Origin of the sequence: Adlercreutzia muris, from assembly GCF_041223505.1 — a bacterium.
Lineage (GTDB): Bacteria > Actinomycetota > Coriobacteriia > Coriobacteriales > Eggerthellaceae > Adlercreutzia > Adlercreutzia muris.
Genome location: NZ_JBCLQK010000013.1, coordinates 1 through 49,983 on the forward strand (window position 1 = coordinate 1; position 49,983 = coordinate 49,983).

Consider the following 49,983-nt stretch of genomic DNA (forward strand, 5'->3'; position numbering starts at 1 on the left):
GGGCCCGGCGGCCGCGCCTTCCCCGAGCGCGGACTGCATATGATACACCGTCCGGCGGATCGCGCAAGGGGGGATTTTCGGCTTTTTTGGAAAAACTAATTTCCGTGGCGGCCATGACCGCCGTGACCGCCTCCACGGCCCTGATGCGCACCGCTTCCGGAGGAAGCGATGGAAGCCTCGTCTCCCGCGCCTTCGCTGTGGCAGGCATCGATGTGATCGCGCAGCTGGCGCATGGACATGGAAGCGCAGTCTTCGAGCGTATAGGAGGGATCGAGCTCCATAAGTTCCTGGGCCGCCTGGTAGCGACCGACGCACAGGCCCACCTCTGCCGCAGCGTCGCGTGTGTCGGCGTCGGTGCGCTGACAGGCGTGCTCGCAGGGCATGGAGGCCATGGCGGCATCGCTCTGGGCCACAAGATCTGATCCCAGGCGGTCGTTCTCCGACACGACATTGATGTCGATGAAGGCATCGGCGTCAGCATAGGAGGCGAAAACCTCACTGGCCATGAGGGTGTCTATGGCGACCTTATAGGGACGATGCAGCACGGACACCGCATCGAGCACGGTGCGACCATCATCGTTGAGGGCGTCGGCGCCGATGACCACGCCGAAGGGGTTCACGGTCAGCTCGATGGCAGGATTCACGTCAATATCCACATAGGCCGAAGGCGTCTGATAGACCCCGCAGACGCCGAAAGCTGCCAGCACGAGCAGCAGGCACGCTGCCAGCGCCGTCACGAAACGGGCGCACGGACGGCGACGGGAGCGCAGAGACGCGGACGCCACGGCCTGCCGGGCCAGAGCCCCCGTCTCAGCCGGGGTAAGAGCGGGGAGAGCAGGCAGACTCTTCGATTCGGCCACCTCATCCGACGAAGCAAGGCCGGCGCACGGCTGGGGGGAGGCCACCTCACCACCACCCTCCTGGCAATGGCGGGCCTCTTCGATGGCGGCGAGGGTGCGGGCACGCACGGGGGCGGGAAGATGCTGGGATTCGTAGGCTTCGCGCAGGCGCTGTTCGATATCGGTCATTGCAGAGCCTCCTTCAGCGTCTTCTTGCCGCGGGCGATCCAGCTGTAGACGGTGTTCACCGGGGCATCCATCATGGTGGCGATCTCAGGGGCCGTATAGCCCTCGTACAGGGCGAGGTACACGGGGGTGCGGGGCGGATCGTCGAGGTTGTTCATGGCATCGAGCACCTCGGCGATACGGGAATCGGGCTGGACGGCGGGGTCGCTGGACACGGGAGCGTCGGCGGTGCAGCCCTCCGCCTCCAACGAAGCCGCGTTCCATGCAACTCGTCGCTGCATATCGCGGCAGGTATTGGTGGCGACGCGGATGAGCCACGCCTTACGATGCTCCTCGTCGGCAAAGGCCTTTTCGTCGGCGAGGGCGTACTTCAGAAACGCATCCTGGAAGGCGTCTTCCGCGTCGGCAGGGCGGCGCAGGGCGTTAAGGCAGACGCGCCAGACGGTATCGCCGTGGCGCGTCATGGTTTGCTCTATGTCGTCAGCGGGCCGCACCGATCAGAGGCAACCTAGCGCATGCATCCGTGACCACGACCCTGACCGCCGCCATGATGACCGCGACCGCCGGTGCCGTTCTCGTAGTTGTCGCAGACGCCATTGTCGTTGTCGTCCACGTAGCCACGACCGCCGCCGTTGCCACTGCCAGCGCCATTGCCATTACCATTACCGGCACCACTACCGTAGTTATCACAGACACCATCGTTATCGGCATCGACGTAGCCGGGGCAGTTCGCGCCATTGCCCGTGCAATTGTCGCAGACGCCATCGCCGTCAACGTCGGCATAGCCGGGGCAGGCGTTGGTGCCACGGGGGCAATCGCCGTAGTTGTCGCAGATGCCGTTGCCGTCAGCATCGGTGTAGTTGGGACAGGCAGCCCCGGTGGCACCGCAGTTGTCGCACAGGCCGTCGCCATCGGCATCGGCATAGCCGCCGCAGGAGCCGGCGTGGCTCTCGGGATGGTGGTAGCCATAGGAGCGGGAGGCACCCTGGCCCTCGGGAGCCGGCTGGGCCCCAGACTCGGGAACCGCCTCGGGCTCGGGGGCCTCGTCCGCCGCAGCGACCTTCTCGGCCTCGGCCGGAGCCTCGGGAGCCGGATTAGCCTTGGCCTGGGCGGCCGGCTTGGGAGCCTGGGCCGGGGCAAGCGGCTCAGCCGCAGGGCTCGGAGAGAGCGCGGCAAACGCCACTGCCGGCACACACAGAGCCGCAACGAGCGCGATGATAATGGCGAATGTGGACTTCTTCATGGTTCAAGCTCCTCCTTGAGTTCTCTTCCGTCTCTGCAAGTAACACGATTCAGCCTTGCGAATCCTTGCAAGAAATTTGAAAAACTTTTCGGAACGCCCGCTGCCGACGCGAGAAGGCCTACACGAGGCGGACGAACTTGCGCTTGCCCACCTGGATGACGGCCCCCTCCAGCAGGGCCGGCTCCACATTGTAGGCCTTGGGGGCCAAAGCCTCGCCGTTGACCTTCACGCCGCCCTGATCGATGAGGCTGCGCGCCTCGCTCACGCTGCTCGCGAGCCCCGCCTGGTGGATGAGGCGCGCCACATAGACGAGCCCCTCGTCGTTGGGGGTCAGGTCGGCGGCGAACTCGGCGATGTCCTCGGGGACGGCATGCTGCTTGAACACGAGGTCGAAAGCGGCCTCGGCCTCCTCAGCCGCAAGATTACCATGGTAGGCGGCCACGATGTTGCGGGCGAGCGCCCGCTTCACCTTGTTGGGATGCAGCTCATCGGCCGCCAGCCCCGCCTCGATGGCGTCAATCTCGTCGACGGACTCGGTGGAGGCCAGGCGGTAGTACTTCACCATAAGCTCGTCGGGGATGGACATGACCTTGCCGAACATGTCGGCCGGCTCGTCGGTGAGCCCGATGTAGTTGCCGTAGCTCTTCGACATCTTCTTCACGCCGTCGGTGCCCTCCAGAAGCGGCAGAGTGAGGCAGACCTGGGGCTCCATGCCCATCTTCTCCATGAGCTCGCGGCCGGCAAGCAGGTTGAACAGCTGATCGGTGCCGCCCAGCTCCACGTCGGCCTTGATGACCACGGAGTCGTAGGCCTGCATAACCGGATAGAGGAACTCGTGCAGGCTGATGGACTGACCGGACGTGTAGCGGTTGTGGAAGTCATCGCGCTCCAAAATGCGGGCCACGGTGAAGTTCGCCAGCAGCTTGAGCAGGGACTCCATGTTCAGATCGAGGATCCACTCGGAGTTGTAGCGCAGGACGGTCTTCTCGGGATCGAGGATTTTGAAGGCTTGGTCCACGTAGGTCTGGGCGTTCTCCTTGATCTGGTCGCGGGAGAGCTGCGGGCGCGTGGAGTTGCGGCCCGACGGGTCGCCGATGAGCGCGGTACCATCGCCGATAATGAGGGTGACCTGATGGCCCAGATCTTGGAACTGGCGCAGCTTGCGCAGGGGCACGGCGTGGCCGATGTGGATATCGGGAGCCGTGGGATCCACGCCGAGCTTGATGTTCAGGGGCACACCGCGCTTCAGCTTCTCCAGAAGCGCGGCCTCGGGAACGATGTTCGCCGTACCGGACTTGATGATGTGCAGTTGTTCCTCAGGAGTAAGCATGAAGCACCCGCTTTTCAGTCTCTGTGTACCTATATATAAGCGTAGGGAATTCTAGCACAAGGAAAAATGAAGCGGCCCGAGGCGAAAACCCCGAGCCGCTGGCGTGGCGCAGGAGCAGGCGGCTAGGAAACGCCGCGGTAGAGGTGGCCGGAGGTGGTGTTGGGCATTTTCGCGATGGCGTTGCCGTCGTTTTGGGCCACGTGCAGGGCGCGGATGGCGCGGCCGACGGCATGGGCGGTCTCCTCGGCGTTCATGAGGGTGGCGTCCACCATGAAGGCGGAGATGCCGGCGGCCATGAGCTCGGGCATAGACGAGGCCACGTCCAGCTCCACGGCGTTGTACAGGTGGCTGCGGCCCATGGCATCGGTGATGACGGGGAACTCGAAGCCCTTGCGATCCTTGAGGAAATGGGGGCTCTTGCGGCGCGGGCAGGTGGCGCAGTCCTCGTTGCAGGGGCCCTGGCTCATGAGCATGCAGTGCTCGGTGACCATGAGCTCGGTGGCGCCGATGAGCAGCACGCCCAGCTCCAGCGGGGCATCGTGGGCAAGGTCCTCGATCTGGCGCAGGGTAAGCTCAGGGGAAAGCCACACGCGCTCGGCCCCGTACATCTCGCGCACCGTGCGCAGGGCCAGCTCGTTGGTGACGGGCACGTGGGCGCCGACGCTGATGAGCGCCCCCTCCTCGTCGGCCCGCTCCAGGGAAGCGAGGCTCTCGGCCATGAGCGGCTTGCCCTTATCGGTGTACTTCCACACGTCGTAGGCCACGGCGGCCTCACGGGACAGGCCGACGGCCTCGTGATCGACCACGGGCATGATGGGAATGCAGCCCTTGGGATAGCCGGCCTGCTCGGCGGCAGCGTTCTTCTGACCGGCGATGACCGCCTCGCCCCGGCGGTAGTTGAGGGCCGGCACGTAGATGAGATGCGCCCCGGCGCGCTTGGCGGCGCGGGCGCAGGCGGGGTTGGTCACGGTGACGGCGATGCGGCAGCCGGACGGGTGGGCTGCGGGCAAAGGCTCGCGATCGGCCACCCGGGGCAGGCGGCGACCGGCCCAGGGGGCGTTCAGGGCCGCGGCGAGATCATCGAGGGCCCGGGCCCGCACGCCGTGAAGGGCCGAGAAGCCGATGCCGACCCCGTCGTCCATATCCACCGTGAGGCGCACCAGCTGGAAGGGGGTGTTGCCCAAACGGTCGATATGGGCCGCCACGTCTTCGAAGGAGACGGGGCGGGTGCGGGCCGTCTCCACCGGCGCGCCCTCGGCGCTGCCCACGGGAACTTCGGGAAGCATCGAGAGACGACGGGCGATGGCCGCTGTGGCGGCCAGGCCGTCGGCCGTGGCGAAGTCGAGGGCCTCGGTCAGGGAACCGTCGTCAACGAAGCCGACCTCCCGCAGATCGGCCACCGTCGCAGGGTGGAACTTCACGGCAAGAGGCTCCCCCACATGGAGCGTGGCCACGCCCACGATGGGAACCCGGGGCTCGCGAGCATCGTCGGTGAAGGCGGCCTCGGCGCTGCGCACGCGAAAGACGCGGTCGCCGGCACGCACCGTGCGCGTCTTGCTGTCAAGGGGAATGTGGTAGCGGCCCTTCCGATCGGTGCGCACGGGGCCCAGGGTAGCCACGGCATTGCCCTTGCGGGTCCAGAATTCCAGCACGTCACCCTCGGCCAGAACCTGGGAGCTGCCGAGGAAGGCGGCCCCGTCGCGCACCTCGTCCACCCGACCGAGGAACAGACCACGATTGTTGGGGCGCTGGTAGCTCATGATGGCGTTGCCGCGCTCCCCTTCCAGATAGGCTGTGGTGAAGCCGCGGGAGAAGGCCTCGGCCAGGCGCGTGCGGTCATCGTCGGTAACCGGCGCCGTGGGGACGGAGGCCTCGATTGCATCCTCAGTGGCATCTTCGGCCGCCCGGGCGGCCAGGGCGCCGTCGAGGGCCTTGCGGTAGACGGCCACCACAGCGGCCACGTACTCGGGGGACTTCATGCGGCCCTCGATCTTGAGAGAGGCCACACCGGCCTCCACCAGCTGGGGCACCATATCCACCGTGCAGAGATCCTGGGGCGAGAGCAGATGATCACCCGGGGAGGGCAGACTCTTCTGCAGCGCGCCGTTCTTCAGCTCGTAGGGCAAACGACAGGCCTGGGCGCACATGCCGCGATTGGCCGAGCGGCCGCCGATCATGGAGGACATGAAGCACTGGCCGGAATAGCACACGCAGAGCGCCCCGTGAGCGAAGACCTCCACCTCGATGCCCTCCTCGGCCGCGGCGGCGCACAGCAGCGCCACCTCGGGCAGGGAAAGCTCGCGAGCCAGGGTGATGCGCTCGGCGCCCAGGCGGGCCGCTGCCCGCACACCGGCCAGATTGTGGGTGTTCATCTGGGTGGACAGGTGCAGCGATGCCTCGGGCAGCGTGCGGGTGATCTCGGCAGCCAGGCCGATATCCTGCACGATGAAGCCGTCGGCGCCGGCGCGGTAGGCCTGGCGCACGCACTCCAGCGCCGCATCTACCTCGCCCGGCAGGATCACCGTGTTCATGGTCACATAGACCGAAACGCCGCGCAGGTGCGCATAGGCGCAGGCCTCCCGCAGCGTGTCGATGGTGAAGTTGTCGGCACCGCGCCGCGCATTGAAGGCCTCGAGCCCCAGGTACACCGCATCGGCCCCGGCCGCCACGGCCGCGTGAAGCGCCGCCTCATTGCCGGCGGGTGCCAGCAGTTCAACTTTTCTCACTCTTTTACTCCTCATCATAGGTTCGCCCAAGGAAGTCAGCGAGGGCCCGACAGGTGCCTGGATCTGTGCTAAACCGCGGCCGAGCGTACTTCGTACGTGAGGGTAAGCGGTGAAGCGCAGAGGCAGGTGCCTGTCGGGCCCGCAGCGTCGGCGTCCTCGTCGTTGCGTTAGCAACGACGAAACAAACTTAGTCCTCGTTCAGCTTCAGGGCCTCTTCGTCGGCGGCCTTCAACTGATCGATGCCCTCGTTGTACTTGTCCTGTACCGCCTTGATGCGGTCATCGTAGGTGCCGAAGTCGAAGGGGTGCTCCTCGGTGGCGCTGTCGATTTCCGTGTAGAGATCGACGTAGCCATTGAGCGCGTCCTTGAGAGCGGTGCACCCGTCGACGTAGCCCTTCTGGAGGTCCTTCATGGCATCGGGGGTCTCGATGGCCGCCAGATCGTCGATGGCCGCGAAGGCGTCATCGGCCTTGGCGCGCATATTCACGGGATTGCCCTGGGCCACGGCCTCGTCGAAGCCGGCCAGACGTCCGTTCAGATCCTCCATGGCCCGATTCACCTGGGTCATGTAGGTGCGGTTGGCCTGCTGCTGGTCGGTGGCGCCGGCATTCGGCGACATGCAGCCGGCCAAGAGACCGCCAGCCAGAATCACTCCGGCCAGAGCGGCCGTCATGCGCGCGATTGTCTTTCGGTTCATGGGTTCCACTCCCATCGGGCGCCCGCGGGCGCCATCTCGTTTTGCAAAGGGCGCCGCCGATGCCGGCAGCGCCCTCTCAGATTTCACCATCCATCATAGCAGTCGCGGGACAGCCGCGAACCGCACCGTCACGGGATCGCAACAATTCCAAGAGCGGGAGGGTCTAGCCAGCCGCACCGCCGCCATCTCCGCCGGTGTCGGGCGGCGGGGTCGGATCGGGCGTGGGCTCGGGGTCAGGCGTCGGCGTGGGCTCGGGCTCGGGTTCCGGGGTCGGCTCAGGGGTCGGCGTGGGAGCAGGATCGGGCGTCGGCGTGGGCTCGACGGGATTGTTCCCCTCACCCTCCGGGGCCTCGTCGGTCGGCTCCTCGGTTTCCTCGTCCTTCTCCTCGTCCTTATCCTTGTCCTTTTCCTTGCTGTAGTAGCCGCCGATATGATTCTCCTCGTCGCGGTAGTCCTTCTTGTACTGGGGCTTGTCGGCCGTGAAGAACTTCTCGGTCTGGTCGGAGGAGATGACGCGGTCGATGAAGTCGCCGAAGACGCTCGCCGCCGTGGTGCCCGGCGACTTCGCCTCCGAGTAGTCGCTGCGGTCGCCCAGCCAGATGGCCACGGAGTACTGGGGGGTGATGCCGCAGAACCAGCTGTCCTTCTTGTCGTCGGTGGTGCCGGTCTTGCCGCCGGCCTCCTGGCCGTTGGAGGGACGCGCCGCCTTACCGGTGCCGTTGTCGATAACCACCTCCATGCAGTCGATGGCCGCACGGGCCACTTCCTTGGAGAAGACGCGCTCGCCGGTGGGGTCGGTGTTGTCGACGATGACGTTGCCGTTACGGTCCTCGATCTTCACGATGCACTCGGGATCGTAGTGCACCCCGCCGTTGGCCACCGTGGCATAGGCGTCGGCCATTTCCAGAGGCGTGACTGAGCCGATACCGAGGGTGAGACCGGCCACGGCGGGCATGTCGGAGGTGATGCCCATGGACTTCGCCATCTCGATGACCTTGTCCACGCCCACCGACAGCAGCAGGCGGATGAAGGCGGTGTTCGACGACACACCGAAGGCGCTCTTGATGGTGCGCGTGCCATAGTCGGCGCGGTCGTTGTTGTACACCGGCTCGCCGCCCTCGAGCTCCACCTTGCGGCCGGCATCGATGAGCGTTTCGGGATCGATGCCCTCGTTGAGGGCCGCCATCAGGGTGAACAGTTTGAAGGACGAACCGGCCTGCCGGCCCGAGCCGCCCTCGCCGGTGGCCATGTTCACCTGGGAGCTCTCGTAGTCGTGGCCGCCCACGAGGGCCTTGATGTAGCCGTTGTCGGGATCGACGACGGCCATGGACACCTCGAAGGGATCGCCCGCCTCGTCCTCCTTCTCGGCCGCGGCCTCGTCGGCCGCCTGCTGCACGCCCACATCGAGGGTGGTGGTCACCTTCAAGCCGCCCTTGAACAACTCGGCGGTGGAATAGGCGTATTTGCCGTCGGGGTTCGTCAACTGGTTGCGCACGTAGCTCGTGAAGTAGGGGTAGTCCACGATGCCGGTCATGGAGGGCTCGGAGGGATTCAGCTCGATGGGCTCGGCCTTCACCGCCTCGGCCTCCTCGGCCGTGATGACATTGTTGGACACCATGCGGTCGAGCACTGTGTTGCGGCGCTTAAGGCAGTTCTCGGGGTAGTCGATGGGGTTGTTGTAGGTGGGCGACTGGGGAATGCCCACGAGCGTGGCGGCCTCGTTCAGCGTAAGGTCCTTCGCATCCTTCGAGAAATAGCGCTCGGCGGCGGCCTCGATGCCGTAGGCGCCCGAGCCGTAGTTGATGGTGTTCAAGTACATAAGCAGGATCTCGTCTTTGGTGTACTGCTCCTCGAGCTTCTGGGAGATGTACATCTCGCGGATCTTGCGCTTGAAGGAGATGTCGCGCATCTCCTCGGACAGGATGGTGTTGCGCACGAACTGCTGGGTAATGGTGGAGGCGCCCTCGAGCGCGCCGCCCATGAGGTTGTTCACGAGCGCACGGGCCACGCCCAGATAGTCCACGCCGGCGTGGCTGTAGAAGCGCTCGTCCTCGGTGGCCACGGTGCCCTTCAGCACGTACTCGCTCACCTGGTCGAGGGCTACCGGCTCGCGGTTCTCAAGCTGGAACTCGGCGAGCAGCGTGGTGCCGTCGGAGGCGTACACGTAGGTCGGCTGGGCCGAGTTGTACGCATCGGCGTTCTGGTAGTCGGGCAGATCCTCCAGCCACGAATTGCACAGGGTGTACACCCCGAACACGCCTGCGGCAATGGCCAGCACGATCACCGAGATGATACCGAGAATCGGCGCCTTCTTGTTCTTCGTCCGAGTGCCGTTGCGGCGCTTCATTGCACGTGAGCCCACGAAATACCTCCATCGTTATAGGTGATCGCCATTTTAGCATCGCGCAAGTACAGCCACGAGTTCGGCACATCCTCTCGGGAAAAAGCACAGAGGGCGCCGGGGCAGGACACGGAGCCCGCCCCGGGACCGAGGCCCTACAGCCGTGCGCAGTCGGCGGCGAGGGCGGCCTCCACCTCGGCGAGCTGCTCGCGCACGGCGGCATGTCCCGTGCCGCCGTAAGTGGTGCGGGCGGCCACGATGGCCGGGAGGTTCAGGCAGTTGACGATGTCGGCCTCAAAGAGGTCGCTTTCCGCCTGGAAGTCGGCGAGCGTGAGGTCCTCCAAATCGCAGCCCCGCTGCTCGCACAAAAGCACCAGGTGTCCCACCACCTCGTGGGCGCGGCGGAAGGGCAGCCCCTTCTTCGCCAGGTAGTCGGCCACATCGGTGGCGGCCAGGTAGCCCTTCTTCGCTTGGGCCATCATAGCCTCGGGATGCACGATCATGGTGGCCACCATGCCGGCGGCGCACCGGTAGCAGTCCTCAAGCGTGTCGGCGGCGTCCATGGCGCCTTCCTTGTCCTCCTGCAAGTCCTTGTTGTAGGCGAGCGGCAGCGACTTCAGCGTCATCATGAGGGCCACCAGATCGCCCACGACCCGGCCCGACTTGCCGCGGATGAGCTCGGCGAAGTCAGGATTCTTCTTCTGGGGCATGATGGAGGAGCCCGTCGCATAGGCATCGGAGAGCGTGATGAAGCCGAACTCGGCGGTGGACCACAGGATGATCTCCTCGCACAGGCGCGACAGGTGCAGACACGACACGCTGCAAGCGTAGATGAGGTCGAGCAGAAAGTCGCGGTCGGACACGGCATCGAGCGAGTTGGGGATGGGGCGCGCGAAGCCGAGGGCGGCCGCGGTGGCGTGCCGATCGAGCGGGTAGGTGGTACCGGCGAGCGCCGCCGCGCCCAGGGGGCTCGCATCGGCTGCGGCCCGGGCGGCGGCCAGGCGCTCGAAGTCGCGGGCGAGCATGTGCGCGTAGGCGAGCAGGTGGTGCGAGAAGAGCACCGGCTGGGCGTGCTGCAGGTGGGTATAGCCCGGCAGAATGACGTCGAAGTGCGCCTCGGCCTGGGTAACGAGCGCCTCGCGCAGGGCCACGTTGGCGGCCATGAGATCGGCCGCGCGCTGCTTCGCGTACAGGTGCGTGTCGGTGGCCACCTGGTCGTTGCGCGAGCGACCCGTGTGCAGCCGCGCACCCGCGTCGCCGATGCGGGCCGTCAGCTCCGCCTCGATGGCCATGTGCACGTCCTCGCTCTGCTGCACGTCGAAGACCAGCGTGCCGCCCTCTATGTCGGCCTTGATGGCGACCAGGCCCTCGACGATGGCCGCCGCGTCCTCGGCGCTGATGACGCCCTGGGCCGCGAGCATCTGCCCGTGGGCCACCGACCCGGCGATGTCCTGGGCATACAGCTTCTCATCCACAGGCAGCGACGCCCCGAATTGCTGGGTGAAGGCATCGGCGCCTTCGGTGAATCTTCCCGACCAGAGCGCCATTACGCACACACCTTCCCCGCGTCGTGCAGGATATCTTCGGCCTCGTCCACTACGGCCCGACAAGCGGCGTTGGTGACATCTACGTCGGCGAAGGCGGGCATGCGGGCATCGTTGGCGAGCCGATTCTCAGCCCACACCTTGCAGGACAGGCCGTGGATATCGATGAAGCCCTTGGCGGCCTGATGGTCGAAGGCGTCATCGGCATCGTAGGTGGCCAGACCGAAGTCGTAGAGCGAGAACGGGCTCTTGCGCCCCACCACCGTGCAGCTGCCCTTGTACAGCTTCACCTTCACCGTGCCCGTCACGCACTGCTGGGTGTGGCCGAGGAAGGCATCGAGGGCCTCCTTGAGCGGCGAGAACCACAGGCCGTTGTACACCGACTCGGCCCAGGTCTGCTCCAGGGCCAGCTTCTGATGCAGCACGCCCCGCTCCAGGCACAAGTCCTCTAGGGCCTTGTGGGCCTGGATGAGCGTCAGGGCGCCGGGCACCTCGTAGCACTCGCGGCTCTTCACGCCTACGAGCCGGTTCTCGATCATGTCGATGCGGCCGAAGCCATGGGCGCCGGCGATCTCGTTCAGGGCGTAGATGATGTCGAGAAGGGACAGGGGCTTTCCATCCAAAGCGCAGGGAATTCCCTGTTCGAAGGCGATTTCCACGTAGACGGGCGCATCGGGAGCGCTGACAGGATCGGCGGTCATGGTGTAGATATCGGCGGGCGGCTCGCACCAGGGGTCTTCCAGCACGCCGCATTCGATAGCCCTTCCCCACAGGTTGTCGTCAATGGAATAGGGCGCCTCGGCGGTAGCCTTCACCGGCACGCCGTGGGCCGCGGCCCAGGCGATCTCATCGGCCCGGCAGCCCAGATCCCAGTCGCGCACTGGGGAGAGAATCTTCAAGGTGGGGTCCAGCATGAGCACGGAGGACTCGAAGCGCACCTGATCGTTGCCCTTGCCGGTGCAGCCGTGGGCCACGTACTTGGCACCGAAGGCGTGGGCCACCGCCACGAGGTGCTTGGCAATGAGGGGACGCGACAGAGCGCTCACAAGCGGGTACTTGTTCTCGTACAGGGCATTGGCCGCCAGCGCGCAGGTCAGGTACTCGTCGGCAAAGGCCTCCCGCATGTCGATGACCGCGCAGCCGATGGCGCCGGTGGCCAGGGCCTTGGCCTTCACCGCCTCCAGGCCGTCGTGCTCCTGGCCCAGATCACCCACCACGGCGATGACGTCGAGGTCGTAGGTTTCCTGGAGCCACTTGATGCACACCGACGTGTCCAGGCCGCCGGAATAGGCGAGCACCACCCGCTCTTTCTCGCCGGGAGCGGGCTGAGCTGTGATGTGCAGGGCATCATGGAGGGACGAGGAGGCGTTGCTGTTGGATGCGGCGGACGTGTTGCTGGTCATGATCGGGCCTTTCTTACGAGATGGGTATGCAACGGCACTGCCCGGCTCGCAAAGGCGCGATTCAAGAATGGAATGGCAAGGGATACACCACGGCAATCTCGCGGACCCGGACGGGCCGCTTGCGGTCCGCCGGAAACGATGACGGACCGAAGGGGCGCACAGGCCCCGCAGTTCGTCTGCGTTACGCGCGTCGGCGTCGCAGACCGCGGCTACGTCGGCGTCGATCGGCGCCGGCCGTGGTGAAGAGAGAGGGGGAGAAAGGACGCAGCACAGCCGCGGCGCTGGCGCCGGCGGCTGTTTCGCTCTGAGCTGCTGCGTGCATCATGAACCTGTTCCTCTCGCGGGTGCGCGGCCATCCGAGTTATGGGGCCGGTGGCCCCTGGCCGTGCAACTGGCGGCTATTATGCCCCAATTCCTGAGCCGTCAACCCAGAATTAGGAAAAATATGGGGAAACGGCGCAAATTCATTGTGCAGAATGCTGTGCACTCGCATAAAAAATTGTGGCTTTTACCTGGCAACTTGCGCAGGCAAAAGGAAACGCGGCCCTGCTTTTTGTGCAGTGCCGCGCTTCGGAATGCCAAACTGTACAGGTTTTACAGCAGCGCGCCCAGCTTATCGACGAGTGCATCCACATCTTCCTTGGAGCAGATAAGCGGCGGCAGGAATCGCAGGGTGGCCGGACCGGTGGCGTTCAAGACCAAGCCCTCCTCCAAGCCCGCGGCGACGACATCGGGGGCGGCGGGGGCCTCGTGGGTCAGATCGATGCCGTTCATGAGCCCGAAGCCGCGCACCTCCTGCACGTGGGGCAGCGCTGCCAGGCGCTCGCGCATATAGGCGCCCACCTCCTGGATACGGGCCGCCGTGCCCGGGGCCAGCAGGGTGGAGAGCGTGACGTGGGCCGCGGCCATGGCGATGTTCGAGCCACCGAAGGTGGTGCCGTGATCGCCCGGGACGAAGGTGTCGGCGATAGAGGTGCGGGCCGCGCAAGCGCCGGCCACGATACCGGAGGCGATGCCCTTGGCCATGGTGACGATATCGGGCAGCACATCGAAGTTCTGGAAGCCGAAGGGCAAGCCGGTGCGGAAAATGCCGCTCTGCACCTCGTCGCAGATCATAAGCGCCCCGTGCTCGGCCGTGAGCCGGCGAATGGCACCGATGAACTCCTCGGTGCAGGGGTGCACGCCGCTCTCGCCCTGGATGCACTCGATCATGACGGCACAGATGCGGTCGCCCTGGGTTTCGAACAGGCGCTCCAGAGCCTCCACGTCGTTGATGGGCGTGGCGGTGAAGCCGGCGGGCAGGGGTTGGAAGGCCTCCTGCTTGGCGGGCTGGGCCGTGGCGGCCAGGGTGGCCAGAGTGCGGCCGTGGAAGCTCTTGGCCAAAGTGACGATGAGGCGCGGCGCGAGCTCGGCGTCCTTCCCCGCCTCTTCAGTGCGGCGGCGGGCATAGAGGCGGGCCAGCTTGATGGCGCACTCGTTGGCCTCGGCGCCGGAGTTCGCGAAGAAGGTCTTCCACACCTCGGGATGTTCCACGTCAACCTCGGCGTTAAGCATGCTCGACAGTAGCTGCGCCACTTCTCCGCGGTGTTCGATGTAATAATAGTTGCTCACGTGGATGAGCCGGGCGGCCTGATCGCTCACGGCAGCCGCGATGGCGGGGTGACAGTGGCCGAGGCTGCATACGCCGATACCGGAGAGGAAGTCGAGATATTCCTTCCCCTTGTCATCGATCAGCGTCATGCCGTGGCCTTCCACGAATTCCACGGGCTTGCGGGCGAAGGTGCCCATCACGTATTCAGATTCCAGGGCCATTTCTCGGGCGAGGGTCATAAGGGGCTCCTAACGGTTCTCGATGAGCTTGGCTGCGAACTTGCCGACCGGGGACAAATTCAGGCATTGGGACGAGGCCAGGCCGGTGACCATGGTACCCATACCGGAGTCGGTGAGCATTTCCAGCAGGAGGGCGTGGGGCACCTTGCCGTTGATGATATGGGCGCCGTTCACGCCGGATTCCAGGGCGCGCACACAGCTCGTGAGCTTGGGAATCATGCCCGAGGCCAGCTTGTCGCCGCGGATCATGGCCTCGGCCTCCCCCAGCGACATCTCGGCGATGAGCGAGGCCGGGTCGGGGTAGTCCTCGTAGAGGCCGTCCACATCGGTGAGGAAGATGATCTTGTGGGCGCCGATGGCCGCGGCGATGTAGCCGGCCGCGATGTCGGCGTTCACGTTGTAGCAGCCGCCGTCCTCGCCGATGGCGATGGAGGCGATGATGGGAATGTAATCGTCGGCCACCAAATCCTCGATGAGGGGCGTGTTGATGCGGGTGATCTTTCCCACGCGTCCGAGGGCTGGACTGGCCTGCTCGGCCACGATGACGCCGGCGTCGGTGCCGGAGATGCCCACGCCCATGTTGCCGTGGGCGTTCATGGCCTCCACGAGCTGCTGGTTCACTTCCCCGGTGAGCACCATGCGCACGAGGTCCATGGCCGCCTCCGTGGTGACGCGCTGGCCGTCCACGAACTCCACGGGGATGTCGAACTGGTCGAACACGCGGTTGATGGCCTTGCCGCCGCCGTGGACGAGCACCGGGTTGATGCCGATGATCTTCAGCAGCACGATGTCGGCCATGACCTCGGCGGCTAGCTCCGGGTTCTCCATGGCCGAGCCGCCGTACTTGATGACGATGGTCTTGCCCGTGACCTGCTTGATCCAGGGCATGGCCTCGTAGAGGATTTCGCCGGCGGTAGAGGAAACGCCCTCGGCGCGAGCTTGCATGGCGTACTTCATGAGCGGTAATCTCCGTTGATCGTCACGTACTCGTGGGAGAAGTCGCAGGTCCACATGACTGCCGACTCCTCCCCCGCATGCAGGTCCACTTCGATGGCCACCTCCGGCTCCTCGAAGCGACGCAGCGCCTCTTCCTCGTCGAAGTCGACCACGAGGCCAGCACGGCATACGGGCAGCCCCAGTATATCGATATCCACGTCCTCCTGGTTGAAGCGGGCCCCCGAACGTCCGAGGGCGGCGGCAACGCGGCCCCAGTTGGCATCGTGACCGTACACGGCCGTTTTCACGAGAGGGGAATTGGCCACGGTGCGGGCGGCCGCGTCGGCGTCGTCGGCCGTGGCGGCCCCACGCACGGTGACGGTGATGAGGCGCGTAGCCCCCTCGCCGTCGGCGGCCATTTCGCGGGCGAGGGTGGTCGTGAGCTCGTCAAGGGCCTCTTGGAAGGCGGCGAAGGCCGGAGTGCCCGGAGTGAACGTCGGGCCGCCCGGAGCCGCCGCGCCCGAGGCCAGGGCGAAGCAGGTGTCGTTGGTAGAAGTGTCGGAATCCACGGTGACCTTGTTGAAGCTGCGGTTCACCGAGGCCGTGAGGGCCGCCGACAGATCGGGCGGGGTAAGGGGCGCATCGGTGGTGATGACGGCGATCATGGTGGCCATGTTCGGCATGATCATGCCGGCCCCCTTGGCCATGCCGCCCACGGTGAACGTGGCGCCCGGATGTCCGATGCCGTCGCCCGAGAAGGTGACGGCGCCGTGCTTGGGGCGCGTATCGGTGGTCATGATGGCCCGGGCCGCCGCGAGGCCCTGGGCCGCGCGCGCTTCGGGCCCGTCGGCCGCGGCCAGGGCCGCGAGAGCCGCCGGCACGCCGGTGGCGAAGGGCTCCAGGCGCAGGTGTTGGCCGATGACGCCCGTGGAGGCCACGAGCACCTCGTCGGCCGGGCAGCCCACAGCCTCGCCCACCAGCTCACAGGTCTCGCGGGCCGCTTCCAGGCCGCGCTCGCCGGTGGCGGCGTTGGCGATGCCCGAGTTGATAACCACAGCCCGGGCGCAGCCGTAGGCCGGCTGGCCGGGCGCGCCCTCGTCCAGATGCTCGCGGGACACGCGCACCGGGGCGGCGCAGAACACGTTGGTGGTGAAGGTGGCCGCCGCCGCGCAGGGCTCGTCGGCCACCACGAGAGCCATGTCGAGCCGCTCGGGATCGGGACGGAAGCCCGCATGGGTGCCGATGGCACCAAAACCGAGGGCGCTGGCAGCGTTGCCCTCGGGATGATAGGTGAAGGTGGTCTCTGCCATGGGATTCGCTCCTTAGACGGGGTTGGCGATCTCTTCTAAACCGCAAGTTTCGGGCAGGCCGAACACGATGTTGGCGCACTGCACGCCCTGGCCAGCGGCGCCCTTGCCCAGGTTGTCGATGGCGCCCGTGGCCACGATGAGGCCCGCGGGGTGCACGGCCACGCCCACCTGAGCGCGGCAGGTGCCAGCCACCGAGGCGGTGCGGGGCTGCACGCCGGCATCCATGACGGACACGAGGGGGCTTGCCGCGTAGAAGTCGCGGTAGAGGGCCACGAGCTCTTCGGTGCTGGGAGCAGCGCCCAGGGCCAGCGGCAGCGTCACCGTGGACAAGAGGCCGCGGTTCAGCGGGGCCAGGTGCGGGGTGAACACGAGGCGACCCTGCAACCCCAAGATCTGCTCGATCTCGGGGGTGTGGCGGTGGGTGCCCACGCCGTAGGCCTCCATGTTCTCGTTGGCGAAGCAGAAGTGCGTGCGCTCGGTAGCCTTCTTGCCCGCGCCGGTCACGCCGGATACCGCATCGGCCACCACGGGCGCCGCGGCGTCCACGAGCCCCGCGCGGATAGCGGGGGCGGCGGCCAGGGACGTGGCCGTGGGGTAGCAGCCGGCGCAACCCACGAGCACCGCCTCGCCGGCCGCGCGGCGCTCGGCCGCGGCGGCCAGCTCGTCGCCGGTGAGCTCGGGCAGGCCGAAGGCGGCCTGGGCCAGAAGCTCGGGCGCGGTGTGGGGCGCGTACCACTGCTCGTAGACGGCCGGATCCTTCAGGCGGAAGTCGGCCGACAGGTCGATAACGGTGACGCCGGCGGCGATGAGATCGCCGGCCACGGCCATGGCGGCCTTGTGGGGCACCGCGAGGAACGCCACGTCGCAGACGGCCAGATCGGTCTCCTCGTGGGTGGAGAACGCCAGGTCGGTCACGCCGGTGAAAGCCGGATAGGCCTTGGCGATGGGGGTGCCAGCCAGGGCATCGGAGGTGGCGGCCACCAGCTCGAACTCGGGATGCCGTGCCAGAAGGCGCACTAATTCGATGCCGGCAAACCCGGCCGCTCCCACAACTCCCGCTTTATAGGTCATAGCGACTCCATTCCTTGGGCTGCCCATGCGTTCCGCATTTTCTTGAGCGCATGCACAAAGATGAGCTTTTCAGTTGCTCTTTCATAATACTCCACCAGCAAGCCCCTGGGGAAGTTGTCGCGAAAAAGGGCAATTTCAGGCGCTCTTTCAGCGAGCAGCAGCTCACTCGACGCGTTTTTGTCCAAGGCTGTGAACTGGAAAAACACAGAGAAATACCAGCTGAATGCCCACTTTTTCATCGGGACAAAAACGCGTCGAGTGAGCTGAACGACCCCCTTCTTGCGCCTGTGAGTGCGCGCAAAGGCGCTGTTTGTGACAACTTGGAGCAGCTTGCACCCCCGTCGGCTCCGCACGGGCTCCTTCCGTTAGACTTAAAGGACATTTCTTTGGAAAGGAGCTCGCGATATGAGCAACAAAGGCAAGAAGGTCAAGGTGCACTACACCGGCACGCTGGATGACGGCACGAAGTTCGATTCGTCCGTGGACCGCGGCGAGCCCATCGAGTTCACCTGCATGGCCGGCCAGATGATTCCCGGCTTCGACGCCGCCGTGGAGGATATGGCCGTGGGCGAGAAGAAGACCGTGCACATCCCGGCCGCCGAGGCCTATGGCGAGCGCAACGATGAGATGGTGCAGAAGGTGCCGGTGGACCAGATTCCCAACGCCGACCAGCTGCCGGTGGGCCAGACCGTGTACATGATGGGCCCGGGCGGCCAGCCCTTCCCCGTGTTCGTGGAGTCCATCGAGAACGGCATCGTCACCTTCGACATGAACCACGAGCTGGCGGGCAAGGACCTGAACTTCGACATCGAGCTGGTGGAGGTGGAGGACTAGCCTCGGCGCTGTCGCACTCCCCCGTTCATGCAACGACCCCGTCGATATTCGGCGGGGTCGTTTACGTTCGGGGAAATCTCCGGCGACGAGACCCCAGGCCGGCACGCCTAGGCAAGCGCCTCTTGAGCGGGAGCGAACGTATCGGAAGCGGCAACGGGCGTTGCGGACTTCTGAGGGAAGAGGCCCTTGAAGGCGCTGGGCAGGGCGGCCCAGATGCCGACCTGGGGCACGGCGTCGGCCTCAACGAGGGAACACACAGCGTCGGAAGCGACTTTTGAGCTGATGCCCATATGCGCGAAGCGCTGCTCCAACTTGTCGCAATAGGCGGCGTCGACGGCATCAAGATTGGCAATGGCGGAAGTGGCCTGATCATTGAAGAGTTTCATGGTGGTTCTCCTTTCGACGCCGCCTAGTTTAGGGGCAGGATGAGGGTCATCGTTTAGTCGATCGGACGAACCGTCGGCCAGCTGATTGTGCAGATGCACAACGAGCGCCGGCAATGATCTGTGCAGCGGGGCACAAGCCGAGGGGTTCGCGGCGGTATCGCAGCGCGCGAGCAGCGGGGCGCAGGGATGGCGCGGGAGCGGGCGGGCGCGGGCGGGCGCCCGTTCCCTCCCCGGCGCGGCCCGAGCTCAGGCCAGGTACACCAGCTGCAGGAGAGCCGCCAGCTCGCGGTCGGTGAGATCTTGGACGGCCAGGACCTCCTTGATCTTCTTCAGGCGGTAGCGCACGGTATTGGGATGCTGGAAGAGCGCCTCGGCCGTGCGGCTCACCTCGCCGCAGGCAGCGGCAAAGGCCTGGGCGGTGACACCCAGATCGCTGTCATGCTCGGCATCGTAGTCGAACAGCAGCGAGCGCATGAGATCGGCCGAGCGGGCGTAGAGCCGGTCAGTGCGGGCAGCGGCGCGGAAGGCGTCAAAGCGCAGGGTAGTCCAGCGCACGATGCCGCCCTCGACGTGAGCGGTGCGCAGGGCGGCCATGGCCTGGCGCAGGGCCAGATCGCCCTCGCCGAGGCTCACCTCCTGGCTGATGCCGCACACGAGGGGGCCGGCCATGGCGATGCACTTCGCCAGGTCGGCATCGGAAATGGCGATGGCCTTCAGCGGCGGGCGCTTAAAGGAGACAAAGCCCAGGATCATGGCGCGGTAGCGGCACACGAACGTGCGCTCCACATCGCTCCAGCGATCCCCGTAGGCAGCGAGCACCCCTTCCACCACCTTCTGCAGGGCCCGCAGCGAGGCATCGTCCTCGGTGACCGCCTGGATGGCCAGGCACTGAATAGTGGCCCCCGTCACCCCGGCGATGGTGAAGAAGGTAGAGCGCACGGCCTGCTCATCGGAGGGAGCCAGCATGAGGTCGATGAGGTGGTTGCGCTCCCACTCGGCCGCATCGTCGTCAAGGGCATTCATGAGGTCGGCGATGACGCGCTCCATGTAGCGGCCCTCGTAGAAGAACACGGGCACGCCGCGCTCGGCGGAGGCGGCGACCACCCTCTCGGGGAGAGCCCTCAGCGCCACGGGCTTCACGGCGACGGCGGCCACATCGCGCTCGATGAGCGCCAGCAGCGCCTCCTCGGCCAGATCGGGATGCATGGCGGCGAAACCGAGCGTGGTGAAGATGAACTCGCCGCGCTCGAAAAGGTCGTAGCCGCCCGTGAAAGGCTCGTGGTCCAGGGTGCCCACGCCCACCACCTCGCGGGATGCGGCCCCCTCGCAGGGCGCCGCAAGCCAAATGCGATCGAAGGCCCTCATATTCATGACGTCGCCGACGGTGATCACGGCCGCACCCCTCTCTCGTTGCTCTTGGGAGCATCCTAGCACGGCGGGGCGGTCGCTTCCGACGGGGCGGGAAAGTTTCTGCGCCCTAGCGGCGCCCCAGCGCGATGTCGGGCCTCTCCGGGAGTGGGCGCGAACGCGCGGGGGCACACCCCCCCCTTCGCCCCCGCGAGGCGGCCGCGTCGCAACAGCGCGGAGCGAGGGGCTTAGGCCCCGTGGCGGGCGGAACGGCGGAAGGTGCGCTTGCGCAGGAAGGAGCCGGGGGGCACGGGGCCGTCCACCGCGATCCGATACAGGTTACAGGACCGGTTGGCCGCAGCGGCCGGCTCCCAGTCGGCGGCGGTGGCGCGGGCGAGGGCCTCTTCCACCGTGGAGGGGGCATCCTCGTCGTGGTTGTCGGGACCGAAGGAGGAAAGCCAGCAGAGGTCGCGCACGGCCACGGCACGCGTCGGCTCATGGGGCGCGAGGATTTCCAGCTCGTCGCGTTCCGCGAACCGGTTGCGGCAGAGGACGTACAGGTAACGGGCGCCCTCCTCTGCCGAGTGGCGCGGGCGCGGCCCTTGGCCCGCAACCGCCCCCGGCCCTTCCCCGCAGGCAGGCGCGCAGGCCACCACATCGGCCACGTGCATGGTCTCCTGCTCGTAGCCGTCATAGGCGCAGGCCTGCTCGGCCTCGTCGAAGTAGAAGCCCGTGCCGTAGGGGCGGTGGGACACGGCCGCAAGCTCAGCGGCCACGGCCTCGGACGGCTCGCCATCGAGCACACGGCGGTAGGCCCCCACCACCGTGGCCACATAGAAGGCCTTCTTGTTGCGCCCCTCGATTTTGATGGAATCCACGCCCGCATCGGCCAAAGCCCGCAGGTGGGCGAGCATGTTCAGGTCCTTCGCGTTCATGATGAAGGTGCCGCGCCCGCCCTCTTCTATGGGGAAGAACTCGCCGGGGCGCTTCTCCTCCTCCAGCAGGAATTCTGACACAGGCTGCAGATTCTCCGAAACCGGTCCCGCACCGGCATTCTCCGCCGCCAGAGCGCCCGGGCCCGCCGTGCCCAGCGAGTAGCTCCAACGGCAGGGCTGGGTACAGTGGCCCTTGTTGCCGGATCGGCCCGTGAGGTAGCTGCTGATGAGGCAGCGGCCCGACACGGCCATGCACATGGCGCCGTGGGCGAAGGCCTCGATCTCCAGCTCGAGCGGCGCATCTTGGCGCAAGCGGGCGATGTCGGCCAAGCTCATCTCGCGGGCGCACACCACGCGGCTCGCCCCCAGGCTGTGCCACACCCGGGCCGCCGCGCCGTTGGCCACCGAGGCCTGGGTGCTCACGTGGCGCTCCACCCGCGGCGCCACTTCCCCCGCGATGGCGAAGGCGCCCAAGTCCCCGATGATGAAGGCGTCCACCCCCGCCGCGTCCAAGGCGCGAAAGAACGCCGGCAGCCTGTCGATGTCGTCCGGGTGCATGAGAATGTTGCAGGTCACGTGCACCTTCACGCCATGCTCGTGGGCGAAGGCCACGGCGGCGGGAATGTCGGCCATGGCGAAGTTCGCCGCCCGGGCCCGCATGCCGAACCGATCGGCCGCCAGGTACACCGCATCGGCCCCGAAGGCCACCGCGGCCCGCAGCTGTTCCATCCCACCGGCAGGCGCCAGCAGTTCCATCGGAATGGGCGGCAACGGATATTGGGCAGACACGGGAACCTCGCTTCGTCACGGAAAAACAGAGGCTCCCATTATAGAAGATGGCCGCAAACCCCTTCGCAAAACGGGTCAACGGGATAGAATGGGCAGAGGTTGACCGGCGGGTCAAGCAAGAAAACCCCCGCGGGCGCGAGGCGGATACGGTCTCTCTCGTAGCGCAGGCTGCGCCTGCATCTCAACCAAGGCGCCCCGTCAGTACCTGTTGATTACGCGGGCACAGCCCGCACTACGGTGCATGCCCGCACCGTAAGACGCAAGAAGGAGGCGACCATGGCCCGAAACGCAATCGAAGGTGACCGGCACGGCGACTTCGACGCACTGCCGGTCGAGCGGCAGGAAACCATCATGCGGGCGTCCATCGAGGGCTTCGGCCGCCACGACTACAAAGGGGCCTCCACCGAGGAGATCGCGCGACGGGCCGGCATGTCCAAAGGGCTTCTGTTCTTCTACTTCCGCAACAAGAGCTCCCTGTACGTGCGCACCCTGGATTACCTGATGGAGCGGGCCGTGGACTGGGTGGTGGACGACGAGTTCCGCGCCATCGACGACTTCTTCGACCTGCTGGAGTACGCCGGGGCGCAGAAGCTGGCCCTCATGGGGCGGTGGCCCTGGGTCTTCGAGTTCTCGCTGCGGGCCTTCTACGCCGATCACCGGGATATTCGCGAAACGGTGGCGAAGTGGATGACCCGGCAGGTGGACATCTTGTACGACCAGTTCATGGCGAACGTGGACTTCACACGGTTCCGCGACGGGGTGGACCCGCGCGAGGTGCTGGACATGCTCATCATGATGGGCGACGGCTATTTGCACCAGCACCTCTCCAGCCGCGAGCCCATCGACGTGGCCGCTTTCCAGGCCGCCTACCACCAGTGGTGCGCCATCATGCGCCACTGGGCCTACAAGCCGGAATATCTGGATGGAAGAGGTGGGGACAGGAAGCACACTTCGTAGGGGCGAGCTCCCGCTCGCCCGTGGGCCCGGGATTGCCGATGCTTCGCGATAGCTCGGCGAGCTTCGGGGACGAGGGCGACCAGGAGGTCGCCCCTACGGATGCGGCTGCAACTCCCTATAGGCTGAAATCGCGGCGGCAGAAGCGGGCGACGCCTAGGGCGAACAGGGCCGCGGCGACCACACCGAGGACGACGGCGCCGGCGACGGCTCCCCCATCGGCCGCCGCCAGGCCGTAGGCGTCGTAGAGCGCCAGCGGCGAGAGGTCGGCGACCCACGCGAGGCCCTTCCCCACCGCGCCGGCCGTGCCCATGAGCAGGAACACCGCACACGCCCCGGCACCGCCCCACAGCGCCAGGCCCGTATGCTGGAAGCAGCAGGCCGAGGCGAAGCAGAGGGCGGCCACGAACAGGCCGAGAGCCACCAGCCCCGCATTGGCCCGGGCGAGGGCCGCGCCGTCCAACTCTCCGGGGAACAGCGCCTCGCAGGCAATCACTTCCGCGCCCCACGACAGGCCCACGACAATGGCCACCGCCGCCACTTCCACCGCCACGAAGGTGAGCGCGAGGGACAGCCGCGAGCGGGGCGCGGCGAGCAGCCATGCGAGCGACCCGTCGCGCACCGGCCCCACCACGAGGCGCTGGGCCAGGTAGGCCGCCATGAGCACGAGGGTGCCGGTGAACAAGAAGCCGTACAGGTAGTTCAGCAGGAAGTCGAGCAGCGTCGCGGAGGGGTTCGCCATGCCGAAGGCCTCGAAGAGCTCGGGCATGGCCGCCTGCATGAGCTGGATGCTCTCGCTCACCTCGGGGTCGTACAGATACGCCACCATGGCGATGTAGAACGCGAGCACGACCACGATGGCCGCCATCACGGCCGCCGCGCTGCGCAGGCTACGCTTGAACAACGTCGCGCTCATCGGACACCCCCTCTCTCCGACGAGGCTGGGGAACGCCCCAGGTCGACGGAGTCAGACGGCGCGGCGGAGCGATTCCCGGCGGCGCGCCCTTCCGCGGCATCGCCCCAGCGGCGGCGCAGCGCCTCGGCGCCGTACAGGTGCTCCAAGGTGGCATCCAGGGTGAGATCAGCCGCGCAGGCCTCGGACGTCAGGCGCCCCGAGCGCACGAACAGCGCCCGATCGCAGGTACCCTCCACCTCGCCGAGCACGTGCGACGACAGCAGGATGGTGGCGCCCCGGTGCTTCTCGGCCCGCACCAGCTCCACGAAGCGGCGCTGCATGAGCAGGTCGAGGCCGCTCGTGGGCTCGTCGAGCAGCAGCACCGCCGGCCCGTGCATGAACGCCGCCACGATGCCCACCTTCTGCCGCGTGCCCTTCGACATGGCCCGCAGCTTGGCCGACGGGTCCAGCTCGAAGTAGTCGATGAGCGCGTTGGCGCGGCAAGGCAGCGCGGTGCCCCGCATGCCCGCCACGAAGGCCAAAAAGGAGCGGCCGGTCATGTCGCCCGGCAGGGCCAGCTCGCCGGGTAGGTAGCCCACCTCGCGCTGAATGGCCGTCCGATCGGCGAAGCACGGGCGGCCGCCGAGGGTCGCCCGGCCGCCATCGGCCCGCACAAACCCCATGAGCAGCCGCATGGTGACGGACTTCCCCGCCCCGTTGGCGCCCAAAAATCCCACGACCTCGCCGCGGCCCACAGCGAACGAGAGGTCGAACACGCCGCGGCCGCCCCCGTAGTCCTTCGTGACCCGCTCCAGCTGAATAACCGGCTCCATCATGCTCCTTCCGCCGTTTTCCAAGATCAACACCTACTCTACGCCGTTGACCCGTTTTCGGAAGGGGCTCTTTCGCGATGTCCTACCCCTCGTAGGTAACGCGGGCACCTTGGGGGGTGTCCTCGATGGTGAAGCCGAGGGCGGCCAGGCCGTCGCGGACGCCGTCGGCCACGGCCCAGTTCTTCTCCTTGCGGGCGGTGGCGCGGGCCTCGAGCAGATGGGCCACGGCGATCTCGGGGTCGTCGCCGTCATAGCCGGCCAGGTCGGCGGCCAGGGCCACCACTTCCACCGGGTAGGCCGCCCGGTCCTCGGCGGCAGTCACGTCGATGCCGAGCACATCCATGAGCTCCACGATGGCATCCCGGGCGGCGCGGCCGGCCGCAGCCTCCTCGGCCGCCAGCACGGTCGCATCGGCCACAAGGGCGTTCACATCGCTCACGAAGGAGAAGATCTCGCCCAGGGCCGCCGGCGCGTTGAAGTCGTCGTCCATGGCCTCGGTGAAGTTGGCCCGCAGCACGGCCACGCGATCGGTCAGCGCCGCCGCATCCAGCACGGCCGAAAGCTCGCCCTCGACGGTTTCCGGGGCCAGGGCCGCCTCGCCCCGGGGCGTGCCGGTCTTCAGCAGCCAGCCCAGCGCCTTCACGGCGTTCTCGATGCGCGTGAGGGCCGCGTCTGCCTCGTTCACGCGCTGCTCGCCGAACACAAGCGGGCTGCGGTAGTGGCTCTGCAGCACGAGCATGCGCAGGGCCGCCGGGCGCACCTGCTCCAGCACCTCATGCAGCAGCAGGAAGTTGTTCAGCGACTTCGACATCTTCTCGGTCTCGCCGGTCTCGGCGTTGGCGATCTGCAGCATGCCAGAGTGCATCCAGTAGTTGGCAAAGGTGCTGTCGCAGGCGCACTCGGACTGGGCGCGCTCGTTCTCGTGGTGCGGAAACACCAGGTCGGCCCCGCCGCCGTGAATGTCGAAGGGCAGGCCCAGGTACTTCTCGGACATGGCCGAGCACTCGATGTGCCAACCAGGGCGACCCGCGCCCCAGGGAGAGGGCCAGGCCGGTTCGCCGGGCTTGGCCGCCTTCCACAGGGCGAAGTCCAGCTCGTCGCGCTTGCGGTCTTCCAGGCCCTGGCCGTCGGCTCGCAGCTCGCGGTGACCGCTTTCCGCCTCGTCCACGTCGCGGCCCGAGAGCTGCCCGTAGCCCGGATAGGAGCGCACATCGAAGTACACGTCGCCCTCGGCCGCATAGGCATGTCCGCGCTCGATAAGGCGCTCGATGAGCGCGATCATGGTATCGATCTCTTCAGTGGCCTTCGGGCGAATGTCGGGGTCTTGCACGCCGGCGGCCCGCATATCCTCGATGAACAGGCGCGTGTACTCCTCGGCCACTTCGGCGGCGGTGCGGTCCTCCTCGCCGGCGCGCTTGATGATCTTGTCGTCCACGTCGGTCACGTTCTGCACGAAGGTGACCTCGAAGCCGCGCCAGCTGAGGTAGCGGCGGATCATGTCGAAGGAGATGAAGGTGCGCGCATTGCCGATGTGGATGCGGTTGTACACCGTGGGGCCGCACACGTACATGGCCACCTTCCCCGGCTTTACCGGCTCGAAATCCACTTTCTGGCGCAGGCGCGTATCGTACAGCTTAATCATGAATGAGCTCCTTAAGCGAACTAGCAAGTAGGAGCATTGTAGCGCAACCCCAACACCGCCACAGGCGCAGGGCCGGAAAGGAACTACTTCTCCCCGTCGTCGAGGTAGTTGCGCAGGGCCTGCATGCGGGCGTCCAAATCGGCGGCAGCGTCGGCCAAGTCGGCCAGCTCCGCGGCCACGGCGGCGGCCTCCTCCTCGGCCAGATCCTTCTTGTAGCGCAGCTGGTGCTCCAGCGAGGCCCAGAAGTTCATGGAGATGGTGCGCAGCTGCACCTCCACCTTCACGCAGCGCTTCTCATGCTCTAGGAAGATAGGCACCTCGATGATGAGGTGCAGGCTGCGGTACCCGCTCGGCTTCGGAGCGGCCACGTAGTCGCGACGCTCGATGAGCACCACGTCATCCTGGGCCAGCAGCGATTCGGCCAGGGCGAACATGTCCTCGGGGAAGGTGCACACCACACGCACGCCAGCCACGTCGAAGATGTTCTGCTCGATGGAGTCCACCGACATAGGGAACCCCTTGCGCACGAGCTTCTTCGCCAGGCTATCGGTGCTCTTCAAGCGCGACTTGATGGACTCGATGGGATTGCGGTCGTGCTGCAGGCCGAACTCGGCGTCCAGCACGCGGAACTTCGTCTCCACCTCCATCATGGCGCATTCGTAGTAGGTCATAAGCCGCCGGTAGGGAGCAAAGTTGCGCTCCAGCATAGCGGAGAACTCGTCGCTGCCGGCAAGGCGCGCGAGCATTTGGCTCGCAAGCTCTTCGCGCTGCTCGTGCAGGGCATCGAGTGCGCTCTGCCCCTCGCGCAGACGCACCACCGCGTGATTGAAGACCCGTTCGGCCCGCTTCGCCATGGTGTTTCTCCCTTCCCCGCTTGGGGCTTACGACCCCATGAAAATCTCCCGCACCCGATGATCCAGGTGCGGGAGATTATAGCCGACCCATGCCGTCGGGCACCGAATTCTACTGGGCCTCCACGCTCGCGGCGGGGGACGCCTCGGCGGAGGTGCCGAGCGCATCGGCCTCCGCCTGAACGCTCGCGTGCCAGTTGCCCGGCTCGCCGCTCACCTGGTAGACGTAGGTGGCGCCGTCCATCTCGAAGGTGCCGGTCGCGCCGCCCTGGGCCTTGATCTGGTCGGTGATATCGATGGGCTCCGCCTGGGAGCCGTCACCGGGCACCAGGAGCACGTGGCCGTCGTCGGATTCCAGCACCATGCCCTCGGCCGCGCCGTCAGCCGCATCGGTGCCCTCAGCGGTGTAGTCCTTGATCGTGTAGGCCATGTTCGAGAAATCGCCGTCTTCGGCGCTCATGGTCATGGCGATGTCGCCCCCTTCGCCAACGGCGTCCTCCACCGTGTACTCGACGGTGCCCATGGTGACATCGCCCTCCTGGCGCATCTGCACGTCCATTTCCACCGGCTCGCCGTTCACCCACACGGTGGCCTTCTCCACCCAGGTCTCGCCCGTGGCGGCATAGCACACGCCATTCGTCACCACGAACACACCGAGCAGACCGGCACAGGTCGCCGTGGCCAATCGCAGCGCTACACCGCGCTTCTTCGTCTTCTCCATAGGAATGCCCTTTACCTTTCCGATGAGGTCAGCAGAGGCATGGACCTCGCCCATCATGGCTTTGTACCGGTTGGCATTGTTCATCGTCCCATGCCTCCTTCAACGTTTGCTTGAGTAGTTTCCGCGCACGGACAAGACGGGTGCGCACCGTGGGCTCCTTAATGCCGAGCACCACGGCTATCTCGCGGGTGCCCATATCCTCGAAGTAAAACAGGTGCACCACGATGCGGCACTTCTCGGGAAGCTCGCCGAGAGCTGCATAGAGCCGCTCGTGGGCAGACTCCGAGAACGCCGGCTCCTCATAGGGCGGCGTATCGGCGTCGCTCACCTCGCGCAACTCCACGCGACGGTGCCACAGCGTGCGCCAGAGATTGCGGCATTCGTTCACCGTCACGCGGATGAGCCACGCCCGCAAGCGTTCGTCGGTTGCCGCGTTAGGGGCGGCGGAACGGCTGCTGCGCAGAGACCGGCCGCCATCGGCTTGCTCGGCGGCCGAAGCACGTCCGAGCCACACCGGCGGCTTCTCGTACAGCTTCAGGAACACCGCCTGCACGACGTCGTCGGCATCGGTACCCCGCCGCGTCTGGTTGAGCGCGATGCGGTACACCATGTCGGCGTAAGCATCCACAATGGCTCTGAACTGGCGGTTGTCCACGTCACTTCCCTCTTGTCCGTCTGCAGGAGCGCCACCCTTCCCGTGCTAGCGATCGGGAAGGAGGCGACCTGCGCGAAAGGCCCTTCAAGGGTAATACGCATAAGGCGGCGGAAATGTGCGGTTGTGGGAAAATTTTTCCGAGATGCGCGTCAAATGGCCCGCGCCGAGGACCTAGAGCTCGAATTCCTCGAGCAGGGCATCACGGTAGGCGCTATCGTCGGCAGCGCGAAGAAGATCGTCGAGCCGACCAGCAGCAGACAGGCGCTGCGCCAGAGCGAGCCAGCGCGAACCCCCTACCCTGCCCGGTACACCAGGCAGGTGGCGTAGGCGGTAATGCCCTCCTCACGGCCCTCGGGACCCAAATGCTCAGTGGTGGTGGCCTTCACGCCCACGTTCTCCACGGGAAGGCCCATGGCGGCGGCCAGGTTCTCGCGCATGGCCTCGCGGTAGGGGGAGAGCTTGGGCGCTTGGGCGGCGATGACGCTGTCCACGTCGATGATTTCGAAGCCCCGCTCGCGTACGAAGCGGGCCACCTCGGCCAAAAGCTTCAGCGAATCGGCGTCCTTGTAGGCCGGGTCGGTGTCGGGGAAGAGCTTGCCGATGTCGCCCCCGCGCACCGCCCCCAACAGCGCATCGGAAATGGCATGGGCCAGCACATCGGCATCGGAGTGCCCGTCAAGACCCTGGTAATGGGGAATATCCACCCCGCCCAAGATGAGCTTGCGCCCCTCGGCAAAGGCATGCACGTCCATCCCCAGCCCCGTGCGCAGATTGCGAATGTCCATTTTTGCAGTCCCTTACCGATGCTCGGAGTTCAAAAGCATGGTGCGCACGGCGCTGGCCAAAAGCACGTAGTCCTCGGGTACCGTGAGCTTGATGTTGTCGCGCTTGCCCTCCACCACGAGCACCCGGCCGCCCAAGCGCTCGATGAGCGATGAGTCGTCGGTGCCCACGAAGCCGTCGGAAAGCGCGCTCGCGTGAGCGCGACGGTAGATGCCCGCGCGGAACACCTGGGGCGTCTGGGCGTTCCAGAACACGCTGCGGTCGGGCGTGCCCATGATGACGCCGTCCTCCACCACCTTCAGGGTGTCCACGGCCGGATGGGCCACCACGGCGCCGTCGGCATCGAAGTTGCCCTTCACCGTGTTGATAGTGTGCTCGATGAGCTCCGGCGACACGAGCGGGCGGGCGCCATCGTGCAGCACCACGTACTCGTATTCCTCCCCCACCATTTCCAAGCCCGAGAAGGCCGACTCCTGGCGGATGGAGCCCGCCGGCGCCAGCACCACCGGCGTCACGAAGGGGAACGGGTCGATGGCCCGGGCCAGGTACTCGCGCATGCGCTCCTCGGGGCACACAATAACAATGAGGCCCACATCGCCCACGGCGTCGAAGGCCTCGGCCGACCAGGTGAGAATGGGCTTGCCGGCAATTTCCACCAGCTGCTTGCCGCCCTCCTTGCCGAAGCGCTCGCCGGTGCCGCCGGCCAAGATGATGGCCGCGGTCTTGGGATTCTTGTCCACCTTGCCCTGCAACTGCAGAAGCGGGCAGGTGAGTGCATCGAAATCGAAGTCATCGCCCACGAGCGCGGGCTCGCGCAGCACAGACGCCTCGAAGACGGGATCGACGATGTTTGCCATGGGCATCCCCTTACGGGTAAAGCGGGTATCGGTTCTTCTCCATAGTATAGTGCAAAAGCGAGGGGTCAGCCGAAGAAGGCCGTGGCGATGCGAGCCGACTCGGCGGCGTCCTTGGCGTAGAAGTCGGCGCCGATGGAGGCCGCGAACTCCGCGGTGACCACCGCGCCGCCCACCATAAGCCGCACCTCAGGGCACGCCTCGTGCACGAGCGCGATAGTGCGCTCCATGGCGCCGACGGTGGTGGTCATGAGCGCCGAGAGGCCCACAAGGCGCGCACCCGTTTCCCGCACGGCGGCAAGCACTGCCTCGGGCGCCACGTCGCGGCCGAGGTCGATGACGGAAAAGCCGTAGTTCTCCAGCAGCATCTTCACGATGTTCTTGCCGATGTCGTGGATGTCGCCCTCCACGGTGGCCACGATGATGGCGCGATCGGCATCGGGTGCGGCGCTGCCAGTCGCAGCGGAACAGCCGGACATTGCCGGGACGCACGCGCCCTCTTCTACGACCCCATCGGTCGTCTGGGCGCGGATGACGTCGAAGCCGGCCTTCACCGCCTCGGCGGCGGCCATGAGCTGGGGCAGGAAGAAGGCCCCCACATCGTAGCGGCGCCCCACCTCGTCGAGCACGGGCACGAACACATCGTTGATGATGGCGATGCCGTCGTGGCGCCCAAGCAGGTCGGCGGTGGCGGCGGCCATGGGCGCGTCGCGGCCCTGCAGCACGTAGGACACCATGGCCCGCACGGCCTCGGCATCTTCCGCGAAGGCATCGGTGACGGGCACGGGGCACTCCTCGGCAGCCGCAGCAGAACCAGTCGGGCCAGGCGCGAGGGCGCCCTCCGAGGCAGCCGCCGCGGGGCCGTCGTAGGGGTCGGCCGCGTGCGCGTAGTCTTCCAGAAAACGCACCGCGCCCCCGTCCTGGCCGTTCAGCACGCGGAAGGCGTTCACGGTGTCGCCATAGCGCGCCGACAGCGGATTCAGAATGGGCATGTCGAGCCCGGCCCCGAAAGCCGCGGCCAGGAACACGGAGTTCACGAGCGGGCGTGCGGGCAGCCCGAAGCTCACGTTGGACACACCGAGCACCGTGCGCATGCCGAGCTCCTGCTTGCAAAGCGTCACGGCCCGCAGGATCTCGCGCACCTCGTCCTGGTTGGTGGCGGCGGCCATGACCAAGCAGTCGATGGCCACGTCCTCCCGCGGGATGCCGTGTTCCTCGGCAGCGGCCACGATGCGCCGCGCGATGGCGAGGCGTCCCTCGGCCGTGGGCGGAATGCCGTCCTCGTCCAGAGTAAGGCCCACCACCGTGCAGCCGTAGCGGGCCACCACGGGCAGCACCGCCGCCAAGTTCGCCGCCTTCCCGTTCACAGAGTTCACCATGGCCCGGCCCGCATAGCCGCGCGCCGCCGCGTCGATGGCCGCCGGGTCGGCCGAATCCAGCTGCAAGGGAGCCGGACAGGTAGCCTGCAGCGTGCGCACCGCGCGGGCGAGCACCGCCGGCTCGTCGATGCCGGGCACGCCCACGTTCACATCCAGAATGTCCGCCCCGGCCCGCACCTGGGCCACGGCCTCGCCCACCAGGTAGTCGAAGTCGCCCGTCTGAATGGCCGCGCGCAGCTTCTTCTTCCCCGTGGGGTTGATACGCTCGCCGATGACCGCCACCTGAGCAGCGCCCGCGGGCAGACTCGTCATCTCCTGAGCGCTCGTCACCGTGAAAGCGGGCCGATAGGTGGGTGCGCCGGGGCGCCGATCGCGCAGCAACCGCGCCAGGGCGGCGATATGGGCCGGCGTGGTGCCACAGCAGCCGCCCACCACGGTCGCGCCCGCATCCAGAATGGGCGCCATAGCCCGCGCGAAGTCCTCAGACCCCACGTCGAACACCGTGCTCCCATCCTCTACCCGCGGCAACCCCGCGTTGGGCTGGGCCATGAGCAGGCCCCGGGCGAAAGGCGCCGCCTCGGCCGCCAGGGGTGCCAACTCGTCGGGGCCGAGCGAGCAGTTGAGGCCCACCGCCGCCGCGCCCAGCGCCGACAGCGTGGATGCGGCGATAGCCGGCGTAGTGCCGAGGAAGGTGCGGCCGTCCTCCCCGAAGCTCATGGTGGCGAACACGGGCAGCGCGGTCTGCTCCACGGCGGCGAGCACGGCCGCCTTCGCCTCCAGCAGATCGGTCATGGTCTCCACCACGATGAGATCGCAGCCGGCCGCCTCGGCCGCTCGGGCCTGCTCAGCGAAGATGTCGTAGGCGTCGTCGAAGGAAAGGCTGCCCAAAGGCGCGAGCAAGCTGCCCGTGGGACCGATGTCCCCGGCAACCAGCGGCGCGCCGGCGGCCCGGGCCACCTCGACCGCCGCCGCGTACACCTCGGCCACCGTCGCCCCCGTTCCCGCCAACTTCAGGCGGTTCGAGCCGAACGTGTTGGTGGTGATGCACTGGGCACCCGCTTCCACGTACTGGCGCTGGATGGCCGCGATCTCGTCGGGGTGCGTCAGGTTCAGCACATCGGGGTTCTCGTGCACCTTCGCCAACCCCGCCTGCTGCACGAGAGTGCCCATGCCGCCGTCGAAGAGCAGGAAGTCCTCGCGAGCGAGCGCCCGCCGCAGCAGGTCGCTTTCCACCCGCACCTCGCGCGTGAGTCCCATAGCTTTCTCCCTTTCACTCGCCCCGCCGTGCGGGGTCGCGGAATCCGACAATGGCCGTGATGCTCTTGGAGGGCACGAGCATGTTCGCCGCCGTGAGCGTCATGCCCAGGGCACGACCCCCATCGAGCGCCTCCAGGAACGGCCCCTGCACGCTCAGGGGCAAGTCGCCGTATCCGGGGCTGAAGCGCCAGGTGGGCGCGCAGCCGCGCTGGGCAGCCGCCTCGTCCACGAACTCGTTGAGCACCCCAGCCGCCTGCTCCACGAGCGAGGAAGCGCAGGCGTCGGCGAGCATGCCGCCCGTGGCGCTCACGGCGGCCTCGCGCCGCAGCACCATCTCGCTTGACGGCCCCAGCGTAACGGCCATGAGGGCCGCGTACGCGCAGTCCCGCAGGTGCCGGGCGATGGATTCGCCGGGCAGCACCAGGTTCGTGCCCGCAACAACAACGCCGCCGGCACCTGGCCTGACGGGAAACGCCCGGAAGATGCCCCGGGGTGCAAGCTCCCGCTCGCAGAGCGCGGCGGCCTCCTCCAACCGCGCCGCCAGCCTATCGTCTACCGACTGGCCGCGATGACCGAGGAAGGCCCACGCCTCGCGGCGCTTCACCGATGCCGCAAGCGCGCAGGGACGTCCCTCGCCCACGACGGGTGCGGGGGCTCTCCTCGCTGCGGCCCCCTCGCGCCCCGTGTCGCCCATATTCGCCACGACCGCCCGGCTCCTAGGCGCGAAAGCCCGCATCGGCCAAAGCCGTGGCGGCGGCCTGGGCGATGTCGGGATGGTTCATGGAGTACACGTGCACGCCGTCCACCTGGTTGCGAGCCAGGTCGACGAGCTGGCGACAGGCGTATTCCACGCCGGCCGCGCGCAGAGCGGCCAGGTCGTCCTCGTGCTTCGCCAGCAGCTTCACGATGGGCGAGGGCAGCGAACTGCCGCAGAGGAACACCATGCGCTGGATCTGCGACTTCCCCAGAAACGGCATGACGCCGCAGGTGACGGGCCGCGTGACACCGGCCGCCAGGGCACGTTCGCGGAAGCGGTAGAAGTCGGCGTTGTCGAAGAACAGCTGGGTGACGAAGAAATCGGCCCCGGCGTCCTGCTTTTCCCTCAGATGGCGCAGATCCTCGTCCAGATCGAGGCAGGCCAGATGCCCTTCGGGGTAAGCGGCCGCGCCCACGCAGAATCCGGCGTCCTTCAAAAGCGGGATGAGGTCGGCCCCGTGGCGGAAATCGCCCGGCTGGGCATTGCCCACCAAATCGCCCCGCAGCGCGAGCACCGTGGTAATGCCCGCGGCCTTCAGCTCGGCAATGGCGGCCTGAACCGTCTCGCGCGTGGAATTCACGCAGGTCAAATGCGCCACAGCGGGAATGTGCGCCTCGCTTTGGATGAGCGAGGCCACCTCGATGGTCTGGCCGCCGTTGCCCGAGCCGCCGGCCGAGCAGGTGACCGAGATGAAATCGGGCCGCGCGAGCGCCATGCCGCCCACCACCTTGCGGGCCGCATCCAAGGTCAGCGAGCCCTTCGGCGGGAACATCTCCACCGAAAAGGGAATCGAGCGCGGGGCGAACAGCGAGGCAACGGGCTCCATGGGGCTTCTCCTTCATCTCCTTAATGCGACTCCCTATTATACGGCGGCCCTTCTTCCCCGCTCGCCGTGCAATGGCGCGAGGGCGCGAAAAAAGGGTGCGCTGCTCCGATCGCGCACGGCCCGACTGGCTGCATCGCGCGGGCCTCGGGCGCTCTCGCCCAAAGGCTCGATGCCGTACCGCGCCGCAAGGACCCCATGCTCGCGGAGTTTTGGCATAAGGGTTCTCAGCCCCCAGGGCACGCTGGCCTAGGCGGCTCCGCTCGCTTATAATGAGGAATGCCGATGCTCGCCGCGTTACACGGCAGCGCTTCCCTTGAAAGGCGGTGATCCCATGGCCCTGGCCCACTACCAGCTGATGAACAAGAACACGCCCGTGCTCTCGTTCGAGTACAATCTGGATGAGCACAAGGCCGTGCGCATCACCGGTATCGACCAAGCCGAGGCGGCCCCCTTTGGCTTGGCGGATCGTCGGGGAGACATTTCCAAGGCGGAACTCAACTACTGGTGGCGCCATCGGGCCATTCCCGCCTCCCGTGCCCAGATTAAACGGCTGCTCGAGAACTTGCAGCTGGACAGCACCCTCGAACTGGCCGAGAAGAGCTTCGGGCTGTCGCTGTCGGACCGCTATTGGCTGAACGATCTCGATGATCCGAAAACCTGGGACGCCGTCAACTTCTTCGACAACGACTTCAGCGACGACCTGGGTTTCCTCACCCTGGGCCAAGACTCGGCGGGATCATCTCCCGACACACCCGACTACAAAAGCGTGGCGCTGTCCTCCCCCAACAGCACCCTCGGCGGTGATTTGCTCAAGAAATGGAAGATCATCGACGGGCAGCGTGTGCTGCTGAAATCGGGCGTGGGCTTCGTAAACCAGGAGCCCTACAACGAGATGATTGCCACGCAACTGCATGAGCGGCTCATGGAGCCGGGAAAGTTCACTCCCTACTGGCTTTTCGAGGACGGACGCCGCGTGTACTCGGCCTGCGGGAACATGCTCGGCCCCGACGAGGAGCTGGTGGCTGCCTGGGATCTCATCCGCAACGTGAAGCAGCCGAACAATCTGTCCGATCTGAGGTTCTATGTGCGCCGCTGCGAGGATATGGGGCTTGACGGCGATGCCGTGATGGACGCCCTCGCCAAAATGTTCGCCGGCGATTTCGTGCTGGCCAACCGCGACCGGCACTACCGCAACTTCGGCGTCATCCGCAACGTGGAAACGTTGGAAGTCACCCGACTTGCCCCCGTGTTCGACACCGGCTCGTGCCTGTGGTCTGATGCCGAGTTTCTGGACGTGCCCGGCGATTTCCTGTACATGGCCAAGCCCTTCAAGGCGGCCGGCATGCGCCCCGAAGATCAGCTGCGCCTGTTCGAGGGCCACTTCGGCTGGCTCGACGTCGCGAAGCTGGCCGACTTTCCCGACGAGGTGCGCGCTATCTTGAGCCGCAACCCTAACATTCCCGAGCACCGCATCGAGCGCATAGCCCGCGCCGTGGAGCAGAAAATCGACCTGCTGGGCCGTATCGCGAAATAGGCCCCTCCTTGTCGCAGGAAATCTGGCAGCTTCAGGCCGCTTGCCGTACCGCCTATTGCCTCGTTGCAAGCAGGCAACAGGCGGCTATGAGCAGAAAGGAGGCTCCCTTGGGAGCCTCCTTTCTGCGATCGGGAACGGAATGGGCGCTCGCGGACGCGCGACCGGTGTGACGGGACCTACTCTCCGCCGGCAACGGAGCCGGCCGGCGCACCGGCGCCGCGGCCGCTGCCGAGCCCGGCGCGACCGAGGTCGTAGTTGGTGAGCAGCAGCTCGGCGTCCCGGGCGATGGAGTCGCGCTTGCGGGGCGCGGGAATGGAACCGGTGCCCTCGTTGAACACCAGCTCCTCGCCGTCCTCGCCCACGGTGACGTCCACCACGCTGCCGCTCGTCCAGCGGCCCTCCAGGATCTGCTCGGACAGCGGATCCTCCAACAGGCGCTGGATGGCCCGGCGCAGCGGGCGCGCGCCGAAGGCGGTGTCGGTACCCTCGCGGGCCACGAGCTTCTTGGCCGCCTCGTCCAGGTTGATGGTCATGTTCTGGGCGATCATGCGCTCGCGCAGCTCGGCCACCATAAGGTCCACGATCTGCACGATCTCGTCCTCGGTCAGGCTCTTGAACACGATGATCTCGTCGATGCGGTTCAAGAACTCGGGCCGGAAAGCGTTCTTCAGCTCGTGCATCACCCGGCTCTTGATCTCCTTGTCGGAAAGCCCGTTCTGCCCCGAGTTGGAGAAACCGAGCGTGGTGGTGGTCGTGATGTCGCGGGCGCCCACGTTCGACGTCATGATGATAACCGTGTTGCGGAAGTCAACGGTGCGCCCCTGGGCATCGGTCAGGCGACCCTCCTCCAGGATCTGCAGCAGGATGTTGAACACATCCGGGTGGGCCTTCTCGATCTCGTCGAACAGCACCACCGAATAGGGGCGCTGGCGCACGGCCTTGGTGAGCTGGCCGCCCTCGTCGAAGCCCACGTAGCCCGGAGGCGAGCCCACCAGGCGCGACACCGTGTGCTTCTCCATGTACTCGGACATGTCGAAGGACAGCAGCGCGTCCTCGGAGTTGAACAGGAACTCGGCCAGCGACTTCGCCAGCTCAGTCTTGCCCACGCCCGAGGGGCCCAGGAAGATGAACGAGCCCGCCGGGCGCTTCGGGTCCTTCAGACCGCTGCGGCTGCGGCGGATGGCCTTGGACAGGGCGGTCACGGCCTCGTCCTGGCCGATGATGCGCTCGTGGAGCACGCCCTCCATGCGCAGCAGCTTCTCGGTCTCGGCCTCGGTGAGGTTGCTCACGGGCACGCCGGTGGACATGGACACCACGTCGGCGATGTCCTCCACGGTCACCTGCTGCACGGTCTTGGAGGTGTCCTCCTCCCACTGCTTCTCGGCCTCTTCGCGGTCCTTCTTCACGGCCTCTTCCTCGTCGCGCAGCTCGGCGGCGCGCTCGAAGTTCTGGTCGCCGATGGCGCGATCCTTCTCGGCGCGGATCTTGCGCAGCTTCTCATCGAGATCGCGCAGCTCCTTGGGCAGGGTCATGTTGCGGATGCGCATGCGGGCGCCGGCCTCATCCATGACGTCGATGGCCTTGTCGGGCAGGTAGCGGTCCTGGATGTAGCGGTTCGCCAGCTGCACGGCGGCGGTCAGGGCGTCGTCGGTGAAGTGCACGCCGTGGTGCGCCTCGTACTTGTCGCGCAGGCCCTCCATGATGCGCACGGCCTGCTCCTCGTTGGGCTCGTTGATGGTGAGCGGTTGGAAGCGGCGCTCCAGGGCCGAGTCCTTTTCCAGGTGCTTGCGGTACTCCTCCAGGGTGGTGGCGCCGATGATCTGAATCTCGCCGCGGGACAGCGGGGGCTTCAGAATGGCGGCCGCGTCGATGGAGCCCTCGGCCGAGCCGGCGCCGATGATGGTGTGGATCTCGTCGATGAACAGCAGCACGTCGCCGGCGTCCATGACCTCCTTGATGACCTTCTTCAGGCGCTCCTCGAACTCGCCGCGGTACTTGGAACCGGCCACGAGCGCCGACACGTCCAGCGTGATGAGGCGCTTGCCGCGCAGGATGTCGGGCACCTGGTTGCTCACGATGAGCTGGGCCAGCCCCTCGGCGATGGCCGTCTTGCCCACGCCGGGCTCGCCCAGGATGAGCGGGTTGTTCTTCTGGCGACGGGACAGGATCTGCATGACGCGCTCGATTTCCGAGGCGCGGCCGATGACCGGGTCCAGCTTGCCGTCGCGGGCCTTCTTCGTGAGATCGGTGCCGAACTCGGTGAGCATGGAATCCGACGAGGCCGGCCCGTCGAAGCCGGAGCGACCCGCGTAGACAGGCGACTGGCCCACCAGATCGTTCAGGGCGCCGCGCACATCATCGCCGGACACGTTCAGGCGACCGAGCACTTCCAGAGCCGTGCCCTCGCCCTCGCGCACGATGCCCAAGAGCAAGTGCTCGGTGGAGATGTAGGACTGGCCCATCTGCATGGCCTCGCGCAGGGAGTTCTCCAGCACGCGCTTCACCCGCGGCGTGAAGGACAAATGCCCCGACACGTCGGCGTCCTCGTCGATGGTGACCACCTGGCGGATGGCCTGCACCACCCCATCGTAGGTGACGTTCAGGCGATCGAGGGCCTGGGCGGCCAGGCCGTCCTTCTCCTGGATAAGGCCCAAGAGAATATGCTCGGTGCCCACGTAGGGCTGATGGAGCGCACGCGCCTCATCCTGAGCCAGGACCAGCACTTTGCGTGCTTTGTCCGTGAATTTCTCGAATGACATGGTTTCCTCGTTCCTTCGTTGGTGCCCCGCGGCAAAGGTTCTCTCTCGCTAGCAGACAGGCCGGGCACGAAATATAGTTCCCGAGCAGTTTAGCACTCACGCGGGCGAATTGCTAAAGCATGGTGCCGAGAAGGGCTGTTTTGTGGGCACGTTGTGAGGGGAAGCGACGCCACAGCCACGCTATCCCCGCCGATCGCCATCTGAGGCAGCCTCGCCCTCGCCAGCGGCCCCTTCCCCTACGCCCGCGCGTTCGGCTTCATCGCGGTCGTCTTGGCGGGCGTCTTCGCGGCGCACGTCGCGCTCGATCTTGCGCAGGTTCGCGTTCTGGAACTCGGCCACGAAGCCAGCGGAGAAGATACCGCCGGGAATGGCCACCAAGGCCACGGAGAGGAACATGATGACGGAGCCCACGATGCGCCCGGCCGGCGTAATGGGCACCAAGTCGCCATAGCCGGTACCGGTGATGGTGGTGACGGCCCAGTACACGCCCGACAGCAGGTTGTTGAACTTGTCGGGCTGGGCCGGGTGCTCGATCTCGTACATGACCACACTGGAAACGACCACGAGCAGGGCGATAACCAGAAAGGCCGCCACAATCTCGTGGTAGTGCTTCGCGATGACGCGGCCGATAGTGCGCAGGCCCCGCATGTAGCGGGAAATCTTCACGAGGCGCACCAGACGCACCACATTGATGACGTTCAGCAGCACGGGCGTGACGGGCACGAACCAGGCCACCATATTCGGCCCGAAGGAGAGCAGATCAATGAGGCCCCAGGGCGAGCAGATATAGCGCAGCCGCGCCCGGGCCGGCGTGCAGTTGCCGAAGGCCAGATCGGCAATCCAGATGCGGGCGAAGTACTCGACGCAGAAGCAGACCGTGGAAAAGCGGTAGAAGCCGGCGACCACGTCGGCCGTGACGGGATCGAGCCCCGGCTGGGTGGACACGAACACCACCACCGCGTTCAGCAGGATGAGCACGAACAGCGCCCCGCCCACGATGCGGGCCGGCCAGCTGGCACGGCGCAAGTTCTCCAGCGCGTAGAACGTCTCGCGCTTCAGTTCGTTGGTGTGGGCCAGCTTAAGCCGCCGACGGAACCGCTCGGCGCGCTCGCTCTCCCGATGCCGCCCCATGGCCGCACCTCCTCTCGCGCCAGATCGGTCGTCTCTTTCGCATTTGCCTCTCGCTGACGCCTATTCTAGAAACAGATGGGCCCGCGCAGCTCAGCACGGACCCATCTGTAGGTAAGTTGGTAACTGTTCGCTTAGTACAGCTTGGCGCCGGCGGGGATGCGGTCGTCCACCATGAGCAGGTTCAGGCGCTCCTCGGGCTCGCCGTCCTCGCCCGGCACTTCGTGCACGGCGCTGATGATCATGCCGCACGAGTCGATGCCCATCATCTTGCGTGGCGGCAAGTTGGTGATGGCGATGAGCGTCTTGCCCACCAGCTCCTCCGGCTCATAGTAGGCGTGGATGCCCGACAGGATGGTGCGGTCGGCCCCGGTGCCGTCGTCCAGGGTGAACTGGAGCAGCTTCTTGGACTTGGGAACGGCGATGCACTCCCTCACCTTCACGGCGCGGAAGTCGGACTTGCTGAAGGTGTCGAAGTCCACCTCGTCGGCGAACAGGGGCTCGATGACCACGTCGGCGAAGTCCATGGGAGCCGCAGAGGCCACTGGGGCATCGCCCGTCGGGGCCGCAGCCTCAGCTGCAGACGGAGCCGCGGACGCAGCGTTGCCACCCACCGGCACTTCATCCTTCATGTGAGGGAAGAGCAGCACGTCGCGGATGGAGGGCGCATCGGTGAGCAGCATGACCATGCGGTCGATGCCGATGCCCACGCCTCCCGCCGGCGGCATACCGTACTCCAGGGCGCGGATGTAGTCGGCGTCGAAGCCCATGGCCTCGTCGTCGCCCATGTCCTTGGCCTCCACCTGAGCGCGGAAGCGCTCGGCCTGGTCCACCGGGTCGTTCAGCTCGGTGAAGGCGTTGGCGTATTCGTGGCCTAAGATGAACAGCTCGAAGCGCTGGGTGAGCTCGGGATTCTCGGGATCCTTCTTCGCGAGCGGGGAAATCTCCAGGGGATGATCGATGACGAAGGTAGGCTGGATGAGCTTCTCCTCGGCCACGGCCTCGAAGATCTCGCTGATGAGCTTGCCCTTGCCCCAGGCCGCTTCCGCATGGCCGCCGTGCTTCTCCAGAATGGCCACGAGCTCCTCGCGGCTGCGCTTGAAGGATACCTCCTCGCCGGTGTGCTCGCTGGCCAGCTCCATCATGGAGGCGCGGCGCCAGGTGCCGGACAGGTCCACCGCCGTGCCCTGGTACTCGATCTGCAGGCTGCCGCAGGCGGCCTCGGCCGCGGCCTTGATGCAACCCTCGGTGAGATCCATCATGCCGTCCAGGTCGCTGAAGGCCGCGTAAGCCTCCATGGTGGTGAACTCGGGGTTGTGGTACGGGTCCATACCCTCGTTGCGGAACTGGCGGCCGATCTCGAACACCTTCTCGAAACCGCCCACGAGCAAACGCTTCAACGGCAGCTCCGTGGCAATGCGCAGGTAGTAGTCGCGATCCAACGCGTTGAAGTGCGTGATGAAGGGCTTCGCGTTCGCGCCGCCGATGATGGCGTGCAGAAACGGGGTCTCCACCTCGTAGAAGCCCTCATCCTCCATGTAGCGGCGAATGGCCGACACGATCTTGAAGCGGCGCTCGAAGGTAGTGCGCACCTCGGGGTTCATGACCAGATCCACATAGCGCTGGCGGTAGCGGGTCTCCTTGTCCGTGAGCCCGTGGAACTTCTCGGGCAAGGGGCGCAGCGACTTGCTCATAAGCTCGAAAGAGTCCACGGCCACGGACAGCTGGCCCCGGCGGGTGCGCATCATGGTGCCGGTGACGGCAATCCAGTCGCCCACGTCCAGATCGCACAGATCGGCGAAACGCTCCTCGCCCAGGGCGTTGATGCGGCAGAACAGCTGGATGTCGCAACCGGACTCGCGCAGCTCCAAAAAGGCGATCTTGCCCTGCACGCGCTTGGCCATAATTCGGCCGGCGATGGTGACCGCATCCTCGGTGGAATCGCCGTCCCCCAGATGAGCGTACTGCTCGTTCAGCGCACCCACGCTGTGGCTGCGCTCGATGGCATGGCCGTAGGGATCCACGCCCGCGGCAATCAGCGCCGAGCGCTTAGCCCGGCGCACCTCGATGGGATCGTCTTCGATTACCTCAGCAATTTCTTCAGCCATATTAGTGCTCGATCTTGACGATGGTCAGCTTGATGTCGCGGCCAGTGGGGCCGGTGGTGGTCACCTCGTCGCCCTTCTTGCGGCCGAGCAGCGCCTGGCCCACGGGGGACTCGTTGGAGATCTTGCCCTCGGCGGCATCGGACTCGGCGCCGCCCACGATGGTGAACACGCGCTCGCGGCCGTTCATGTCCACCGTGACCACGCTGCCGATATTCACCTTGCTCGAGCGCTTCGGCGTATTCACCACGGTGGCCTCGGACAGGATGCGGCTGATCTCGGCGATGCGCGCCTCCATCATGCCCTGCTCGTTCTTCGCGTCGTCGTATTCGGAGTTCTCGGAGATGTCGCCGAACTCGCGGGCCACCTTGATGCGCTCGCCGATCTCGGCGCGCTTCTCGGTCTCCAGGTAGTGAAGCTCCTCTTCCAGCTTCTCCTTGCCTTCCTGGGTCAGTACGTAATTGTCGTTTGCCATGATGATGTCCGTTTTCTCTCTTTATACACTGGTGGTGCGCCCGCACAATTATGCGGGCGCACCACGGATTACCTCGTTATGCGAAGGACGAAAGAGGCTACTCGGCCTTCTTCTTCACGACCTTCTTGACGGTCTTCTTAGGGGCCTCGACCGGCTCCTCGACCACTTCCTCAACGACTTCGACAACCTCGTCATCGTCGGCGGCCTCCTCGACCTCTTTCTGGCCGGCGCCCATGCCATCGCGCAGGTTCTTCACCGTCTTGCCGAGGGCGCTGCCGAGTTTGGGCAGGTTCTTCGGGCCGAAGATGAGCAGAATGACGACCAGGATGATAAGGAGCTCGGGAACTCCCATGCCCAAAATCTTCATGCATTCCTCCGTTGAGTCGGGCAAGCGATGCCTGCCGCTGCTTGTCTCAGGCGCGACGCGACGAACAAACCCCGTTAGCCGTCCCCCGTGAGGCGCTCCTTTGTGCGCGGGCAATGGTAGCACAAACGCCGAGGCCGCGACCGAACTCGCACAAATACTTCAACGATGGGCGCCACGGGGCGCCTGTGGCCGGTCCGGCCCTAGCGCTCGCTTTCCACCAGGTCGATAAGCTCTTGGCGATCGTGCACGTCGAGCTTGCGGTACAAATGACTCAGATGTGCGTTCACTGTGCCCGCCGTCAGGCCCAGCTCCTCGCGGATGCGCGGCGTGGAGCGGCCCTTGGCCACCAGCACGAGCACCTCCTCCTCGCGCTCGGTCAGATTGAAGTCGACCCGCAGCTGATGGCAGCGCTCGCGGAAGGGGCGGCGCCCGAAACGGCCGCCCCCGAGCAGCCGGGCCATGGTGCTCTCGGTGAACAGAAACAGATAGGCGAAGAACAGCAGGCACACGCACAGAAGCGTCACGAGACTCAGTAGCCGCGGGGTGACGGCCACGGTGGACAGCACGAGGGCGCCACCGAAAGTGCCCGCGAGCAGGCCGGCCGTGCAGGAGGCCCAGCCGATGCCGAAAGCGAACAGGGGCGAGAGGCCGTAGAGCCCCGTGAGGCGAGCGAGCACCACCCACATGAGCAGCATCACCACGCAATAGGTGACGACCCCCGCCGCATCGGCCGCGAAAGACCCCGGCTCGAGCAGGGGCAGCAGGAGCATCACGAAGCCGAGGGCGAATACCGAGGTCTTGTAGGCAGCGGCAAAATCGGGGGATGTGGCCGACAGGAGCGGGCCGCACACAATGACGATGGCACCGATGGTGGCCATGAGGAACAGCCACGGATAGGAGCCGTCGCTCACAATAGGCGTCCCGGCCAGGAAGAACGACCGAGCGAAGGATCCGGCCAAGGAGAGCACCCCCAGTGAGAAGACGGCCCGCACCGAGAAAGCGCCCTGGTGGAGCGCCGGCTTCCCCACCTCCTCCGTCGTGCGCCACACGCCGAGACCCTGGAACAGGATGGCGCCGACCCCTATGGGCAGCGCGCTGGTGATGACGACGGCGGCCAGTTTCGGCAGCATGACCGTCAGCGCGAACAACACTGCGGCAAGCAGGAACGCCGACGCCGTCTTCACGGTGACCTCCACGATGTTCAGGCGCCGCAGCACATCGCCCCAGGCGAGATAGAGCACCCCCAAGCCAACGCCGGAAATAGCCGCGGCGATGGAGCACCAGGGCTGGCGGAACACCTCGCTGACATCCACAATGGCGAGCACGATGGTGCTCAGCACGAGGGCCACCGGAGCCGCCCAGCGCAGCACGGGACGCCCCATGGCCCGGGAAAAGACCCCCGCCTGGCCGGCGGCCACCAAGAGCACCGCCACGAGGCCCAAGCTCGAGTAGCCCACCACACTGTTGAAATGGCTCACATCGTTGCGCGTGGAATAGTGGATGGCCGGGCTGAAGAACGTGATGAACTGCCACGCCAGCATGAGCGCCAGACCCCACACCCGGCGATCGAGCACATCGCCAAGGGTCACCGAGCCCCACGAGAGACGGGCATCGGCATCCGAGGGCAAGGCCGGCCCGGCCCCTCCCGATTGTGTCATAAATTCCTCCCAACTCTTTCCCGTCTTCCGAAGCCGGGAAAGCCTCCTTGGCGCGATTCTAGCACAAAAGACGGGAAGCCGGTGCACGCGAACCTGTCATATAAAACATATATCGTCCCAGCTCAAAGCCTTGTTTTCAAAATATAGGAAACGCACGATTTTCTCTGGGAGCCAAAAACGCTACGGTGGCATACGTCGCGAGAGGCGACCCCCGCAAGGCCCAGGGATGCTGCGCTCATGGTTAGTCGATCGAAGGGGAAGGGGAGGTTTTTCGGATGCAGCGGGTGTCGCGGGGATACCGACAAGAGGAGGTCTTATGGCTGAATTCACCAGACGCACGTTGCTCAAGGGCGCCGCCGCCCTCGGTGCCGCAGCGATGCTCGGCGGCTGCGCGCCGCAAACGCTCGAGGAAGACGAGCTGTCCCAGACCGGTGGCGAGGAAGGTCCCGAGCCGGTTATCGAAGTCAAGCACGCCTGGTGCAAGATGTGCGGTCCCGCCCGCACCCACTGCTCCACCCTGTGCACCATCAAGGACGGCCGCTGGGTGCACGTGGAGGGCAATCCCGAGGCCGGCAACAACTTCGGCCGCGGCTCGAAGACGCTGTGCGCCAAGGGCAACGCCGCCATGCACACCGTGTACGCCCCGAACCGCCTGCTGTACCCCATGAAGCGCGTGGGCGAGAAGGGCGAGGGCAAGTTCGAGCAGATCACCTGGGACCAGGCCCTCGACGAGATCGCCGCGAAGCTGCAAGAGCAGAAGGAGCAATACGGCGCCGAGTCCTACGGCGTGCTCTCCCCACAGTTCTACGCGGTGCTCGGCTCCCTCGGCCGCCGTTTCCTGAACGTGCACGGCTCGCCGAACTACCTGCACTCCGCCATCTGCAATTCCCAGCGCATGTTCTCGCGCCTGGTCACCCTGGGCGGTCCGGAGCACGCGAAGGCCACCGACACGGCCCCCGGCCAGCTGGACAAGTGCAAGCTGCTCGTCGTGTGGGGCTACAACTCCGAGAACTCCGCCATCAACCAGGGCAACCCCAACAAGCGCCTGGATTCCCAGGAAGGCGGCATGACGGTCATCGACATCCGTCCCATGCAGGAGGGGCTGGGCTCCCACGCCGATTACTGGCTGCCCGTCATCCCCGGCACCGACGGCGCCTTGGCCCTGGCCTTCCTGAACGTCATCATCGGCGAGGATCTCTACGACCACGACTTCGTGGAGAACTGGTGCCTCGGCTTCGACGAGCTGGCCGAGCACGTCAAGCAGTTCCCGCCCTCTTGGGCCGCCCCCATCACGGGCATTCCCGAGGAGCGCATCATCGAAGTGGCCCGTCTCATGGGCACCACCAAGCCCATGGGCATCAACATCGGCAACGGCATCGGTGACCAGTCGGCTGACGGCCACTGGACCGTGGCCTGCGCCTGCCTCATCGAGGCCATCACCGGCAACCTCGGCATCGCCGGCGGCGGCGGGGCCGGCATGGTCATGCCCGAGCCGCTCATCAAGACGAAGCCCATCGATCTTTTGAGCGACCGCCTGCCGGCCAGCGAAGAGGACACCGCCAACGGCTGGATGCCCGGCGTGGCCAAGCTCGTCGGCCCCGAGACGCCCCGCTGGTTCCAGGACATGGTGACCCAGGAGTCCGGCCCCACCACGGCCTACAACAAGGGCATCCAGTCCATTCTCAGCGAGAAGCCCTATCCGCTGCGCTTCATCTTCGCTCAGTCGTCCAACCCCATGTCCGCCACCCGCCAGCCCAAGACCGTGGCCGAGGCCCTGAAGAAGCTCGACTACTACGTGGTGATGGACGTGGCCTGGAACTCCTCCTGCGACTACGCCGACATCGTGCTGCCGGCCACGACCCAGTACGAGTCCACCGACCAGTTCGCCACGAAGAACTCTCCGGCCGGCACGTTTATCGGCATCAACCAGGTGATCTCCGAGCCCGTGGGCGAGTGCCGCAGCGACTGGCAGTACTATCTGGACCTGGCCGTGAAGATGGGCTACGGCGTCGACTTCTGGAACGGCGACATCGACGCCATGCTCTCCGAGCAGCTGGACGGCTCCGGCGTGACCCTGGAAGAGCTGCGCGAGAAGGGCGGCATCTTCAAGGAGCGCACCGACGGTGCCAAGCCCACCGAGCCGGAGTACCAGAACTACGAGAAGATGTTCGCCACGCTGCCCCAGGGCAAGGTCCAGTGCGTGAACGAGTGGATCGGCGGCAAGCCCAACGCCGACGACACGGGCACGATCGAGCGTCTGCCCGTGTACAAGGGCGCACCGGAGAGCCTCACCGGTACCCCTGAGATCGCTGCGGAGTACCCGCTCGTCATCTCCGACGTGCACGCCTACCGCCTGTGCAACCACAGCTACTACCATGACGTGCCCTACCTGCGCGAGCTGCAGCCGGAGCCCTGGGTGAAGATCAACCCGGCCACGGCGGCCCAGTACGGCATCGCCGACGGCGACTGGGTGCTCATCGAATCGCCCCACGGCTCCATCAAGATGGTAGCCCGCTTCTTCGAGGCCATCCAGCCCAACGTGCTCATGACCAAGCGCGGATGGTGGGAGCCCTGCGACGAGCTGGGTCTGCCCGGCTACGGCAGCCTGGACGGCGGCAGCGAGGTCAACGTGCTGTACGACGACACCATTGCGAACTACGACGGCTTCACTTCGGCTATGGCGAAGCAGACGCTCGTCAAGATCTCGAAGAGTGAGGGGTAAACCATGGCTGAACAGTACGGATTCTACGTCGACACGAGTCGCTGCATCAAATGCTGGGCCTGCGTGGTGGCCTGCAAGCAGTGGCACGAGATTGAGGCCGGCACCGTGTCGCGCCGCAACGTGGCAGAGACCGTCGAGGGCACGTTCCCCGACGTGAAGCGGAAGTTCGAGTCCCTATCCTGCATGCACTGCGAGAACCCCCTGTGCGTGGCGAACTGCCCCACCGGTGCGGTGAGCAAGCGCGAGGAAGACGGCGTGGTAGTCGTGGACGATACGGTCTGCATCGGCTGCAAGACCTGCGAGCAAGCCTGCCCCTTCGGCGTTCCGCAGTATGTGGAAATGGAAGGCGAGGGCTTCAAGATGGACAAGTGCGACACCTGTCTATCCATCGGCCGCGAGGACGACCAGCCCCACTGCGTGCTGACCTGCCCCGTGCAGGCGCTGCACTTCGGCCCGCTCTCCGAGATGGAGGCCCTGGCCGCTGAGAAGGGCGGCGCACGCATGGAGGGCGAGACCGCTCCGAGCGTGTACGTGTCCTAAGCTCCCCCTAGCCGGGCTTTCGGGCCCGGCATCCCGACGGGCGCCGCTCCCCCTCCCCCTGCGGCGCCCGTGCTTTTTGCCTGTACGAGGCGGCCCGGAGCCACCTTTGGCGCTGCCCCGGCCCGCAAGACAGCGCTACCGCCCCTGCGCTAGAATGGCAGGCACTATATCCGCCCCTGCGCCCCGCGGCGCCCGACCCAAGGAGACACCTATGAACACCCCGGAGCTGTCGGCGCTCATGGAAGAGCGCGCCCTCGGGTACCGCTTTCTGGCCCGCGCCTTCCGCGCCGCCCCCGACGCCGCCTTCGTTGGCGCCGTCCTGTCGGCAGCCGACGCCAACGCCGAAGGGCCCCTGGCGCCGTTCTACGCCGAGGCCGTCGAAGCCGACGGCGAGACCCTGCGCATCGACCTGGCCGCCGACTACAACCAGCTGTTCCTGGGCATGAGCGCCCACCCGGTGGCCCCCTACGAGTCGGTGTACACGAGCGAGGAGGGTCTTCTCATGCAGGAGGCCCGGGACGAGGCCCTGCGCGTCTACCGCCTGTGGGGCCTGCGCGTGCCCGAGAGCTTCGATCTGCCCGAAGATCACATTGCCCTGGAACTGGAGCTCATGGCCTGCCTGGCCGACCGCACCCGCGCGGCCGCGGAAGCGGGCGAGGACCCCACGGGGCTCATCGCGGCCCAGCGAGCCTTCCTCAGCGAGCACCTGGGCTGGGCGGCGGCCCTCTGCGATGATGTGGAGAAGCGGGCCCGCACCGCCTTCTACTACGGCATCGCCGGCCTCACCCGCGAGCACCTGGCCGCCGACGAGGCCGTGCTGGGCAGCCTGTAGGGATCCTCCCGCCCCTCTGGGATCGCCCCCCCTCGAGCCGTAATCGCCCCCAAGCCATCGCAACCTCGCAGCCCCGGCCCCGGCAAACCGGGGCGTCATAGGGTACAATGGCCCGGCACAACCCGGGCCGAAGGGAGCACCATGCATCAGATGAGCGATGAGGAATTCGAGCGAGCCATTGAGGAGGCCCTCGACGGGCTGCCCCCGCAGTTCCTGGAGGCTCTGGAGAACGTGGCCGTCGTCTGGGAAGAGGAACCGAGCGCCTACCACTTGGGCTACGAAGGAGACGAATGGGGGGATGGCGCACCATGGAGCGAGGCCGATGATGAGGGCGTCGAGCCGTGGGACGCCGCGGCCGTGAACGACGGGCTGCGGGATGCCACCGGCGACGAAAGAGACGGAGAGGGCGACCTTAACGGCGATCGGCTGCCCGACGACTTGCTCGGGCTCTTCGACGGGCTCTCCCTCGTGGAGCGGGCCGACGGCTACGAGGAGGACTGTCCGGCAGTTATCACCGTGTTCAAGGGCCCCCACGAGCGCTGCTTCGGCGACCGCGACGAGATGGTGGCCGAAATCGGCAAGACCATCATCCACGAGCTGGGCCACTACTTCGGCCTGGACGAAGACCAGCTCGCCGCCATGGGCTACGAGTAAGACCTAGCGAGCTAGCACCGTCACGTTCGGCAACGCAGACTCGTCGATGGTTTTGAGCTGATAGGCATTCTCCAGGTTGAGCCAGAACTGGGCCGTGGTGCCCAGCGCCTTCCCCAGCAACCACGCCATTTCAGGGGTAATGGCCCGGCGGCCGTGGACGATATCGGAAATGGCCGACTGGGGCTTGCCGATGGCCTTCGCGAGCCGATACTGGCTGATACCCAAAGGCTTGAGGAATTCCTCCCGAAGAATTTCGCCCGGCGTTGAAACGATCTCATTGATGGTAGTCACAGAACTCAACTCCTTGCACCTCGCCATGAACCCACGCAAAACAAAGCCTCCACTGTCGATTGACCCGAATGCTGTACTGACCTTCGCGCTCCCCCTTGAGGGCCTCGAGACGATTACCCGGCGGCACGCGCAGATCGCACAGTTGGCACGCCGCATCCAGCATCTGCAACTTCCGATAGAGGCTTCGGCGAATGTCCCGGGGCACCCGCAACGGGGCATAGCCCGCTGGATCGTTCCAAAATAACTCAAGGTCCTTTTGCTTGAATTGCATAGCAGCATCCTTTACTTATGCAATGCAGATATACTACTGTTAAGCAGAAGTATTGTCAACGACAGGAAGCACGTTCCAACTTTCCCACGGTATTGAGCGAGGAGAGCTCTCTGTCCCACTGAGGCATTTTTATCATGGAACTATAGCAATAATGCGTGAACCGTAAAGAAGTTTACTTCATGGGATGCCTCGGTTATCCCCTTGTTCCCTCCTGCGCTACCCCTGGTCACCCGTCTCCCACCTGGAGTTCATGGGGAGAAACAGCCTTGTCTTCGTGGGCCGGCGAAAGAACCTGGAGGTTGATTTTGTCACGCAAGGACCACAAGGGATGGCGTACTTCAAGCTGCAGAAAGTGCTCTCGGCGAAGCGACGTTCTCTCGCGAAAACGCACTCGCCCATGGCAAGATCCCCTTGCATGAGTTAAGGCTCAAAAAGTGTGCTCCCCACGATGAGTAACCGCGAGGTCGTGCTCGATAAATCGACGCCGCAAGTT

Annotated in this window: 42 protein-coding genes; 7 read left to right on the forward strand and 35 right to left on the reverse strand. The window is 66.1% G+C overall.

Going from position 1 to position 49,983, the window contains the following annotated elements; translation table 11 throughout:
* Positions 1 to 95: 95 nt before the first annotated feature.
* The 13 genes from AAK988_RS10265 to argC all read right to left on the reverse strand — a co-directional run bounded on the left by AAK988_RS10265 (position 96) and on the right by argC (position 17,456).
* Positions 96 to 1,028, reverse strand: a complete 933-nt coding sequence (locus AAK988_RS10265) for an anti-sigma-I factor RsgI family protein (RefSeq protein ID WP_369880714.1) — start codon at positions 1,026 to 1,028, stop codon at positions 96 to 98.
* Entirely contained in the window at positions 1,025 to 1,519 is a 495-nt protein-coding gene (locus AAK988_RS10270) for an RNA polymerase sigma factor (RefSeq protein WP_369880715.1), read from the reverse strand. Before AAK988_RS10270 ends, AAK988_RS10265 begins: the two co-directional genes overlap by 4 nt.
* A gap of 14 nt (positions 1,520 to 1,533) precedes the next feature.
* Complete coding sequence (locus AAK988_RS10275; protein ID WP_369880716.1) at positions 1,534 to 2,268, reverse strand: hypothetical protein; 735 nt, start codon at positions 2,266 to 2,268, stop codon at positions 1,534 to 1,536.
* Positions 2,269 to 2,386: 118 nt separating this feature from the next.
* Positions 2,387 to 3,598 carry a tyrosine--tRNA ligase gene (tyrS, locus tag AAK988_RS10280; protein WP_369873802.1) on the reverse strand — a complete coding sequence of 404 codons (1,212 nt, stop codon included), beginning with the start codon at positions 3,596 to 3,598 and terminating at the stop codon, positions 2,387 to 2,389.
* A 122-nt stretch (positions 3,599 to 3,720) separates the two neighbouring features.
* Positions 3,721 to 6,324, reverse strand: coding sequence for a U32 family peptidase (locus tag AAK988_RS10285; RefSeq protein WP_369873801.1), 2,604 nt, complete (start codon positions 6,322 to 6,324; stop codon positions 3,721 to 3,723).
* Between the two features lie 187 nt (positions 6,325 to 6,511).
* A complete protein-coding gene (locus AAK988_RS10290) occupies positions 6,512 to 7,021 on the reverse strand; it encodes a hypothetical protein (protein ID WP_369880717.1) in 510 nt (169 codons plus the stop codon).
* A 163-nt stretch (positions 7,022 to 7,184) separates the two neighbouring features.
* On the reverse strand, positions 7,185 to 9,383 hold the full coding sequence (locus AAK988_RS10295) for a transglycosylase domain-containing protein (protein WP_369873799.1): 2,199 nt from the start codon (positions 9,381 to 9,383) through the stop codon (positions 7,185 to 7,187).
* A gap of 134 nt (positions 9,384 to 9,517) precedes the next feature.
* The gene (gene argH / locus AAK988_RS10300; protein ID WP_369880719.1) at positions 9,518 to 10,909 is read right to left on the reverse strand and encodes an argininosuccinate lyase; all 1,392 of its coding nucleotides are present in this window, start codon (positions 10,907 to 10,909) and stop codon (positions 9,518 to 9,520) included.
* Entirely contained in the window at positions 10,909 to 12,309 is a 1,401-nt protein-coding gene (locus tag AAK988_RS10305; RefSeq protein ID WP_369880720.1) for an argininosuccinate synthase, read from the reverse strand. Before AAK988_RS10305 ends, argH begins: the two co-directional genes overlap by 1 nt.
* A gap of 594 nt (positions 12,310 to 12,903) precedes the next feature.
* Positions 12,904 to 14,139, reverse strand: a complete 1,236-nt coding sequence (locus tag AAK988_RS10310; RefSeq protein ID WP_369873797.1) for an aminotransferase class III-fold pyridoxal phosphate-dependent enzyme — start codon at positions 14,137 to 14,139, stop codon at positions 12,904 to 12,906.
* 9 nt (positions 14,140 to 14,148) lie between these two features.
* Complete coding sequence (gene argB / locus AAK988_RS10315; protein ID WP_160345326.1) at positions 14,149 to 15,096, reverse strand: acetylglutamate kinase; 948 nt, start codon at positions 15,094 to 15,096, stop codon at positions 14,149 to 14,151.
* The gene (argJ, locus tag AAK988_RS10320; protein WP_369880721.1) at positions 15,093 to 16,385 is read right to left on the reverse strand and encodes a bifunctional glutamate N-acetyltransferase/amino-acid acetyltransferase ArgJ; all 1,293 of its coding nucleotides are present in this window, start codon (positions 16,383 to 16,385) and stop codon (positions 15,093 to 15,095) included. Before argJ ends, argB begins: the two co-directional genes overlap by 4 nt.
* 12 nt (positions 16,386 to 16,397) lie before the next feature.
* Positions 16,398 to 17,456: an N-acetyl-gamma-glutamyl-phosphate reductase gene (gene argC, locus AAK988_RS10325; protein WP_369873795.1), complete on the reverse strand. Its 1,059-nt coding sequence runs from the start codon at positions 17,454 to 17,456 to the stop codon at positions 16,398 to 16,400.
* A 405-nt stretch (positions 17,457 to 17,861) separates the two neighbouring features.
* On the opposite strand from argC, the gene AAK988_RS10330 reads away from it, so the two are divergent.
* Positions 17,862 to 18,290, forward strand: a complete 429-nt coding sequence (locus AAK988_RS10330) for an FKBP-type peptidyl-prolyl cis-trans isomerase (RefSeq protein WP_135971103.1) — start codon at positions 17,862 to 17,864, stop codon at positions 18,288 to 18,290.
* 107 nt (positions 18,291 to 18,397) lie between these two features.
* On the opposite strand, the gene AAK988_RS10335 is transcribed toward AAK988_RS10330, so the two are convergent.
* From AAK988_RS10335 to AAK988_RS10345, 3 genes are all read right to left on the reverse strand, one after another.
* Complete coding sequence (locus AAK988_RS10335; protein ID WP_369873794.1) at positions 18,398 to 18,676, reverse strand: hypothetical protein; 279 nt, start codon at positions 18,674 to 18,676, stop codon at positions 18,398 to 18,400.
* Between the two features lie 246 nt (positions 18,677 to 18,922).
* Positions 18,923 to 20,068, reverse strand: a complete 1,146-nt coding sequence (locus AAK988_RS10340) for a helix-turn-helix domain-containing protein (protein ID WP_369873793.1) — start codon at positions 20,066 to 20,068, stop codon at positions 18,923 to 18,925.
* Between the two features lie 203 nt (positions 20,069 to 20,271).
* Complete coding sequence (locus AAK988_RS10345; RefSeq protein ID WP_369880722.1) at positions 20,272 to 21,747, reverse strand: U32 family peptidase; 1,476 nt, start codon at positions 21,745 to 21,747, stop codon at positions 20,272 to 20,274.
* A 276-nt stretch (positions 21,748 to 22,023) separates the two neighbouring features.
* On the opposite strand from AAK988_RS10345, the gene AAK988_RS10350 reads away from it, so the two are divergent.
* Entirely contained in the window at positions 22,024 to 22,704 is a 681-nt protein-coding gene (locus tag AAK988_RS10350) for a TetR/AcrR family transcriptional regulator (RefSeq protein ID WP_016310436.1), read from the forward strand.
* Positions 22,705 to 22,819: 115 nt separating this feature from the next.
* On the opposite strand, the gene AAK988_RS10355 is transcribed toward AAK988_RS10350, so the two are convergent.
* From AAK988_RS10355 to AAK988_RS10405, 11 genes are all read right to left on the reverse strand, one after another.
* Positions 22,820 to 23,617, reverse strand: coding sequence for a hypothetical protein (locus tag AAK988_RS10355; protein ID WP_136434688.1), 798 nt, complete (start codon positions 23,615 to 23,617; stop codon positions 22,820 to 22,822).
* Positions 23,614 to 24,429 (reverse strand): ABC transporter ATP-binding protein, encoded by an 816-nt coding sequence (locus tag AAK988_RS10360; RefSeq protein WP_369880723.1) that lies wholly within the window; start codon positions 24,427 to 24,429, stop codon positions 23,614 to 23,616. The genes AAK988_RS10355 and AAK988_RS10360 overlap by 4 nt, the downstream gene beginning before the upstream one ends.
* Before the next feature lie 82 nt (positions 24,430 to 24,511).
* Positions 24,512 to 26,071, reverse strand: a complete 1,560-nt coding sequence (cysS, locus tag AAK988_RS10365) for a cysteine--tRNA ligase (RefSeq protein ID WP_369880724.1) — start codon at positions 26,069 to 26,071, stop codon at positions 24,512 to 24,514.
* A gap of 83 nt (positions 26,072 to 26,154) precedes the next feature.
* The gene (locus AAK988_RS10370; RefSeq protein WP_369873788.1) at positions 26,155 to 26,925 is read right to left on the reverse strand and encodes a GTP pyrophosphokinase; all 771 of its coding nucleotides are present in this window, start codon (positions 26,923 to 26,925) and stop codon (positions 26,155 to 26,157) included.
* 109 nt (positions 26,926 to 27,034) lie between these two features.
* Entirely contained in the window at positions 27,035 to 27,727 is a 693-nt protein-coding gene (locus AAK988_RS10375; RefSeq protein WP_369880725.1) for a hypothetical protein, read from the reverse strand.
* Positions 27,672 to 28,298 carry an RNA polymerase sigma factor gene (locus AAK988_RS10380; RefSeq protein WP_369873787.1) on the reverse strand — a complete coding sequence of 209 codons (627 nt, stop codon included), beginning with the start codon at positions 28,296 to 28,298 and terminating at the stop codon, positions 27,672 to 27,674. The genes AAK988_RS10375 and AAK988_RS10380 overlap by 56 nt, the downstream gene beginning before the upstream one ends.
* Before the next feature lie 293 nt (positions 28,299 to 28,591).
* Positions 28,592 to 29,083, reverse strand: a complete 492-nt coding sequence (gene ispF, locus AAK988_RS10385) for a 2-C-methyl-D-erythritol 2,4-cyclodiphosphate synthase (RefSeq protein WP_160324870.1) — start codon at positions 29,081 to 29,083, stop codon at positions 28,592 to 28,594.
* A 12-nt stretch (positions 29,084 to 29,095) separates the two neighbouring features.
* Positions 29,096 to 29,938, reverse strand: coding sequence for a 2-C-methyl-D-erythritol 4-phosphate cytidylyltransferase (gene ispD, locus AAK988_RS10390; RefSeq protein ID WP_016310427.1), 843 nt, complete (start codon positions 29,936 to 29,938; stop codon positions 29,096 to 29,098).
* A gap of 65 nt (positions 29,939 to 30,003) precedes the next feature.
* A complete protein-coding gene (locus AAK988_RS10395; protein ID WP_369880726.1) occupies positions 30,004 to 32,571 on the reverse strand; it encodes a homocysteine S-methyltransferase family protein in 2,568 nt (855 codons plus the stop codon).
* A gap of 13 nt (positions 32,572 to 32,584) precedes the next feature.
* Positions 32,585 to 33,274 (reverse strand): vitamin B12 dependent methionine synthase, encoded by a 690-nt coding sequence (locus AAK988_RS10400; RefSeq protein ID WP_369880727.1) that lies wholly within the window; start codon positions 33,272 to 33,274, stop codon positions 32,585 to 32,587.
* 13 nt (positions 33,275 to 33,287) lie between these two features.
* Entirely contained in the window at positions 33,288 to 34,154 is an 867-nt protein-coding gene (locus AAK988_RS10405; RefSeq protein WP_369873784.1) for a methylenetetrahydrofolate reductase, read from the reverse strand.
* Positions 34,155 to 34,485: 331 nt separating this feature from the next.
* On the opposite strand from AAK988_RS10405, the gene AAK988_RS10410 reads away from it, so the two are divergent.
* Positions 34,486 to 35,688 carry a hypothetical protein gene (locus tag AAK988_RS10410; RefSeq protein WP_369873783.1) on the forward strand — a complete coding sequence of 401 codons (1,203 nt, stop codon included), beginning with the start codon at positions 34,486 to 34,488 and terminating at the stop codon, positions 35,686 to 35,688.
* A gap of 176 nt (positions 35,689 to 35,864) precedes the next feature.
* Here the strand turns inward: AAK988_RS10410 and AAK988_RS10415 are convergent, their stop codons facing one another.
* The 6 genes from AAK988_RS10415 to AAK988_RS10440 all read right to left on the reverse strand — a co-directional run bounded on the left by AAK988_RS10415 (position 35,865) and on the right by AAK988_RS10440 (position 44,180).
* On the reverse strand, positions 35,865 to 38,447 hold the full coding sequence (locus AAK988_RS10415; protein ID WP_135971068.1) for an ATP-dependent Clp protease ATP-binding subunit: 2,583 nt from the start codon (positions 38,445 to 38,447) through the stop codon (positions 35,865 to 35,867).
* 180 nt (positions 38,448 to 38,627) lie between these two features.
* The gene (locus AAK988_RS10420) at positions 38,628 to 39,578 is read right to left on the reverse strand and encodes an ion transporter (RefSeq protein ID WP_369873781.1); all 951 of its coding nucleotides are present in this window, start codon (positions 39,576 to 39,578) and stop codon (positions 38,628 to 38,630) included.
* 131 nt (positions 39,579 to 39,709) lie between these two features.
* Positions 39,710 to 41,683: a lysine--tRNA ligase gene (gene lysS / locus AAK988_RS10425; protein WP_369880728.1), complete on the reverse strand. Its 1,974-nt coding sequence runs from the start codon at positions 41,681 to 41,683 to the stop codon at positions 39,710 to 39,712.
* Position 41,684: 1 nt separating this feature from the next.
* Entirely contained in the window at positions 41,685 to 42,155 is a 471-nt protein-coding gene (gene greA, locus AAK988_RS10430; RefSeq protein WP_135971063.1) for a transcription elongation factor GreA, read from the reverse strand.
* 97 nt (positions 42,156 to 42,252) lie between these two features.
* A complete protein-coding gene (tatA, locus tag AAK988_RS10435; RefSeq protein ID WP_135970348.1) occupies positions 42,253 to 42,522 on the reverse strand; it encodes a twin-arginine translocase TatA/TatE family subunit in 270 nt (89 codons plus the stop codon).
* Between the two features lie 200 nt (positions 42,523 to 42,722).
* Entirely contained in the window at positions 42,723 to 44,180 is a 1,458-nt protein-coding gene (locus AAK988_RS10440; RefSeq protein ID WP_242369250.1) for a helix-turn-helix transcriptional regulator, read from the reverse strand.
* A gap of 316 nt (positions 44,181 to 44,496) precedes the next feature.
* Between AAK988_RS10440 and AAK988_RS10445 the strand changes: the two genes are divergently transcribed.
* The 4 genes from AAK988_RS10445 to AAK988_RS10460 all read left to right on the forward strand — a co-directional run bounded on the left by AAK988_RS10445 (position 44,497) and on the right by AAK988_RS10460 (position 48,928).
* The gene (locus AAK988_RS10445) at positions 44,497 to 46,902 is read left to right on the forward strand and encodes a molybdopterin-containing oxidoreductase family protein (RefSeq protein ID WP_369880729.1); all 2,406 of its coding nucleotides are present in this window, start codon (positions 44,497 to 44,499) and stop codon (positions 46,900 to 46,902) included.
* A 3-nt stretch (positions 46,903 to 46,905) separates the two neighbouring features.
* Entirely contained in the window at positions 46,906 to 47,442 is a 537-nt protein-coding gene (locus AAK988_RS10450; RefSeq protein ID WP_369880730.1) for a 4Fe-4S dicluster domain-containing protein, read from the forward strand.
* 211 nt (positions 47,443 to 47,653) lie between these two features.
* Complete coding sequence (locus tag AAK988_RS10455; protein ID WP_172711553.1) at positions 47,654 to 48,274, forward strand: TorD/DmsD family molecular chaperone; 621 nt, start codon at positions 47,654 to 47,656, stop codon at positions 48,272 to 48,274.
* Positions 48,275 to 48,415: 141 nt separating this feature from the next.
* A complete protein-coding gene (locus AAK988_RS10460; RefSeq protein WP_369880731.1) occupies positions 48,416 to 48,928 on the forward strand; it encodes a metallopeptidase family protein in 513 nt (170 codons plus the stop codon).
* A gap of 3 nt (positions 48,929 to 48,931) precedes the next feature.
* Here AAK988_RS10460 and AAK988_RS10465 read toward each other — a convergent pair whose 3' ends face one another.
* The gene (locus AAK988_RS10465; protein ID WP_369880732.1) at positions 48,932 to 49,219 is read right to left on the reverse strand and encodes a HigA family addiction module antitoxin; all 288 of its coding nucleotides are present in this window, start codon (positions 49,217 to 49,219) and stop codon (positions 48,932 to 48,934) included.
* Positions 49,203 to 49,490, reverse strand: coding sequence for a type II toxin-antitoxin system RelE/ParE family toxin (locus tag AAK988_RS10470; protein ID WP_369880733.1), 288 nt, complete (start codon positions 49,488 to 49,490; stop codon positions 49,203 to 49,205). Before AAK988_RS10470 ends, AAK988_RS10465 begins: the two co-directional genes overlap by 17 nt.
* Positions 49,491 to 49,983: the final 493 nt, after the last annotated feature.

What these genes read in the sequence shown, in the direction of transcription:
- AAK988_RS10405 (WP_369873784.1), bottom strand. Translation starts at nt 34,154, where the DNA reads ATGGAGCCCGTTGCCTCGCTGTTCGCCCCGCGCTCGATTCCCTTTTCG.
- AAK988_RS10370 (WP_369873788.1), bottom strand. Translation starts at nt 26,925, where the DNA reads ATGGCGAAGCGGGCCGAACGGGTCTTCAATCACGCGGTGGTGCGTCTG.
- AAK988_RS10305 (WP_369880720.1), bottom strand. Translation starts at nt 12,309, where the DNA reads ATGACCAGCAACACGTCCGCCGCATCCAACAGCAACGCCTCCTCGTCC.
- AAK988_RS10330 (WP_135971103.1), top strand. Translation starts at nt 17,862, where the DNA reads ATGAGCAACAAAGGCAAGAAGGTCAAGGTGCACTACACCGGCACGCTG.
- tatA (WP_135970348.1), bottom strand. Translation starts at nt 42,522, where the DNA reads ATGAAGATTTTGGGCATGGGAGTTCCCGAGCTCCTTATCATCCTGGTC.
- AAK988_RS10440 (WP_242369250.1), bottom strand. Translation starts at nt 44,180, where the DNA reads ATGACACAATCGGGAGGGGCCGGGCCGGCCTTGCCCTCGGATGCCGAT.
- AAK988_RS10350 (WP_016310436.1), top strand. Translation starts at nt 22,024, where the DNA reads ATGGCCCGAAACGCAATCGAAGGTGACCGGCACGGCGACTTCGACGCA.
- AAK988_RS10335 (WP_369873794.1), bottom strand. Translation starts at nt 18,676, where the DNA reads ATGAAACTCTTCAATGATCAGGCCACTTCCGCCATTGCCAATCTTGAT.
- AAK988_RS10410 (WP_369873783.1), top strand. Translation starts at nt 34,486, where the DNA reads ATGGCCCTGGCCCACTACCAGCTGATGAACAAGAACACGCCCGTGCTC.
- AAK988_RS10395 (WP_369880726.1), bottom strand. Translation starts at nt 32,571, where the DNA reads ATGGGACTCACGCGCGAGGTGCGGGTGGAAAGCGACCTGCTGCGGCGG.
- AAK988_RS10275 (WP_369880716.1), bottom strand. Translation starts at nt 2,268, where the DNA reads ATGAAGAAGTCCACATTCGCCATTATCATCGCGCTCGTTGCGGCTCTG.
- AAK988_RS10445 (WP_369880729.1), top strand. Translation starts at nt 44,497, where the DNA reads ATGGCTGAATTCACCAGACGCACGTTGCTCAAGGGCGCCGCCGCCCTC.
- argC (WP_369873795.1), bottom strand. Translation starts at nt 17,456, where the DNA reads ATGACCTATAAAGCGGGAGTTGTGGGAGCGGCCGGGTTTGCCGGCATC.
- AAK988_RS10360 (WP_369880723.1), bottom strand. Translation starts at nt 24,429, where the DNA reads ATGGAGCCGGTTATTCAGCTGGAGCGGGTCACGAAGGACTACGGGGGC.
- AAK988_RS10265 (WP_369880714.1), bottom strand. Translation starts at nt 1,028, where the DNA reads ATGACCGATATCGAACAGCGCCTGCGCGAAGCCTACGAATCCCAGCAT.
- argB (WP_160345326.1), bottom strand. Translation starts at nt 15,096, where the DNA reads ATGAAGTACGCCATGCAAGCTCGCGCCGAGGGCGTTTCCTCTACCGCC.
- AAK988_RS10290 (WP_369880717.1), bottom strand. Translation starts at nt 7,021, where the DNA reads ATGAACCGAAAGACAATCGCGCGCATGACGGCCGCTCTGGCCGGAGTG.
- AAK988_RS10415 (WP_135971068.1), bottom strand. Translation starts at nt 38,447, where the DNA reads ATGTCATTCGAGAAATTCACGGACAAAGCACGCAAAGTGCTGGTCCTG.
- cysS (WP_369880724.1), bottom strand. Translation starts at nt 26,071, where the DNA reads ATGATTAAGCTGTACGATACGCGCCTGCGCCAGAAAGTGGATTTCGAG.
- tyrS (WP_369873802.1), bottom strand. Translation starts at nt 3,598, where the DNA reads ATGCTTACTCCTGAGGAACAACTGCACATCATCAAGTCCGGTACGGCG.
- lysS (WP_369880728.1), bottom strand. Translation starts at nt 41,683, where the DNA reads ATGGCTGAAGAAATTGCTGAGGTAATCGAAGACGATCCCATCGAGGTG.
- AAK988_RS10470 (WP_369880733.1), bottom strand. Translation starts at nt 49,490, where the DNA reads ATGCAATTCAAGCAAAAGGACCTTGAGTTATTTTGGAACGATCCAGCG.
- ispF (WP_160324870.1), bottom strand. Translation starts at nt 29,083, where the DNA reads ATGGACATTCGCAATCTGCGCACGGGGCTGGGGATGGACGTGCATGCC.
- argH (WP_369880719.1), bottom strand. Translation starts at nt 10,909, where the DNA reads ATGGCGCTCTGGTCGGGAAGATTCACCGAAGGCGCCGATGCCTTCACC.
- AAK988_RS10420 (WP_369873781.1), bottom strand. Translation starts at nt 39,578, where the DNA reads ATGGGGCGGCATCGGGAGAGCGAGCGCGCCGAGCGGTTCCGTCGGCGG.
- ispD (WP_016310427.1), bottom strand. Translation starts at nt 29,938, where the DNA reads ATGGCAAACATCGTCGATCCCGTCTTCGAGGCGTCTGTGCTGCGCGAG.
- AAK988_RS10450 (WP_369880730.1), top strand. Translation starts at nt 46,906, where the DNA reads ATGGCTGAACAGTACGGATTCTACGTCGACACGAGTCGCTGCATCAAA.
- greA (WP_135971063.1), bottom strand. Translation starts at nt 42,155, where the DNA reads ATGGCAAACGACAATTACGTACTGACCCAGGAAGGCAAGGAGAAGCTG.
- AAK988_RS10310 (WP_369873797.1), bottom strand. Translation starts at nt 14,139, where the DNA reads ATGACCCTCGCCCGAGAAATGGCCCTGGAATCTGAATACGTGATGGGC.
- AAK988_RS10460 (WP_369880731.1), top strand. Translation starts at nt 48,416, where the DNA reads ATGCATCAGATGAGCGATGAGGAATTCGAGCGAGCCATTGAGGAGGCC.
- argJ (WP_369880721.1), bottom strand. Translation starts at nt 16,385, where the DNA reads ATGGCAGAGACCACCTTCACCTATCATCCCGAGGGCAACGCTGCCAGC.
- AAK988_RS10375 (WP_369880725.1), bottom strand. Translation starts at nt 27,727, where the DNA reads ATGAACAATGCCAACCGGTACAAAGCCATGATGGGCGAGGTCCATGCC.
- AAK988_RS10355 (WP_136434688.1), bottom strand. Translation starts at nt 23,617, where the DNA reads ATGAGCGCGACGTTGTTCAAGCGTAGCCTGCGCAGCGCGGCGGCCGTG.
- AAK988_RS10455 (WP_172711553.1), top strand. Translation starts at nt 47,654, where the DNA reads ATGAACACCCCGGAGCTGTCGGCGCTCATGGAAGAGCGCGCCCTCGGG.